Annotated in this window: 59 protein-coding genes (1 of these 59 only partly in view); 33 read left to right on the top strand and 26 right to left on the bottom strand. The window is 73.8% G+C overall.

The window, feature by feature from the left end; translation table 11 throughout:
* Window positions 1–687 carry the 5' portion of an acetyl-CoA C-acetyltransferase gene (locus tag ABZ493_RS02225; protein ID WP_430580550.1) on the bottom strand. The gene continues 540 nt to the left of window position 1, outside the view, so 687 of the gene's 1,227 nt are visible here — the first part of the coding sequence; its start codon is at window positions 685–687; the stop codon falls past the left edge of the window.
* Window positions 688–695: 8 nt separating this feature from the next.
* Window positions 696–1,856: an acyl-CoA dehydrogenase family protein gene (locus ABZ493_RS02220; protein WP_430580549.1), complete on the bottom strand. Its 1,161-nt coding sequence runs from the start codon at window positions 1,854–1,856 to the stop codon at window positions 696–698.
* A 152-nt stretch (window positions 1,857–2,008) separates the two neighbouring features.
* On the opposite strand from ABZ493_RS02220, the gene ABZ493_RS02215 reads away from it, so the two are divergent.
* From ABZ493_RS02215 to ABZ493_RS02165, 11 genes are all read left to right on the top strand, one after another.
* Window positions 2,009–2,791, top strand: a complete 783-nt coding sequence (locus tag ABZ493_RS02215) for an SDR family oxidoreductase (RefSeq protein WP_430580548.1) — start codon at window positions 2,009–2,011, stop codon at window positions 2,789–2,791.
* The gene (locus ABZ493_RS02210; RefSeq protein ID WP_430580547.1) at window positions 2,788–4,032 is read left to right on the top strand and encodes an acyl-CoA dehydrogenase family protein; all 1,245 of its coding nucleotides are present in this window, start codon (window positions 2,788–2,790) and stop codon (window positions 4,030–4,032) included. The genes ABZ493_RS02215 and ABZ493_RS02210 overlap by 4 nt, the downstream gene beginning before the upstream one ends.
* Window positions 4,029–5,147, top strand: coding sequence for a phosphotransferase family protein (locus ABZ493_RS02205; protein WP_430580546.1), 1,119 nt, complete (start codon window positions 4,029–4,031; stop codon window positions 5,145–5,147). The genes ABZ493_RS02210 and ABZ493_RS02205 overlap by 4 nt, the downstream gene beginning before the upstream one ends.
* Window positions 5,144–5,920: an electron transfer flavoprotein subunit beta gene (locus ABZ493_RS02200; protein ID WP_430580545.1), complete on the top strand. Its 777-nt coding sequence runs from the start codon at window positions 5,144–5,146 to the stop codon at window positions 5,918–5,920. The genes ABZ493_RS02205 and ABZ493_RS02200 overlap by 4 nt, the downstream gene beginning before the upstream one ends.
* A gap of 14 nt (window positions 5,921–5,934) precedes the next feature.
* A complete protein-coding gene (locus tag ABZ493_RS02195) occupies window positions 5,935–6,915 on the top strand; it encodes an electron transfer flavoprotein subunit alpha/FixB family protein (RefSeq protein ID WP_430580544.1) in 981 nt (326 codons plus the stop codon).
* Window positions 6,912–8,240 (top strand): cytochrome b/b6 domain-containing protein, encoded by a 1,329-nt coding sequence (locus ABZ493_RS02190; RefSeq protein ID WP_430580543.1) that lies wholly within the window; start codon window positions 6,912–6,914, stop codon window positions 8,238–8,240. The genes ABZ493_RS02195 and ABZ493_RS02190 overlap by 4 nt, the downstream gene beginning before the upstream one ends.
* A gap of 28 nt (window positions 8,241–8,268) precedes the next feature.
* A complete protein-coding gene (locus ABZ493_RS02185; RefSeq protein ID WP_430580542.1) occupies window positions 8,269–9,444 on the top strand; it encodes a bifunctional 2-methylcitrate synthase/citrate synthase in 1,176 nt (391 codons plus the stop codon).
* A 50-nt stretch (window positions 9,445–9,494) separates the two neighbouring features.
* A complete protein-coding gene (locus tag ABZ493_RS02180) occupies window positions 9,495–9,788 on the top strand; it encodes a hypothetical protein (RefSeq protein WP_430580541.1) in 294 nt (97 codons plus the stop codon).
* Between the two features lie 28 nt (window positions 9,789–9,816).
* The gene (locus ABZ493_RS02175; protein WP_430580540.1) at window positions 9,817–10,344 is read left to right on the top strand and encodes a YcxB family protein; all 528 of its coding nucleotides are present in this window, start codon (window positions 9,817–9,819) and stop codon (window positions 10,342–10,344) included.
* A gap of 148 nt (window positions 10,345–10,492) precedes the next feature.
* A complete protein-coding gene (locus tag ABZ493_RS02170) occupies window positions 10,493–10,633 on the top strand; it encodes a hypothetical protein (RefSeq protein ID WP_430580539.1) in 141 nt (46 codons plus the stop codon).
* Between the two features lie 401 nt (window positions 10,634–11,034).
* Window positions 11,035–11,499, top strand: coding sequence for a hypothetical protein (locus tag ABZ493_RS02165; RefSeq protein WP_430580538.1), 465 nt, complete (start codon window positions 11,035–11,037; stop codon window positions 11,497–11,499).
* A 49-nt stretch (window positions 11,500–11,548) separates the two neighbouring features.
* Here ABZ493_RS02165 and ABZ493_RS02160 read toward each other — a convergent pair whose 3' ends face one another.
* Entirely contained in the window at window positions 11,549–12,142 is a 594-nt protein-coding gene (locus ABZ493_RS02160; protein ID WP_430580537.1) for a pYEATS domain-containing protein, read from the bottom strand.
* A gap of 363 nt (window positions 12,143–12,505) precedes the next feature.
* Between ABZ493_RS02160 and ABZ493_RS02155 the strand changes: the two genes are divergently transcribed.
* Window positions 12,506–12,679, top strand: a complete 174-nt coding sequence (locus ABZ493_RS02155) for a hypothetical protein (protein ID WP_430580536.1) — start codon at window positions 12,506–12,508, stop codon at window positions 12,677–12,679.
* Between the two features lie 194 nt (window positions 12,680–12,873).
* Here ABZ493_RS02155 and ABZ493_RS02150 read toward each other — a convergent pair whose 3' ends face one another.
* The 6 genes from ABZ493_RS02150 to ABZ493_RS02125 all read right to left on the bottom strand — a co-directional run bounded on the left by ABZ493_RS02150 (window position 12,874) and on the right by ABZ493_RS02125 (window position 17,979).
* The gene (locus tag ABZ493_RS02150; protein WP_430580535.1) at window positions 12,874–13,734 is read right to left on the bottom strand and encodes a hypothetical protein; all 861 of its coding nucleotides are present in this window, start codon (window positions 13,732–13,734) and stop codon (window positions 12,874–12,876) included.
* Complete coding sequence (locus ABZ493_RS02145; protein ID WP_430580534.1) at window positions 13,731–14,168, bottom strand: hypothetical protein; 438 nt, start codon at window positions 14,166–14,168, stop codon at window positions 13,731–13,733. Before ABZ493_RS02145 ends, ABZ493_RS02150 begins: the two co-directional genes overlap by 4 nt.
* Window positions 14,165–14,578 (bottom strand): hypothetical protein, encoded by a 414-nt coding sequence (locus ABZ493_RS02140; protein ID WP_430580533.1) that lies wholly within the window; start codon window positions 14,576–14,578, stop codon window positions 14,165–14,167. The genes ABZ493_RS02145 and ABZ493_RS02140 overlap by 4 nt, the downstream gene beginning before the upstream one ends.
* Window positions 14,579–14,775: 197 nt before the next feature.
* Window positions 14,776–17,193, bottom strand: coding sequence for a bifunctional DNA primase/polymerase (locus tag ABZ493_RS02135; RefSeq protein WP_430580532.1), 2,418 nt, complete (start codon window positions 17,191–17,193; stop codon window positions 14,776–14,778).
* Window positions 17,190–17,459 carry a hypothetical protein gene (locus ABZ493_RS02130; RefSeq protein ID WP_430580531.1) on the bottom strand — a complete coding sequence of 90 codons (270 nt, stop codon included), beginning with the start codon at window positions 17,457–17,459 and terminating at the stop codon, window positions 17,190–17,192. The genes ABZ493_RS02135 and ABZ493_RS02130 overlap by 4 nt, the downstream gene beginning before the upstream one ends.
* Window positions 17,460–17,793: 334 nt before the next feature.
* A complete protein-coding gene (locus ABZ493_RS02125) occupies window positions 17,794–17,979 on the bottom strand; it encodes a helix-turn-helix domain-containing protein (RefSeq protein ID WP_430580530.1) in 186 nt (61 codons plus the stop codon).
* Between the two features lie 125 nt (window positions 17,980–18,104).
* On the opposite strand from ABZ493_RS02125, the gene ABZ493_RS02120 reads away from it, so the two are divergent.
* Both ABZ493_RS02120 and ABZ493_RS02115 read left to right on the top strand, forming a co-directional pair.
* Entirely contained in the window at window positions 18,105–18,614 is a 510-nt protein-coding gene (locus ABZ493_RS02120) for a helix-turn-helix transcriptional regulator (RefSeq protein WP_430580529.1), read from the top strand.
* Window positions 18,611–19,813, top strand: coding sequence for a tyrosine-type recombinase/integrase (locus ABZ493_RS02115; protein ID WP_430580528.1), 1,203 nt, complete (start codon window positions 18,611–18,613; stop codon window positions 19,811–19,813). The genes ABZ493_RS02120 and ABZ493_RS02115 overlap by 4 nt, the downstream gene beginning before the upstream one ends.
* A 76-nt stretch (window positions 19,814–19,889) precedes the next feature.
* On the opposite strand, the gene glnA is transcribed toward ABZ493_RS02115, so the two are convergent.
* Entirely contained in the window at window positions 19,890–21,314 is a 1,425-nt protein-coding gene (gene glnA, locus ABZ493_RS02110; protein ID WP_430580527.1) for a type I glutamate--ammonia ligase, read from the bottom strand.
* 189 nt (window positions 21,315–21,503) lie between these two features.
* On the opposite strand from glnA, the gene ABZ493_RS02105 reads away from it, so the two are divergent.
* Window positions 21,504–21,959, top strand: a complete 456-nt coding sequence (locus tag ABZ493_RS02105; RefSeq protein WP_430580526.1) for an RDD family protein — start codon at window positions 21,504–21,506, stop codon at window positions 21,957–21,959.
* A 63-nt stretch (window positions 21,960–22,022) separates the two neighbouring features.
* On the opposite strand, the gene ABZ493_RS02100 is transcribed toward ABZ493_RS02105, so the two are convergent.
* The 4 genes from ABZ493_RS02100 to ABZ493_RS02085 form a co-directional block, all read right to left on the bottom strand.
* The gene (locus ABZ493_RS02100; RefSeq protein WP_430580525.1) at window positions 22,023–22,772 is read right to left on the bottom strand and encodes a DUF4191 domain-containing protein; all 750 of its coding nucleotides are present in this window, start codon (window positions 22,770–22,772) and stop codon (window positions 22,023–22,025) included.
* Window positions 22,773–22,783: 11 nt separating this feature from the next.
* The gene (gene lipA, locus ABZ493_RS02095) at window positions 22,784–23,794 is read right to left on the bottom strand and encodes a lipoyl synthase (protein WP_430580524.1); all 1,011 of its coding nucleotides are present in this window, start codon (window positions 23,792–23,794) and stop codon (window positions 22,784–22,786) included.
* Window positions 23,795–23,911: 117 nt separating this feature from the next.
* A complete protein-coding gene (gene lipB, locus ABZ493_RS02090) occupies window positions 23,912–24,625 on the bottom strand; it encodes a lipoyl(octanoyl) transferase LipB (protein ID WP_430580523.1) in 714 nt (237 codons plus the stop codon).
* Window positions 24,626–24,627: 2 nt separating this feature from the next.
* On the bottom strand, window positions 24,628–25,122 hold the full coding sequence (locus ABZ493_RS02085) for a helix-turn-helix domain-containing protein (RefSeq protein ID WP_430580522.1): 495 nt from the start codon (window positions 25,120–25,122) through the stop codon (window positions 24,628–24,630).
* A 36-nt stretch (window positions 25,123–25,158) separates the two neighbouring features.
* Between ABZ493_RS02085 and ABZ493_RS02080 the strand changes: the two genes are divergently transcribed.
* Entirely contained in the window at window positions 25,159–27,510 is a 2,352-nt protein-coding gene (locus tag ABZ493_RS02080; protein ID WP_430580521.1) for an MMPL family transporter, read from the top strand.
* Here ABZ493_RS02080 and ABZ493_RS02075 read toward each other — a convergent pair.
* Entirely contained in the window at window positions 27,491–27,841 is a 351-nt protein-coding gene (locus ABZ493_RS02075; protein WP_430580520.1) for a hypothetical protein, read from the bottom strand. The genes ABZ493_RS02080 and ABZ493_RS02075 overlap by 20 nt on opposite strands.
* 239 nt (window positions 27,842–28,080) lie before the next feature.
* Here ABZ493_RS02075 and ABZ493_RS02070 point away from each other — a divergent pair, with 239 nt between their 5' ends.
* Window positions 28,081–29,172 carry a Gfo/Idh/MocA family oxidoreductase gene (locus ABZ493_RS02070; RefSeq protein WP_430580519.1) on the top strand — a complete coding sequence of 364 codons (1,092 nt, stop codon included), beginning with the start codon at window positions 28,081–28,083 and terminating at the stop codon, window positions 29,170–29,172.
* Between the two features lie 55 nt (window positions 29,173–29,227).
* Window positions 29,228–30,733, top strand: coding sequence for a hypothetical protein (locus tag ABZ493_RS02065; protein WP_430580518.1), 1,506 nt, complete (start codon window positions 29,228–29,230; stop codon window positions 30,731–30,733).
* Between the two features lie 72 nt (window positions 30,734–30,805).
* Here ABZ493_RS02065 and sucB read toward each other — a convergent pair whose 3' ends face one another.
* Window positions 30,806–32,611 (bottom strand): 2-oxoglutarate dehydrogenase, E2 component, dihydrolipoamide succinyltransferase, encoded by a 1,806-nt coding sequence (gene sucB, locus ABZ493_RS02060; protein WP_430580517.1) that lies wholly within the window; start codon window positions 32,609–32,611, stop codon window positions 30,806–30,808.
* 262 nt (window positions 32,612–32,873) lie between these two features.
* Here sucB and ABZ493_RS02055 point away from each other — a divergent pair, with 262 nt between their 5' ends.
* Both ABZ493_RS02055 and ABZ493_RS02050 read left to right on the top strand, forming a co-directional pair.
* Window positions 32,874–33,218 carry an oxidoreductase gene (locus ABZ493_RS02055; RefSeq protein WP_430580516.1) on the top strand — a complete coding sequence of 115 codons (345 nt, stop codon included), beginning with the start codon at window positions 32,874–32,876 and terminating at the stop codon, window positions 33,216–33,218.
* A 41-nt stretch (window positions 33,219–33,259) separates the two neighbouring features.
* Entirely contained in the window at window positions 33,260–34,012 is a 753-nt protein-coding gene (locus tag ABZ493_RS02050) for a class I SAM-dependent methyltransferase (protein WP_430580515.1), read from the top strand.
* Between the two features lie 82 nt (window positions 34,013–34,094).
* On the opposite strand, the gene ABZ493_RS02045 is transcribed toward ABZ493_RS02050, so the two are convergent.
* Window positions 34,095–35,585 carry a leucyl aminopeptidase gene (locus ABZ493_RS02045; RefSeq protein ID WP_430580514.1) on the bottom strand — a complete coding sequence of 497 codons (1,491 nt, stop codon included), beginning with the start codon at window positions 35,583–35,585 and terminating at the stop codon, window positions 34,095–34,097.
* Between the two features lie 63 nt (window positions 35,586–35,648).
* Here ABZ493_RS02045 and ABZ493_RS02040 point away from each other — a divergent pair, with 63 nt between their 5' ends.
* The 4 genes from ABZ493_RS02040 to ABZ493_RS02025 are packed head-to-tail and all read left to right on the top strand — an operon-like array spanning window position 35,649 to window position 37,820.
* Window positions 35,649–36,008 carry a hypothetical protein gene (locus ABZ493_RS02040; RefSeq protein ID WP_430580513.1) on the top strand — a complete coding sequence of 120 codons (360 nt, stop codon included), beginning with the start codon at window positions 35,649–35,651 and terminating at the stop codon, window positions 36,006–36,008.
* A complete protein-coding gene (locus ABZ493_RS02035; protein ID WP_430580512.1) occupies window positions 36,005–36,496 on the top strand; it encodes a hypothetical protein in 492 nt (163 codons plus the stop codon). Before ABZ493_RS02040 ends, ABZ493_RS02035 begins: the two co-directional genes overlap by 4 nt.
* Window positions 36,493–37,617: a quinone-dependent dihydroorotate dehydrogenase gene (locus ABZ493_RS02030; RefSeq protein WP_430580511.1), complete on the top strand. Its 1,125-nt coding sequence runs from the start codon at window positions 36,493–36,495 to the stop codon at window positions 37,615–37,617. The genes ABZ493_RS02035 and ABZ493_RS02030 overlap by 4 nt, the downstream gene beginning before the upstream one ends.
* Window positions 37,614–37,820, top strand: coding sequence for a hypothetical protein (locus ABZ493_RS02025; RefSeq protein ID WP_430580510.1), 207 nt, complete (start codon window positions 37,614–37,616; stop codon window positions 37,818–37,820). Before ABZ493_RS02030 ends, ABZ493_RS02025 begins: the two co-directional genes overlap by 4 nt.
* Window positions 37,821–37,849: 29 nt before the next feature.
* Here ABZ493_RS02025 and ABZ493_RS02020 read toward each other — a convergent pair whose 3' ends face one another.
* The gene (locus ABZ493_RS02020; protein WP_430580509.1) at window positions 37,850–39,313 is read right to left on the bottom strand and encodes a PLP-dependent aminotransferase family protein; all 1,464 of its coding nucleotides are present in this window, start codon (window positions 39,311–39,313) and stop codon (window positions 37,850–37,852) included.
* Window positions 39,314–39,589: 276 nt separating this feature from the next.
* Between ABZ493_RS02020 and ABZ493_RS02015 the strand changes: the two genes are divergently transcribed.
* Window positions 39,590–40,324, top strand: coding sequence for a hypothetical protein (locus ABZ493_RS02015; RefSeq protein WP_430580508.1), 735 nt, complete (start codon window positions 39,590–39,592; stop codon window positions 40,322–40,324).
* A gap of 42 nt (window positions 40,325–40,366) precedes the next feature.
* Here the strand turns inward: ABZ493_RS02015 and ABZ493_RS02010 are convergent, their stop codons facing one another.
* The 3 genes from ABZ493_RS02010 to ABZ493_RS02000 are packed head-to-tail and all read right to left on the bottom strand — an operon-like array spanning window position 40,367 to window position 42,517.
* Window positions 40,367–40,822, bottom strand: a complete 456-nt coding sequence (locus ABZ493_RS02010; protein WP_430580507.1) for a GNAT family N-acetyltransferase — start codon at window positions 40,820–40,822, stop codon at window positions 40,367–40,369.
* A gap of 31 nt (window positions 40,823–40,853) precedes the next feature.
* Window positions 40,854–41,867, bottom strand: a complete 1,014-nt coding sequence (locus ABZ493_RS02005; RefSeq protein ID WP_430580506.1) for an aldo/keto reductase family protein — start codon at window positions 41,865–41,867, stop codon at window positions 40,854–40,856.
* Window positions 41,868–41,902: 35 nt separating this feature from the next.
* Window positions 41,903–42,517: a DUF3043 domain-containing protein gene (locus tag ABZ493_RS02000; RefSeq protein ID WP_430580505.1), complete on the bottom strand. Its 615-nt coding sequence runs from the start codon at window positions 42,515–42,517 to the stop codon at window positions 41,903–41,905.
* A 96-nt stretch (window positions 42,518–42,613) separates the two neighbouring features.
* On the opposite strand from ABZ493_RS02000, the gene ABZ493_RS01995 reads away from it, so the two are divergent.
* Both ABZ493_RS01995 and ABZ493_RS01990 read left to right on the top strand, forming a co-directional pair.
* On the top strand, window positions 42,614–43,981 hold the full coding sequence (locus tag ABZ493_RS01995; protein WP_430580721.1) for a dipeptidase: 1,368 nt from the start codon (window positions 42,614–42,616) through the stop codon (window positions 43,979–43,981).
* Between the two features lie 13 nt (window positions 43,982–43,994).
* A complete protein-coding gene (locus ABZ493_RS01990; RefSeq protein ID WP_430580504.1) occupies window positions 43,995–44,825 on the top strand; it encodes a hypothetical protein in 831 nt (276 codons plus the stop codon).
* Between the two features lie 34 nt (window positions 44,826–44,859).
* On the opposite strand, the gene ABZ493_RS01985 is transcribed toward ABZ493_RS01990, so the two are convergent.
* From ABZ493_RS01985 to nadA, 3 genes are all read right to left on the bottom strand, one after another.
* On the bottom strand, window positions 44,860–45,396 hold the full coding sequence (locus ABZ493_RS01985; RefSeq protein WP_430580720.1) for an acyl-CoA thioesterase: 537 nt from the start codon (window positions 45,394–45,396) through the stop codon (window positions 44,860–44,862).
* Window positions 45,397–45,463: 67 nt separating this feature from the next.
* Complete coding sequence (locus ABZ493_RS01980; RefSeq protein ID WP_430580503.1) at window positions 45,464–46,063, bottom strand: DJ-1/PfpI family protein; 600 nt, start codon at window positions 46,061–46,063, stop codon at window positions 45,464–45,466.
* A gap of 65 nt (window positions 46,064–46,128) precedes the next feature.
* Window positions 46,129–47,337 carry a quinolinate synthase NadA gene (gene nadA / locus ABZ493_RS01975; protein ID WP_430580719.1) on the bottom strand — a complete coding sequence of 403 codons (1,209 nt, stop codon included), beginning with the start codon at window positions 47,335–47,337 and terminating at the stop codon, window positions 46,129–46,131.
* Between the two features lie 135 nt (window positions 47,338–47,472).
* Between nadA and ABZ493_RS01970 the strand changes: the two genes are divergently transcribed.
* Together ABZ493_RS01970 and erpA are read left to right on the top strand one after the other, a co-directional pair.
* Window positions 47,473–47,940: a hypothetical protein gene (locus ABZ493_RS01970; protein ID WP_430580502.1), complete on the top strand. Its 468-nt coding sequence runs from the start codon at window positions 47,473–47,475 to the stop codon at window positions 47,938–47,940.
* Between the two features lie 115 nt (window positions 47,941–48,055).
* Entirely contained in the window at window positions 48,056–48,406 is a 351-nt protein-coding gene (erpA, locus tag ABZ493_RS01965; RefSeq protein ID WP_429764277.1) for an iron-sulfur cluster insertion protein ErpA, read from the top strand.
* Window positions 48,407–48,506: 100 nt separating this feature from the next.
* Here erpA and ABZ493_RS01960 read toward each other — a convergent pair whose 3' ends face one another.
* Complete coding sequence (locus ABZ493_RS01960; protein ID WP_430580501.1) at window positions 48,507–48,779, bottom strand: sulfurtransferase TusA family protein; 273 nt, start codon at window positions 48,777–48,779, stop codon at window positions 48,507–48,509.
* Window positions 48,776–49,987 carry an aminotransferase class V-fold PLP-dependent enzyme gene (locus ABZ493_RS01955; RefSeq protein ID WP_430580500.1) on the bottom strand — a complete coding sequence of 404 codons (1,212 nt, stop codon included), beginning with the start codon at window positions 49,985–49,987 and terminating at the stop codon, window positions 48,776–48,778. The genes ABZ493_RS01960 and ABZ493_RS01955 overlap by 4 nt, the downstream gene beginning before the upstream one ends.
* A gap of 369 nt (window positions 49,988–50,356) precedes the next feature.
* Between ABZ493_RS01955 and coxB the strand changes: the two genes are divergently transcribed.
* The 4 genes from coxB to ABZ493_RS01935 all read left to right on the top strand — a co-directional run bounded on the left by coxB (window position 50,357) and on the right by ABZ493_RS01935 (window position 54,521).
* Window positions 50,357–51,280, top strand: coding sequence for a cytochrome c oxidase subunit II (coxB, locus tag ABZ493_RS01950; protein ID WP_430580499.1), 924 nt, complete (start codon window positions 50,357–50,359; stop codon window positions 51,278–51,280).
* The gene (gene ctaD / locus ABZ493_RS01945; protein ID WP_430580498.1) at window positions 51,280–53,100 is read left to right on the top strand and encodes a cytochrome c oxidase subunit I; all 1,821 of its coding nucleotides are present in this window, start codon (window positions 51,280–51,282) and stop codon (window positions 53,098–53,100) included. The genes coxB and ctaD overlap by 1 nt, the downstream gene beginning before the upstream one ends.
* A complete protein-coding gene (locus tag ABZ493_RS01940; RefSeq protein ID WP_430580497.1) occupies window positions 53,097–53,498 on the top strand; it encodes a cytochrome c oxidase subunit 4 in 402 nt (133 codons plus the stop codon). Before ctaD ends, ABZ493_RS01940 begins: the two co-directional genes overlap by 4 nt.
* 189 nt (window positions 53,499–53,687) lie before the next feature.
* Window positions 53,688–54,521, top strand: coding sequence for an LppX_LprAFG lipoprotein (locus ABZ493_RS01935; RefSeq protein WP_430580496.1), 834 nt, complete (start codon window positions 53,688–53,690; stop codon window positions 54,519–54,521).
* The last annotated feature ends 187 nt before the right edge of the window (window positions 54,522–54,708 follow it).

Raw genomic sequence — 54,708 nt, 5'->3', positions numbered from 1 at the left:
CGCGCCGGGGATCTCGAACGCCGGCTTGAGGTGGCCCAGGCTCTCGACCGTGGAGCCGGGCCGCCGGTGCTCGTCGTGGTCGAGCAGCGTGACGCCGTTGAGGTCGCGCACGGGCACGACCGACCGGGCGAACCGCCCCTCGCTCCACGCCTCGTCGGCCCGGCGCTGGGACTCGACCGCGTACGCGTCGACGTCCTCGCGCGTGAAGCCGTCGAGGGTGGCGATGAGGTCGGCGCCGATGCCCTGGGGCACGAAGTAGAGGTCGTAGTTCGTGGTCGGGTCCTGCACGTAGGCGCCGCCGTCGGAGCCGATCGGCACGCGCGACATCGACTCGACCCCGCCCGCGAGGACGAGGTCCTCGAAGCCGCTGGCGACCTTCTGCGCGGCGACGTTCACGGCCTCGAGGCCCGAGGCGCAGAACCGGTTGAGCTGGACGCCCGCCACGGTCTCCGGCAGGCCGGCGACCAGCGCCGCCGTGCGCGCGATGTCGCCGCCCTGCTCGCCGACGGGCGAGACGACGCCGAGGACGACGTCGTCGACCGCCGCCGGGTCCATCGTCGGGTGGCGCTCCTCGAGCGCGTGGATCAGCCCGACCACGAGGTCGACGGGCTTGACGCCGTGGAGCGCCCCGCCGCGGTTCTTGCCGCGCGGCGTGCGGACGGCGTCGTAGATGTATGCCTCTGTCACGGATGTCCTCACAGCCCGAGGCCCCGACCGACGATCTCCTTCATGATCTCGGTCGTGCCTCCGTAGATGGTGGTGATGCGGGCGTCCTCGTAGTCGCGCGCGATGCGGTACTCGCGCATGTAGCCGTAGCCGCCGTGGAGCTGCAGGCAGCGGCCCACGACGTCGACGTACTGCTCGGTGGTCCAGAACTTGGCCGCGGCGGCGTCCTCGGGGTCCAGGGCGCCCGCGGTGTGCCGCCTCAGGCAGTCGTCGATCAGCGCGCGGCCGGCGCGCACGGCCGTGACCATCTCGGCGAGCTCGAACCGGGTGTTCTGGAACGACCCGATCGGCTGCCCGAAGGCCTGTCGCTGCTTCACGTACTCCAGCGTGCGCTCCAGCACGCCCTCGCTCGAGGCGACGGCGGCCGCGGCGATGGAGATGCGCTCCTGCGGGAGGTTGCGCATGAGGCCCGCGAACCCGGTGCCCTCCTCGCCGAGCAGGTTCGCGGCGGGGACGCGCACGCCCTGGAACGAGAGCTCGCTGGTGTCCTGCGCGTGCAGGCCGATCTTGTCGAGCCGGCGTCCCCGTGAGAACCCGGGGGAGTCGGCCGGGATCACGAGCAGGCTGAGCCCGCGGTGGGGGTGCTCCCCGGTGCGCACGGCCGTGACCACGAGGTCGGCGTTCTGCCCGTTGGAGATGAAGATCTTGGACCCGTCGACGACGTAGTCGTCGCCGTCGCGGACCGCCGACGTGCGGATGCCGGCGAGGTCGCTGCCCGTGCCGGGCTCGGACATCGCCACGGCCACGACGGACTCGCCGGCCGCGATGCCGGGGAGCCAGCGCTCCTTCTGCTCCTCGGTCGTCAGGTCGGTGAAGTACGGGATGACGATGTCGTTCGACAGCGCGATGCCCGCCATCCCCGACGACACGGGGTGGCGCGCGAGCTCCTCGCCCATCACCGCGTTGAAGCGGAAGTCGTCGGAGCCCCCGCCGCCGAACCGCTCGGGGATGCCGAACCCCAGGATCCCCGCCTCGGCCGCCTGGACGAAGAGCTTGCGGTCGACCCGCCCCTCGGCGTCCCAGCGGTCGGCGTGGGGGCGTGCGTACTGCTCGACGAAGGCGCGCACCATGTCGCGGAACTGCTCGTGCTCGTCCTCGTACAGGTCACGCGGCCCGATGATGCCGGTCATGCTGCCTCCGATCGTCCTTGATCTCGACCTCGGTACTTTTTATATCATGTTAGAAAGTGTGGGCGACAGGGCTTGAACTCAGGCTTGTCCCGTGGTGCGATGGCCGCGAGTCTTTGAATCTTCGTTAAGCGAATCGCGCGAGGGAGCGTGACATGGGAGACCACCCGTCGACGACGCCGGACGGCCGCCTGCGCGGCCGGGTGGCGGTCGTGACCGGCGCCAGCCGCGGCATCGGGCACGCGATCGCCAGGCGGCTCGCCGCCGAGGGCGCGTCCCTCGTGCTGACGGCACGGAAGCCGGACGCCCTCCAGGAGGCGGCGCAGGCGCTCGGGAACGTGCCGGTGCGCGTCGTCGCCGGCCGCGCCCAGGACCCGGACCACCGGCGCGAGGCGATCCGCACGGCCGTGGACGAGTTCGGCGGCCTGGACGTGCTGGTGAACAACGCCGGCATCAACCCCGTGTACGGTCCCCTCGTCGACCTGGACCACGAGGCGGCGCGCAAGATCCTCGACGTCAACGTGCTGGGCACGCTCGGCTGGGTGCAGGAGGCGTGCGCCGCGGGCCTCGGCACGCGCGAGGGGGCGGCCGTGCTCAACCTGTCCTCGGTGGCAGGGTCCGTCCCGTCGCCGGGGATCGGCTGGTACGGCGTGAGCAAGGCCGCCGTCTCCCACCTCACCGTGACGCTCGCCGCGGAGCTCGGCCCCCGGGTGCGGGTCAACGCGCTCGCCCCGGCCGTCGTGCGCACGCAGTTCGCCCGCGCGTTGTACGAGGGGCGCGAGGAGGCGGTCGCCGCGACCTACCCGATGCGGCGGCTGGGCACGCCCGACGACGTGGCCGCCGCGGCGGCCTACCTCTGCTCCGACGAGGCGGGCTGGGTCACCGGCCAGGTGCTCACGCTCGACGGCGGCCTCCTCGCCGCCGGGGGGACCGCGTGAGCGCCCGGGCCGGGGGCTGCCCGGCGGACGGGGCGGCCGAGGGCGTCGCGGACGTCGTCGCGCGCACCCGCCGCTTCGTCCGGGACGTCGTGCTCCCCGCGGAGCCGCCCGCCGGCACCGCGCTCGACGCGGCCGAGCGGCGCGCGCTCCAGCAGCGGGCGCGCGACGCGGGCGTCTTCGCTCCGCACGTGCCGGTCCGGCTCGGCGGGCTCGGGCTGCCGCTGGGCGCGTGGTCCGCCGTCTTCCAGGAGGCGGGGTACTCGCCGGTCGGTCCGGCCGCGCTCAACTGCATGGCCCCGGACGAGGGGAACATGCTGCTGCTCGAGCAGATCGCCACCGCCGGGCAGCAGGAGCGGTTCCTCGCCCCCCTCGCGGCGGGCGAGGCGCGGTCGTGCTTCGCGATGACCGAGCCGCACCCCGGCGCGGGGTCCGACCCGGCCGCGCTGGCGACGACGGCCCGCCGCGTGGACGGGGGCTGGGTGATCGACGGCGAGAAGCGGTTCATCTCGGGGGCCGAGGAGGCGGACTTCGCCATCGTCATGGCGCGGACCCCCGAGCTCGGGGACGACGCCGCGACGCTGTTCCTCGTGCCCACGGACGCCCCCGGCGTCCAGGTCGGGCACCGGATCCGCACGCTGGAGCGCGCGATCACGGGCGGGCACCCGCACGTCTCGTACGCGGGGTGCTTCGTGGGCGACGACGACGTGCTGGGCACGCCGGGCGACGGGTTCCGGCACGCGCAGGTGCGGCTCGGCCCGGCGCGGCTGACGCACTGCATGCGGTGGCTCGGGCTCGCCCGCCGCGCCCACGACACGGCGCTGGACCGGGTGCGGCACCGCGAGCTGTTCGGGTCCTCCCTGGCCGACCTCGGGATCGCCCAGGGGCTGCTCGCCGACTCGGAGATCGACCTCGCCAGCAGCGCCGCCGTCGTCGACCGGGCGGCCGCGGCGCTGGAGAGCGGGGACGTCCGGGCGGGCACCCAGGCGTCGTCGATCGCCAAGGTGCACTGCTCCGAGGCCGTGGGCCGCGTGGTCGACCGGGCCGTGCAGCTGTGCGGGGGAGACGGCGTCACCCTCGAGCTGCCGCTGGCCGCCTTCCTCGACGAGGTGCGCCCGTTCCGCGTCTACGACGGGTCGAGCGAGACGCACCGCTGGGCGATCGCCCGCCGCGCCGTCGCGCGCCGCCGCCGCGAGGTCGAGGCCGGCGAACGGGTCCTGGACCGGGCGGAGGGGCGACGATGACGGCGCTCGCCACCACGCCCGACGGAGCCGACGTCGTGCGGAGCCTGCGCGCCGACGACGGCGCCGCGGGCCCCGCGCGGCCGCCGCTGCTGGTCCTCGACCTGCTGGAGCGCTACCTCGACCACGTCGGGGTCCCCGCCGGGGAGCTGGCCTGGCGGCGGATCGGGGACGGCCAGGCGAACGTCACCTACGAGCTGCGGCGCGGCGGTGAGCGCGTGGTGCTCCGGCGTGGCCCTCGGCCCCCGTTCCCGCCGTCGGCCCACGACATGGTGCGGGAGGCGCGCGTCGTCACGGCGGTGGGGGCGGCGGGGGTGCCGGTGCCGGCGGTGCGCGCGGTCTGCGACGACCCCGCCGTCGTGGGGACGCCGTTCTACCTCATGGAGCTCGTCGAGGGGGAGGTGGTGACCGATCGCCTCCCCGCCGGCTTCGACGGGCCCGGCGACCGCGCCGCCCTGGTGCACGCGGCGGTCGACGCGCTCGCGGACCTGCACGCCGTCCCGCTGGCGGGCGACGTCGGCGCGCTCGGCCGGCCCGCCGGGTACCTGGACCGCCAGGTGCGCCGGTTCGCGCAGCTGTGGCCCCTGAACACGCGCCGCGCGGTGCCCCGGATCGAGGACCTCGGCCACCGGCTGGCCGCCACCGTGCCCACCTCGGAGCGGGCCGCCGTCGTGCACGGGGACTACCGCCTGGGGAACCTCATGTTCGCCGCCCCCGGGCAGCTGGCGGCGATCCTGGACTGGGAGATGGCGACGCTGGGCGACCCGCTCGCCGACCTCGGCTACCTCGTGGCGACCTACTCCGCCCCGGGCGGCGCGCCCACGCCGATGGACCTCACCCCGGTCACCGCGGCACCGGGCTTCCCGTCGCGCGGCGACCTCGTCGAGCGCTACGCCGCGCGCACCGGCGCGGACGTCACAGCGCTCGGCTGGTACGAGGCGCTCGCCCTGTGGAAGTCCGCGATCTTCTGCGAGGCGATGTACACCCGATGGCTGGACGGCCAGCGCCCCGACGACACCTTCGCCCCGGCGCTCGCCGACGGCGTCCCCGTGCTCGCCGACGCGGCCGCGGAGGCGCTGGCCCGGCACGAGCAGGGGCACGAGAGAGGAGACCGATGAAGATCGCCGTCCTGATGAAGGTGGTGCCGGACACGTACGGCGACCGCACGCTGCACCTCGAGACCGGCCTCGCCGAGCGCACCGCCGACGACGCCGTCCTCGACGAGATCGACGAGCGGGCCCTGGAGGCGGCGCTGGCCCACGCGGACGACCACCCCGACACCGAGGTGGTCGTGGTCGCGATGGCGCCCGAGCTCGCGCAGACCAGCCTGCGCAAGGCGCTCGCGATGGGCGCGGCGTCGGCGCTCCAGGTGGTCGACGAGCGCCTCGTCGGGGCGGACGTCGTGCTGACCGCCGAGGTGCTCGCGGCGGCCGTGCGCCACGTGGGCGCCGACCTCGTGCTGGCCGGGGACGCGTCCACCGACGGGGCCGGGGGAGCGGTGCCGGCCGCCGTGGCGGAGGCGCTCGGCGTGCCGTGCGCGACAGTGCTGCGCGAGGTGTCGATCACGGACACCGAGGTCACGGGCGTGCGGGTGTCCGACGAGGCCACGCTGCGGGTCTCGGCGCCCTTGCCCGCGGTCGTCTCCGTGACCGAGGCCGCGCCGGGCCCCCGGCTCACCGGCTTCAAGGGGATCATGGCGGCCAAGAAGAAGGTCGTCGAGACCGTCACGGTTACCGACCTGGGTGTGGACCCCGAGCCGGCCGACGCCGCGCGCTCGATCATGACCGCGATCACCCGGCGGCCGCCGCGCACCGCCGGCACCCGGATCGTCGACACCGGCGACGGCGGCGAGCAGCTCGCGCGCTTCCTCGTCGACCAGCGGCTGGCCTGAGGGAGGAGGACGACATGACCGACGTCCGGGAGGAACCCGTCCTGGTGCTGCTCGACCGCGACCCGCAGGGCGGGCTCGCACGCTCGTCCGCCGGCCTGCTGGCCGCCGCCGCGTCGATCGGCAGCCCCGTGGCCCTCGTGGTCGGGGCCGGTGCCGAGGACCAGGTGGTCGCCGCCGGAGCGCTCGGCGCCCGGCGCGTGCTGCACGCGCCCGGCGACGCGGAACGGCTCGGCGTGCCGGTCGTGGACGCGCTCGCGGCCGCCGCGGAGCTCGTCCGCCCCGCCGCGGTGCTGGTGTCGCACTCGGTGGAGGGGCGGGAGGCGGCCGTGCGGTACGCCGTCCGGTCGCGCTCGGCGCTCGCCCTCGACGCCGTGGGCGTGTCGCGGGACGACGAGGGCGTCGTCGCGCACCACGCGGCCTACGGCGGCACGTACCTCGTCGACTCCGCCGCGACCTACGGCGCCCCGGTCGTCACGCTGCGCGTGGGCGCGGTCGACGATCGTGCCCCGGCCGTCGACGACCCGCTCGTGGAGGAGCTCGCCGTGCCCGGTTCCGGGCTGCCCGCGGCCACGGTGCTCGCGGTCGAGCCCGTCGAGTCGGGCTCCGCGCGGCCGGAGCTGCGCGGGGCGGCGACCGTCGTCTCCGGCGGCCGCGGGCTGGGCTCGGCCGAGGGTTTCGCGCTCGTCGAGCAGCTGGCCGACGCCCTCGGCGGCGCCGTGGGCGCGTCCCGCGCGGCCGTCGACGCGGGCTACGTGCCGGCGTCGTGCCAGGTCGGGCAGACCGGGGTGACGGTGTCGCCGCGCCTGTACGTGGCGCTCGGCATCTCGGGCGCGATCCAGCACCTCGCGGGGATGCAGACCGCGCAGACGATCGTCGTCGTCAACTCCGACGAGCACGCGCCGCTGTTCGAGATCGCGGACTTCGGCGTGGTGGGCGACGTCTTCGAGGTGGTGCCCCAGCTCGTCGCCGCGCTCGAGGCGAGGCGGGACGCATGACCCGGCAGGGCCTGCCCCGCCGCCCGGGCGGACCGCTCTGGCCGCCCGTGGCCGACGTGCGCGACGGTGCGGCGCCCGCGGCGCCTGTCGCGGCCGGGGCGGACGGGACGACGGGCGCCGCGGCCGCCGGAGCGGGCGCCGCGCGCGGTGGCACGGGCCGCGGCCTGCCCCGCGTCGTCGGGCAGGGCGGCGGTGCCTCGGCCGCGCTGGCGGCGGTCGGCCGGGGTGGTGCCGAGGAGGGCGCCGGCCAGGTGGCGGCCGCGCGGGACGCGGCGGCGCCGGCCCTGCGGCGTGGCCTGCCGAGGATCGCGGGCGGGGAGCCCTGGCCCCCGGCCGGCATCGCGCCCGCGGGTCGGGGGTCGGTCGGCCCGGTCGCCGTCGACCCGGACGGGGCGGCCGGGACGACGCCGCCCCGGGTCACCGCGGCCCCGCGCCGTCGTCGGCTCCCGGCGTGGGCGGGTCGGGCGGGCCTCGCCGCCGCGGTGGCGGTCGTCGTCCTGGGCGCGCTGGTGCTCGTCGCGCGCTGGTGGGTCGGCACGGACGCGGGGCAACGCTTCCTCGTGGCCTATCCCGGCACCGCCCCCATGCCCGACGGCGCCCCGGTGGGCATCCCGGCGTGGCTGGCGTGGCAGCACTTCTTCAACGTGTTCCTGCTGGTGCTGGCGGTGCGGACCGGGCTGCAGGTGCGGCTGCAGCGCCGCCCCGCGGCGTCGTGGGCGCCGCGCGCGGAGCCTGGGGCGCGGATCGGGCTGATGGCCTGGGCGCACCAGGCGCTCGACGTGCTCTGGGTGCTCAACGGCGTGCTCTACGTCGTGCTGCTGTTCGCGACCGGGCAGTGGATGCGGATCGTCCCGACCAGCTGGACCGTCGTCCCGGAGGCGGTGTCGGCCGGGATCCAGTACCTGTCGCTGCGGTGGCCTACCGAGGACGGCTGGGTGCACTACAACGGGCTGCAACAGCTCGCCTACTTCGTGACCGTCTTCGTCGCCGCGCCACTGGCGATCCTCAGCGGCGTGCGCATGAGCGTGTACTGGCGCTCCCGCCCCGCGGCGGACCGGCTCGTCCCGATCGGGCTCGCCCGGCGGGTCCACTTCCCGGTGATGCTCTACTTCGTCGCGTTCGTCGTCCTGCACGTGACGCTGGTGCTGGCGACCGGCGCACGACGCAACCTCGACCACATGTTCGCCGCGCGCGACGACGGGAGCTGGGTCGGCCTCGTGCTGTTCCTCGTCTCCGTCGTCGTCATCGCCGGCGCGGCCGCCGCGCTGCGTCCCGTCGTCGTCGCCCCCGTGGCGCGGCGCTTCGGGACGGTCAGCGGGCGCTGACCCCCATCCCCTACGCGAAGGAGCGACCATGAACGACGCCGTCGAGATCAAGAAGGGCCTCGCCGGGGTGACGGTCGACCGCACCGCGGTCTCGTCCGTCAACGCCGCGACCAACTCGCTGCTGTACCGCGGGTACCCGGTGCAGGAGCTCGCCGCCACCGCGTCCTTCGAGGAGGTGGTGCACCTGCTGTGGCACGGCGAGCTGCCCGACGCCGAGCAGCTGGCGCGCTTCACGGCGGCCGAGCGGCGCCACCGCGCGCTCGACCCCGACCTCGTGCGGGTGCTCGACGGGCTGTCGTCCGGGGCTCACCCGATGGACGTCGTGCGTACCGCCGTCAGCATCCTCGGCACGGACGACCCGGACGCGTGGGACCACGCGCCGGACGCCGTCCTCGACAAGGCTCTCGTCCTGTACGCGAAGCTGCCCACCGTCGTCGCCCACGTGCAGCGCCGTCGCCGCGGCCTGGAGCCCGTGCCGCCGCGCGAGGACCTGGGCTACGCCGCGAACTTCCTGTGGATGTCGTTCGGCGAGGAGCCGGACGAGGTCGCGTGCCGGGCGTTCGACGTCTCGATGACCCTGTACGCGGAGCACTCGTTCAACGCGTCGACGTTCGCCGCGCGCGTCGTCACCTCGACGCTGTCCGACTACTACAGCGCGATCGTCGCGGCTGTCGGCGCGCTCAAGGGCCCGTTGCACGGCGGGGCGAACGAGGCCGTGATGCACACCTTCGCGGAGATCGGGTCCGCCGGGCGCGCGTCCGTATGGCTCGACGACGCGCTCGCGCAGAAGCGGAAGGTCATGGGCTTCGGGCACCGTGTCTACAAGCGCGGCGACTCGCGCGTGCCGACGATGAAGGCCGCGCTCGACACCCTCGTCGAGCACTACGACCGCCCCGACCTGGCCGCGCTGTACGACGCCCTGGAGGCGGAGTTCGTGGGCCGCAAGGGGATCTACCCGAACCTCGACTACCCGTCCGGCCCCGCGTACCACCTCATCGGCTTCGACACCGAGCTGTTCACCCCGATCTTCGTCGCCTCCCGCATCGCGGGCTGGACGGCGCACGTCCAGGAGCAGCTCGCCGCCAACGCGCTCATCCGTCCGCTCAGCGCCTACGACGGCGTGCCCGAGCGGCACGTCGACGGCTACGTGCCCGACGACGCCGCGCTCGCCGCCGCCGTGCGGAAGGAGGAGCGGGCGGGCTGACGCCACGCTCGAGGTAGAACACCTGTTCGAACCCGGGCTATCCTGCTCGCGTGGGAAGCAGGAGACGGGACGATGTCGGCGGGTCGCCCGGAGCGGTCGACCGGGTGCCGCTGCGCGACGCCGCCGAGGGCGCGCCGGGACGATCGCGCGACGGGGCGCACATCACGCGCCCTGAGCGTGCGATCCCCGTGCGGGCCTGGATCACCTCGCGGCAGTCCGGCGAGCAGCTCGTCGACGGCGAGGCCACCGCCTGGACCGACGCGCAGGTGCACGTGCGCTACGTCGACTCCCACGGACGGGAGGGGTTCGTCTGGCTGTGGGCGGGCGCCGTCACGCGGCGCTGAGCGGATGCGCCTCTGCCACACTCTGACGGTGCAGCTCGAGTACCGGGTGGAGGCCGACGACTATCTCGCCTTCAACCTCCATGTGATGCGGACGTCCCCCGTCTTCCGCGCGCAGGCGATGCGCCAGCGTGTCGTGGCGGCGGTCACCTCGACGGTGATCGCCATGGCCGTCGTCGGCGTCGTGACCGGGGAGTGGGCCGGCGGTGCGATCACGGGGATCGTGGCCGGCGCGGGTGCGTGGTGGACGCTGCCACGGGTCCATCACCGCCACGTCGAACGGACGCTGCGTCGGCTCGCCGCCGGCGACGGGCTCGGGCCGTCGGGCGACGTCCGTCTGACGATCGACGACGTCGGCCTGCACGAGACGCTGGCCGGGACGTCGACCACGATCGGCTGGGCCGGGGTGACACGCGTCGACGAGACCGACCACCACGCCTTCGTCTTCTCCGGCCTGCACGCGGCGATCGTCGTGCCTCGGCGGGCGGGCCGCGTGCCCGAGCTGCTCGACTCGATCAGCTCGCACGTGCGGGACGAAGGCGCGCCGGCCGCGCACTGACGGCGAGGGATGTCACCCATCTGGCAACGGATGGGGTCGTCGTGCCGTCCCATCGCGTGCGGCTGTCGAGCGGGCAGCCCGCGACCTAGCCTGAGGCTGCGACCTGTGGCGGTCGTCGCCACGTCCGCGTCGTCGAGAGGAGCGCGTCATGAGAGACGTGCGCTGCATGCTCGGCATGCACAAGTGGCTCCGGCGCCAGAACGAAGGCTCCCAGTACCTGCTCTGCGCCCGGTGCGGACGGGACCGGCCGACCGACGGGCGGGTGCCGCCGATCGGGCGGTCGGTCTGACGGCACGACACCGACTGACACCAGCCGGCGCCGTACGGCGCCCGGCTGCATCGTGCTGTGCTGCCGGAAGACGCCGAACGGCGGCCCGCTCCGAAGAGCGGGCCGCCGTTGCGGCGACGTCAGCGGGCCCTGGCGGGCCGCCGATCAGATGTCGTAGTAGAGCTCGAACTGTCGGGGGTGGAGCCCTGACCTGCGGAGGTGCCTCTGACCTGGCCGTTTGACAGATGATGAGCGATTGTGCCTGATGGCTGGTCGCATCGGGATATGTCCACTCGTATGTCCACCTGGCGCCCGTCGCTAGCGGAAATCGGACACAGCTCGTAGCCGCGCATAGTGCAGGGAATCATCACGAATCTGGCCCACGGCTGGCGGTGCCCACGGCGTAGGGCTTGCATCGGGCCATGACGAACAACGACGCCCAGGGGGCGGCCATGGTCCACGTCGGCAACGATATGCGGGACGAGTTCGAGCGCGCCGTGGAGGCGCAGGACGGGGCTGCCCTGGCAGCGCTGAGAGGGCGCCTGGCGAACTGCTCGGACATCATGCCGGGGGTGCTGTGCGACCTGCTGGACCTGCCGCCGGGGGCGACCTACGCGCAGGGCATCGAGTCGCTGGCCGTGCGGCGCGAGTCGTTCGTCGCGCTGGCCGACCAGTACGTGGATGCGCCGCTCGACGCCCAAGGCGACCTGGCCGCCCAGGTCGTCGCCCTCAGGCTCGGGGGCGACCCCATGCCGATGCCTCAGGGACTGTCGGACCGGCTGGCCGCGTCCGGCGCTCGGGGGCTGGCGTTCTGTGGGTATCAGGGCGGCACGGGCATCTTCACCTACGCCCAGGTGGCCCGGATCATAGGGCGCGCGCATTCCTGAGCCGCGCCGCTCGGGCGTCTGACAGGTGGGGCAGACGGCCGGGCGGCGCTCACTGCTCGGGCAGGTCTATGTACCGCTCCACGATCAACGGGCGCTTGAGTCGGTTCGTGAACACCACCCGGCCCAACACCAACAGCGGGCCGTAGAGGGCCGTCTCATACCGGAAGTCATCCTGGGGGTTCTGGCGGGTCACCCGGCCTTCCTCGAACCTGGGGCCGAACGAGTACTCCACCTCCTTGACCGTGCCGCCGCTGAGGGGGCCGTCGCCGTGCTGGACCAACTGGACGCTGACAGTCCACCACTTCCGGCCGTCGTCGGTGGGGCTAGTGGTGGCCGTGGCGGTGTGGGTGAGGAAGACCCCTTGCCGCTGCCGGTATTCGTTCTCGCGCAGCAGGTTCCACCGGTCGGTGGTCCAGTCCCGGTCGTCCAGCCGCCTGAGCCGCCGTTCGTCGCTGACGATGAGGCCCACCCCGACGAGAGTGACGCCGCCTGCCAGCACCCAGGCGACGGGCTTGACCCCGCCCGCCGCGAGGGCGACGGCGAGGGCTAGCAGGCTGCTGACACCGGCTGCGGCGAACCACTCTGCGACCCGGCGCGCTACGGAATCGCGGGTCGGGTCGAACGGGCGGGGATAGCGGTCCATCGTCGGATGCTAGGAGGGCGGCGCGGACCTGGCCGGTGTGTGCCCGGCATTTCACCCGGCCCCGATCTGTGGCCATCGGCCCGCCCCTGGAAGGCCCGGCTGGACTCGGCCCGAACGCTTGACTCTTCAACCTTTGCACACAGAAGTTTCGTGGCACGGGGCTGCCCGACCGGCCGCGCTCAAAAAACTTGGGGGGCCTGCGACGGCGACGGCGCGCGTCGTGACGAACCGCTGAGCGTCGGACGTTGATGCTCAGCGTGTCGCTGTGATGCATCTGCATCGGCTCCACATGCTCAGCACGACCACGCTCATGGTCGTGACCACCTCGTGCTCGGCCTCGTGCTCGGCGCTGCGGCTGAGCCCGTGACCCTCGGTCTCGTCGGGCCTGGTGGCGTGGCCCTCGCCCGGCTGCTGGTCGTGCTGCTGCTCAGCCCTGACCACGACGTGCACGCGGCGCGTCTGTGCGGGCCTGGAGCCCTGGCCCCGCCACCCCTGGGCATGGTGGGGCTGCGGGGCGCCGCAGGGGCCGGGGCGTAGCGCAGGCGGGGGGCCTGTAGGCCGGGGGTCCCTTTGCTCAGGGGTGGGGGGGTTTCTGCTGTCAGGCAGGGGGGTGCCCTCGTGGCTGAGGTGGGGGTGGTGCTCCACGACGAGGGGGTGGGGCACGGTGACCCTGGCCGACTCGCCGCCGCCAGGTGGGATTGACCCAGCCGGGGCCACCGTGGTCTAAGGGCCTACCGGACGGTAATCCGTGCGGACGGGTAGACCCTCGTCTGCACCCGGCTGGCCGCCCCACCCTGTGCGCGCACCCCAGCCTCCAGGGCGCGCACCTCGTGCTCGTCGCGGCGCTCGCGGCGCAAGGCCTCGGAGGCGAACCGGGGCACCTCCGCGACGCGCTTGACGCCGGTCTCGTCCAGTCCGAACGCCGGGGTCTCGGTCAGGCTCACCTCGCCCAGCCGCATGCCCTGGGCGCGTCGCTGGCCGACGATGGCGCCGACGCGCGGCGTGGTCATCATGGCGGTGAATCCGGCGCTGAGCCCGACCCGGCCGAGGTCCACCAGGGCCAGGGCACGGTCCTCCAGCTCGCCCTCGCTCAGCGCCAGCCAGACTTTGAGCCCCTCGTCGCGGCGTTCGATGCCGACGAGGGCGCCGCAGCGCACCCCGACCTCGTGTGCCCAGTGCACCGGGACGTCGGCCACGTCCAGGGACACCACGTCCATCTGGCCGGTGTGCGTGACGGTGTGGCCCCGGTGCTCGGACATAGCGAACGAGGGCATGGCGATGCCTGTCACGATCCTGGAACGCGGGCTGTAGGCCTCAAACACCCCGCGCGTTTCGTCTCGCCGGGCGCGGGCGGCCACCACGGCGTCGAAGCCTGCCCGGCTGGTGGTCCAGGGCACGTCAGCGATGGTGTCCGGCGCCGTCCAGCGCAGCAGTGCGGCGGCCGTCTCGTCGGCCGTGAACTGGTCGGGCAGCCCTTCCGCGAGGCGTTCCAGGTCGTCCTGGCGGACCTGCACGCGCCGATCCTCGGGCAGGTGGTCGTGCACGCCGCGCGCGAGCGCGGCCCGCTCGTCGGGGGTGGTGTGGTCGTTCATCGTCCGGTCTCCTTGCCTGCCGTCAGCTCGTCCCACTGGCGCCCCCTGGCCAGCAGCTCGTCGGTCTCGGCCAGCAACGCGCGGCGGCGCTCGGCTTGGGCCTGCTTGTCCACCTCGTCGCGCTCGGTCAGGGCGTCGTCGTCGGCGACGTAGGCGACGGCGGGGGCGCCCAGCTCCATCGGGTCGTCGGCGAGGTCGTCGTCAGCGGCGGAGGCGCCGACGTGGGAGGGCTGGCCGGGATCGGCCGACAGGTTGGGAGCTTCGCCCTCTACGTCCTCGTCGCCGTCCAGCTCGTGCAGCTCCATCACGGTGGTGACCTCCAGGCCAGCCTCGGCCGCCAGCGCTCGCGCGGCGGCCTCAACGTCGTCGTCGTTGAGGTACGGCGCCAGCTTCACCAGCGCCCGCCGTCGTGCTCCCCATCGCGTAGCGCTCATCGCGCACCGCCCTTCCTGCTCCCCGAGGATTCTCCCAGCAGACCCTCAGAAATGGCAGGTGCCGCAGGGATCATGCAGCCGTCGGCGGGGTTGGAGCATGACGCACCGATGTTGAACACCACGGGCACCCAGCACGGCAGGGCATTCGAGTCGTCAATCCAGGTGAGCCCGAGGTTCATCCAGGCATGCCGGGGGCCGGCGAAGACCGTGCCTGCGTCCAGGCCGGTCGCTTGGAGGTGGGCGTGGGCGAGGCCGTCGCCGATGAGGGTGTTCAGCACGCCGGGGAGGTCTGCGGGGTCGTAGCCCGCGATGCGGGCTGCGTCCTCCAGGTCCCACAGCGGCCAGTCGGTTGCCTCGGTGAGCCAGGCCTGCACGTATTCGGTCAGGTTGGTCGGGGGTCCGATTTCCATTCGTGGAGCTCCATTCGAGTCGTGAGGTTGAGCGGGGCTGACGGCACCTGGTCTCTCTGTCGGTGCCGACGTTTGCGCAGGTCGCGCCGACACCGGGTCTGTCTGGTTGCGTAGGGGAGAAATAAGGGGCGCTCGCGCGCGAGCTGCGTAAGGGGTGTTCCCGACACCTCCGGTTTGGGGGCGCGGGGTGTGGCCGGTCATGGCGGGCCGCCAGAGTCGTGGGCGGGGGCGAGCACTGTTGGGTCGATGCTGGGCAGCAGCTCGTAGACCTTGGCCTCTTTCGGGGTGAAGCTCAGCGGGTCGTGCCGCACGTTGGGGTCGGCGACGAGGTAGACCAGTCGGAGCATCTGGGCTTTCTCGCACTCGCGGCGCACGGACGTCTGCGGCAAGTTGAGCTGCCTGCTCAGCTCTACCGTGGACATCGGCCCCCCGGTGCGGGCCATGGCCTCCAGGACGGCGAGGCGCTGCGGGGGCATGGAGTCCCGCGCCACCCGTAGGCCGAGGCGCAGCGCCTCGGTGCGCCCCATGCCGATGGCGATGGCGCCCCGCACGATCTGGGCCACCTGCTTGGCGAACCTCGTGGGCGACTCGGGCGCGCTCGCTGAGACGGGATCGCCGCGCCCATCGGTGCTGACATGTGTGCGGGCGCGGGTCACGAGGTCGGCTGCAGAGAGAATCTTGAGCTGCTCGTCGCGGGTGAGGGTGGGGGGCGTGCTGGTCGTCGCCCCCGCGATGGCGCCGCCGAACGCGGCGGCCAGCTCGGCGCGCATGGTCGTCTCGCCCCCGAGCCCGTCGAGCGCGGACATCCCGGCGTCGATCCTCTGGGTTGCCTCGCTGGAGTCCACGCGCACGATGGCGAACCTGTCGCCCATCTGGGCGATGACGGAATAGTGCTCGTCCCACGCCGAGGTCACCGCGCCGATGACGGCGATGCGGCCCTCCCACCCCAGTTCCTCGCCGCCGCTGGCCCCCACGGGGCGCACCCATCGGCCGTCGGCTATCTCGCGCATCGCGGCGAGCACCTCGCCGCGCTTCTCCCGGTGCATCGACAAGATCGACGTCATGTCCTTGAGTGCCAGGACGCCGCGCGCCCCCATCGCGCGGAGCAGCCCGCCGGTGGCGTCCTTGGACCTGTCGCGCTTCTGAGTGCCGGACAACAGGGCCGCCTCGCCGGACAGCGTGGACACGACGTGCGCGCCCGCCCCCGTGGTGGATGAGACAACCTCGGTCTTGGCGTTGCCCGAGCCGGACAGCACCAGCAGCCAGACGGGATCGCCGTCCATCCGTTCGACGGCCACGACGGCCAGCGCCGCCCGCAGGGCGTCCAGGTCGAACGTCGATCCGAGCCAGCGCCGGAACACAGCCTCCGCGTCGGCGAGCGCCAGCGGCGCGGGGGCGTCGTCTACGTGCTCGCGCTCCCGGTCGGTGTCGAGCTTGGCGGCCGGGGCGTCGTCGGTCACGCTGAGGTTGGCCAGCAGCTCGTCGTCCGAGCTGCCGTAGCCCGCCGCCCGCAGCGCCGACGCGGCGGCCCCAAAGTCGCCGCCGTGCTCGTAGTGCGCATAGACCGCGAACCGGTCCAGGGTGCCGTCGGTGGGCAGCTCGGCCACCGAGGTGGAGAACACCTTCAGCCGGTCCGTCGCGCCGTTCACGATGGCGCTGTGCCCCTCGGCAGGCTGCTTGCCCGGCCGCGTCCACAGCGCCCCGCCCGGCGTCTGCCCGCACGCCTGCCACCCGTAGGGCTCGAGAACGTCCGGCCAGGACGTCCGGGCGTTGAAGTCGTCGCCGGGCCGCGTCGAGAGCGTCGCGCCCGAGGCGGTCGGCGGCGGGCCGCCGCGCGGCGGTCCAGGCTCACGGGGAACCGTCTCGTCCAGGACGTCGTGCACGACCCGGTGCAGGCCTGCCCGCTCGGCGGCCGTGATGGTGGCGATGGTGTCGGGGCCTCCGGCCATCCGGTCCCACGACCCCCCGGACGGGTGGCACGTCCCGTTCGATGGCCAGGCGACCGCGTATCCGCCCTCCCCGCGCGTCTCGGCGAGCACCTTGGGTACGTCGTGGACGGTCAGCGTCTCCAGGTGCCCGAGCGCCCGGCGGGTCTTGTCCTGGTCCCAGCCCGCCCGGCCGATCCGGTCACGTTCCTGGGCGACGTGCTCGGCCAGCTCGGCAGGCGTCGCTGGGCGCTGAGCGATGCGGTAGTTGGGCGCCACCTCGCCGTCGGCCAGGCGGTAGCGCAGATGCATGCCGCCCGAGGGCGACAGCTCCGACCAGCCGACCACGATCCGCTCCCACACCTCGGCCAGCTCGGCGTCGTGCATGGCGGCGACGACGTGGGCCAGCCGGTCCATGACGCGGCCCTCGAACTCCAGCAGCTCGCAGTACCCAGACACCGCCCCGCTGACGATGCCTAGCCCGCGCGCCGGGTCCGCGTGGTCGGCGCGCACCTCGGCCTCAGTCGGCAGGTGGTCTTGGCGCTCGGTCCACTTCACGGCCGGGGCTTTTGACCCGTCCGCACGGATGGGCACGGTGGAGAATCCGGCCGCGTTGAGCTCCAGGGCGACGTCCAGGACGGGGGGCCGGGGACCCGTGGCCGTCGCCGATGTGGCCTCGCTCGCGGTCATCCTGACGCACCTCCGAGAATCTGGGTCAGACGCTCGGCGGGCGCGAACACGAACGTCGTGGAGTAGGCCACGCGCACGGCGTGGCGCGTGGACCGGGCGTGGCTCGCGGCGCCCCCGGTGTTGTCGGTGACGAGGCCGCAGCCGAGGCACACCGCGCGCACGGAACGCTCCAGGGTGATGCGCTGCATGCCACCCGCGCGCGGCCCGTCGATGCCGTCGGGGTCGTAGTGCTCGGGCTCGTCTCGCTTGATGCGGGGAAGGTTCACGACGCACCCCCAGCCCGGCGCGGCCCGGTCGGCGGCCCGTAGGCGTCAGGGCCGCTGTGCGCCGCCGTGCAGCCCCGTGCGTGCCTGTAGACGCCCGCCGCGCTGGCGATGCCCTGGCGGGCGGCCAGTCGGCGGTCGGCGCGGTTCATGGCCTCGGGCCGCGCCCCGCAGTAGGGGCACGCCCGCGCGCCGCCAGGGCGCAGGATCGCTTCCTCCAGGGCTGTGCGCGGCCGGGTCGCCTCGGTAGCCTGGACACGACTAGTCCGGCTGCCTCGGCGGGTGACGTTCTGGTCTTCGGCCCCCGGCGTTCGCGCGCCGGGGGCTTCCTCATGCCTCATCGACGGCCACCGTCGCGCTGTGCCCTGATCCAGCGCGTGACGTCGGAACGGTCGTAGGCCACGCGGCGGCCGATCAGGAACGACTTGGGACCGCCCTCGCCCAGGCGTCGCCAGTGGCGCAACGTCGCCAGGGGGATGCCCAGCTCGTCGGCAAGCTCTTCGATCCAGTAGTAGGTGCGCACTGGGGTTGTGGTGCTCAAAACGCCTCCAGGTTGTGTGCATGATGGCCATGTGTTGTTACCTGCGGCCATCGTTGACACGTGACGGATGTTGCGTCAACGCCTGGGGAGGATCAATACTCTGACACGTGACTACTAGAGACGATGAAGAACGACCGACGACGAAACGCATCCCGCCTGAGGTCGTGGCCATGGGGCGGCGCGTACGGCTGGCGCGCGAGAGTAAGGAGCTCAGCCAGCGGTTCGTTGCGCGGCGCCTGGCTGACCGGCTGGGGCAGACGTTCGCTCAACAGCAGATGCACCGGGTCGAGACGGGAGCTCGTGAGCTCACGGCACGAGAACTCGTCCACCTGGCCGACGTGCTCCAGGTTGACGTGGACGTACTACTGGCACCTGGGGGTGAAGCTGGTCTGCTCTTCGATGTCCAGGCCGCCGACCGGGAGGTGCTGGCATGCCGAGGGAGTCTCATCGATGACGCCGAGCGATTGGGCAAGGCCGAGGGGCGCCTGTCCGAGGCGCTGGACCGCTACGCCGAGGCCGACCCGGAAATGGATCTGTCGGCACAACGAGAGAGGGCGCGCGAGGCGCGAGCGGTCGCCGCCGAGCTGGCCGCCGTCCTGAGGAAGGAACTGGCATGAGCGCGGGCAGTCTGCCTCCGGGCGTCTCCGACGAGGGCAACGGGCGCTACCGGGTCCGGGTCTACAACCCCTCCACGCGCGCCTACATCCAGCGCCGCGTCGTCGGGCTGCGGGAGGCACGCCGCGTCCAGGCCGAGCTGCGGGCCGACGTCGCCAAGGCCGACAACGGCCGTCGGCGGGGGCGTGCGCCGACGGTTGAGGCGTTCGGGGAATCCTGGCGCACAGAGCTGCGGCACGGCCCGCTCACGGCGGCCGACGTCGCCGCGACACTACGGCTTCACGTCTACCCAGGGCTAGGCCATCTACGGGTGGACGAGGTGACGCACCGCGACGCTATGGGCTTCATGCGCCGCCTGGAGCAGACGGACCTGGCCCCCAGCACCCAGGGGAAGGTTGATTCCCAGGTGCGTGCCCTCTTCAGCGCCGTCGTGGCCGATGGCTGGCGAGACCTGAGCCCGTTCGCCCGCGTGAGCCGGGTCCGACTGAGCCGCGCGCAGACGCGCCGCCAGGATGAGCACGTGCCGAGCGCGACCGAGGCGCTGCATCTTGCCGACCTCGCGCGCGACGAGGGGCGCCTGGACGTCTGGGCGTTCATCCGGCTGGCCGTCGGCACGGGGCTGCGGGGCGGCGAGCTCGTCGGCCTCTCGGTCGATGAGCTCGATTACCCGCAGCCGACCCGCCTAGAGGTGACGCACCAGCTCCAGCGGCGTGCCGGGGGAGGCTTCTATCTGTGTCCGCCCAAGACCGAGGCCGGGCTACGGACGGTGCCCCTCGCGCCTGCCGTGGCGGAAACGCTTGCAATCCTCACCGCGCAGCGCTCGCCCCACGAGGTGACCCTGCCCTGGGTGGAGCGGGGGACCGAGCGCGGCGAGCGGACGGTAGGGCTGCTGCTCTCCGGGCGGTACGGCCCCGCGCCTGTGCACGAGTCGGTCATGGCGCGAGCTGTACGTGCGCTCGCTGAGCGCGCGGGGCTGCCGGGGAGGGTCACGGCGCACAGCCTGCGGAAGACCTACACCACGATCCTGGGCGACGCCGGGGTGCCGTTGAAGGTCATCGACACCGTGACCGGTCACGAGTCGTCGGGTCTGACGCTGGGGGTCTACACCACGGCGACGGCCGAGGGCGTAGAGCGGGCTCGGCAGGCAGTGCAGAACGCCCTCACGACGGCCGATTCCGAGAATTCGGTTCGGGCGTCGTGAGGGCGTTCGCTGAGGCGGATATGTCCACCCGTATGTCCACCTGGGCCAGGAAAACGCTCTGACCTGGGGCTACGACTCAGATGTCGTAGTAGAGCTCGAACTCGTGGGGGTGCGGGCGCAGGCGGATCGGGTCGATCTCGTTGCTGCGCTTGTAGTCGATCCAGGTGGCGATGAGGTCCTCGGAGAAGACGTCGCCCTGCGTGAGGAACTCGTGGTCGCGCTCGAGGTTGTCGAGGGCCTCCTCGAGGGACGCGGGCACCTGGGCGATCTGCGCGTGCTCCTCGGGGGGCAGCTCGTACAGGTCCTTGTCGATCGGCGCCGGCGGCTCGATGCGGTTCTTGATGCCGTCGATGCCCGCGAGGAGCTGCGCGGCGAACGCGAGGTACGGGTTGGCCGTCGGGTCCGGCACGCGGAACTCGACGCGCTTGGCCTTCGGCGAGGAGCCGGTCACCGGGATGCGGATGCACGCGGAGCGGTTGCGGGCCGAGTAGACCAGGTTGACCGGGGCCTCGTAGCCGGGCACCAGGCGGCGGTAGGAGTTCACCGACGGGTTGGTGAAGGCCAGCAGCGACGGCGCGTGCTTGAGGAGGCCGCCGATGTACCAGCGGGCCGTGTCGGACAGGCCGCCGTAGCCCTTCTCGTCGTAGAACAGCGGCTCGCCGTTCAGCCACAGCGACTGGTGCGAGTGCATGCCCGAGCCGTTGTCGCCGAAGATCGGCTTCGGCATGAAGGTGACCGACTTGCCGTGCTGCCACGCGACGTTCTTGACGACGTACTTGAACTTCATCAGGTCGTCGGCCGAGTGCATCAGCGTGTTGAACTTGTAGTTGATCTCCTGCTGGCCGGCGGTGCCCACCTCGTGGTGCGCGCGCTCGACGTCCAGCCCGACCTCGGCGAGCACGGCGCAGATCTCGTCGCGCAGGTCGGCGAACTGGTCGTTGGGGGAGACGGGGAAGTAGCCGCCCTTGTAGCGGGTCTTGTACCCGAGGTTGCCGCCCTCCTCCTCGCGCCCCGTGTTCCAGGCGGCCTCGACGGAGTCCAGGCTGTAGAAGCTCTCGTGCTGGTTCGTCGAGAAGCGGACGTCGTCGAAGACGTAGAACTCGGCCTCGGGGGCGAAGAACGCCGTGTCCGCGATGCCGGTCGACTTCAGGTACGCCTCGGCCTTGGCGGCGATCGTGCGCGGGTCGCGGGCGTACGGCTCGTCCGTGAACGGGTCCACGATGGAGAAGTTGACGATGAGCGTCTTGCGCTTGCGGAACGGGTCCAGGTAGGCCGTGGTGACGTCCGGCACGAGCTTCATGTCGGACTCGTGGATCGCCTGGAAGCCGCGGATCGACGAGCCGTCGAACATGAGGCCCTCGGTGAAGGAGGACTCGTCGAACTGTCCGACGGGGATGTTGAAGTGCTGCATCACGCCCGGCAGGTCGATGAAGCGGACGTCGATGAACTCCACCCCCTCGCGACGGGTGAAGGCGATGGCCTCCTCGGCGTTCGTGAACATGCATGCACTCCTTGCCTGGATGGTGCCGTTCGGTCGTGGCCGCCGGACGGTTCCGAAGGACGGGTGCGGCGGGCTCGTGCTCACCGCTCGACGACCACGACCGTAGGGCGGCGGCGTTTCTCCGGCATGGCGCCATTGTTTCGAACACGTTACGGCGGTCGCGCCCGGAGCGCCGCGTAGCCTTGACGCATGGCATCGCGGGAGGACATGGGTTCGTGGCTCGAGGGCGGACGCCGGGAGGACGCCGGACCCGCCGGAGGGCTCGGCCTCCCCGAGACCGGACCCGGCTCGCTCGCCCGGCTCGGGCGCCGGGCCGTGGCCCTCGTCGTCGACTGGGCGGTGGCGACGCTGATCGCCTACCTGGTGACGAGCCCGGCGTCCTTCGCGGAGCTCAACTCCTGGGTGACGCTCAGCGTCTTCGCCCTCGAGAACCTGCTGCTGGTGAGCACCGTCGGCTTCACGATCGGCCACCGGCTGCTGGGCATGCAGGTGCGCACCCTCGGCGCCCCCGACGTCGCCCCCGGGTTCGCCCGCGGCGCGGTCCGCACGCTGCTGCTGTGCCTCGTGATCCCCGCCGTCGTGTGGGACCGCGACGGCCGAGGCCTGCACGACCGCGCCGCCGGCACGGGCCTCGTACGGCGCTGACGACGACGGCGAAGGGGCCGGGTCGCGCGCGGCGACCCGGCCCCTGCCGGTGTTCGGGCTGGCTCAGCGGCCCCGCAGACCCTTACGGTCCGGGCGCGCCTTCATCGGGTCGACGCCCTTGGGGATCGGCAGACGGGCACCGCCGAGCGCCTTGAGCCGCTTCTTGACCTGGTCGGCCTCGGGCTTGGTGAGGGTGCGCTTGAGCTTCTGCACCTTCTTGGCGACCTTGGGGAGCGGGACCTGCCCCTCCTCGTTGCCGACCTGGATGAGGGTGATCGGCACGTTCGGCAGCACGCGCGCCGTCTTGCGACGCTCGTCCTCGAGGAGGCGCTGCACCCGGTGCGACGGGCCCTCGGAGACGAGGACGACGCCCGGGCGGCCGACGCCGCGGAACACGAAGTCCTGGGTGCGCGGGTTGATCGCGACCGGCTCGTCCGCGAACTCCCACCCGCCGCGGACGGTGCCGAGGGCGGCGCGGGCGGCCCCGGGCTGGCCCTCGATCTGCGTGTACGCGGCCTTCTCGGCCTTGCGTGTCAGGACGAACATCGCGCCGAGCGCCGCGAACGGGACGCCGAGGACGACGATGTACAGGATCTGGAAGCCGGTGGGCAGGTCGAGCAGCAGCACGATCGCGGCGATCACCGCGAGGATCCCGACGAACACGCCGAGGATCAGCCACGTCACCGTGGGGTCCTGCTTGCGCGTCATCTGGTACGCGGCCCACACCTGGTGGTACCAGCGCTGCTTCTTGGGCTTCTTCTGCTTGCCGGTGGCGTCAGCGGGCGCGCCGGCGTCGGACTTGGTGCGGGCCATGGTCGTCAAGTCTAGTGGGCTCGCGGCGCAAGCAGGCTCGCGGCCTCCTGGCGCGAGGTCGTCGGCTCCGCGAGGTGCGACAGCGACGCCGGGATGGGCAGGCCGCGGCGCGTCATCGCCTGGCCCCACAGGCGGCCCGCGCGGTACGACGAACGCACCAGCGGCCCGGCCATGACGCCCAGGAAGCCCATCTCCTCGGCCGCCTCGGAGAGCTCGACGAACTCCTCCGGGCGCACCCAGCGGTCCACCGGGTGGTGACGCAGCGACGGGCGCAGGTACTGCGTGATCGTCACGAGGTCGCAGCCGGCGTCGTGCAGGTCCTGCAGCGCGTCGCGGGCCTCGTCGATCGTCTCGCCCATGCCGAGGATGAGGTTCGACTTGGTGACCAGGCCGGCCTCGCGCGCCCGGGTGAGCACGGACAGCGAGCGCTCGTAGCGGAACGCGGGGCGGATCTGCTTGAAGATGCGCGGCACCGTCTCGACGTTGTGCGCCATGACCTCGGGCCGCGACTCGTTGACGACGTCGAGCAGCTCGGGGATGGCGTTGAAGTCGGGGATGAGCAGCTCGACGCCCGTGCCGGGGTTGAGCGCGTGGATCTGGCGCACGGTCTCCGCGTACAGCCAGGCGCCGCCGTCGGCCAGGTCGTCGCGCGCGACACCGGTGATCGTCGAGTACTTCAGGCCCATGGTCCGCACGGACTCGGCGACGCGGCGAGGCTCGTCGGCGTCGAAGTCGGCCGGCTTGCCCGTGTCGATCTGGCAGAAGTCGCAGCGGCGGGTGCACTGGTCACCGCCGATGAGGAACGTGGCCTCGCGGTCCTCCCAGCACTCGAAGATGTTGGGACAGCCCGCCTCCTCGCACACCGTGTGCAGGCCCTCGCCCTTGACCAGGCCCTTGAGCTCCCGGTACTCGGGGCCCATCGTGGCCTTCGTCTTGATCCACTCGGGCTTCTTCTCGATGGGGGTGGCGGCGTTCCGGGCCTCGATGCGCAGCATGCGGCGGCCCTCGGGTGCGATCGTCACGGGTGTCTCCCGGTCGTCGTCGAGCAGGTGGACGTCGGGCGGGCGGAGCCTGTGCGGACCCTGACCGCCGGACCTGGTCAGACTACGGGAGCGCCGCGTCGTGGCGCCGCGACCTGCTCACCGTGTGGACGTGACCTCAGCAACACCCGCTGCGGTGACCGTCGGCGTGGGCGCCGCCCGCAGGGGGCCGAGATGGCGGGCCAGGGCGTCGAGGAGCGGGGCGCGGACGTCGTCGAGGGTGACGCGGCGACCGGCCTCGATCGACAGCGAGGTGACGTCGGCGTCCGTGATGCCGCACGGCACGATGCTGTCGAACCGGCTCAGGTCGGCGTCGCAGTTGAGGGCGATGCCGTGCATCGTCACGCCCTTGGCGGTGCGCACCCCGATGGCGCAGACCTTGCGCTCGAGCCTGTCGCCGTCCGCGGCGAACCAGACCCCGGTGCGGTCCTCGACCCGGATCGTCGCGAGGCCGAAGCCGGCGCAGACCTCCATGACGGCCTCCTCGAGCGCGCGCACGTAGGCGACGACGTCGATGGGCTCGGCGAGGCGCAGGATCGGGTAGACCACCTGCTGGCCGGGGCCGTGCCACGTGATCTTGCCGCCCCGGTCGACGTCGACGACGGGGGTGCCGTCGGTGGGTCGCTCGTCGCGGTGCGTGCGCCGCCCGGCCGTGTAGACGTCGGGGTGCTCCACGACGATCAGCGTGTCGGGGCGGTCGCCGGCGACGACGTCGGCGTGCACGCGGCGCTGGAGCTCCCACGCCTCGTGGTAGTCGGTCAGTCCGGGCAGCGTCATCACGTCCACCCGGCCGAGGCTAGCCCTCCTACGCACGGTCAGTCGTCGGCGTCGCGCTGCGCGCGGACGAGGGTGACGAGGATCTCACGCAGGCGCGCGACGTCGTCGTCGCCGAGGCCTCGCGCGGTGAGGTCCTCCGCGGGCTGGAGCCGGCCGGCCTGGGCGGCCGCGCGGCGCCCGGCGTCGGTGACCGTGACGACGCGACGGCGCCGGTCGCGGGGGTCGTCGCCGCGGGTGACGTACCCGGCGCGCTCGAGCCGCGCGACGACGCGGCTCATCGTCTGCTCGGTGACGCCGTTGAGCGAGGCGAGCTCGCGCTGCGTCCGCGGCCCGGCGAACAGGTGCAGCAGCACGGGGAAGCCCGCGTGGTTGAGGTCCCAGCCCGCGAGGTGCGCATTCCAGTCGTGCTCGATGCGGCGAACGACGGTGAAGAGCAGGCGTCCGGTCGGCCAGTCGCCCGGGTCGTCGCTGGTGGGGTCGACGGCGTCGGGCCAGGCGTGGGGATCGGTGCCGTGCGCGTCGGCGTGCTGCACTTGCGTCCTCCCAGGGTCGCACCCAGAATACTCAGCATGCTGAGCAATAGCCCGCGGGGCAATCGGGGTCGAGGTCTGCTGCGGGGCCTCGTCATTCTGGCAGCGATCGGTGTGTGGCTCGCGATCGGCGCGCTCGGCGGCCAGGCACAGGGCAGCCTGAGCAGCGTCCAGACCAACGACGACGCGGCGTTCCTGCCCGCGAGCGCCGAGTCCACGCAGGCCGCGGAGCTCGCCGAGGAGTTCACCGACTCCGAGACGCTTCCCGCCCTGGTCGTCGCCGAGACCTCGGACGGGTCCGAGCTGACGCGCGAGCAGCTCGCCGACGTCCAGGCCTTCGCCGACTCGATCGCCGACGCCCCGCTCGAGGGGACCTCCGGCGACGAGCCGCGCACCGTGGGCGACCTGAGCGTCGCCGACCCGGTCGTGGTGCCGTCCGAGGACGGGCAGGCCGCGCTCGTCGTCGTCTCGCTCGACGCCGCCCAGGCCTCCGAGGACCTCGGTACCGACGAGACGAGCGGTTCCGAGCTCGCGGTGTCGGCCCTCCGGGCGCTGGTCGCCGCGGACGCCTCCGACGGCGGCCTCGCCGGGACCGGCCTCGACGCCTGGGTCACGGGTCCCGCGGGCTTCGTCGCGGACCTGGTGAGCGCGTTCGGCGCGATCGACACCGTGCTGCTGCTCGTGGCGCTCGGCGCGGTCCTGGTGATCCTCGCGCTCGTCTACCGCTCGCCCGTCCTACCGTTCGTCGTGATCTTCACGGCGGTGCTGGCCCTGTGCCTCGCGGGGCTGGTCGTCTACCACCTCGCCGCGAACGACGTCCTGACGCTGAACGGCCAGTCGCAGGGGATCCTGTCGATCCTCGTCGTGGGTGCCTCCGTGGACTACGCCCTGCTCCTGGTGGCGCGGTACCGCGAGGAGCTGCGGGCCACCGCCTCCCCGTACACCGCGATGCGCCGCGCGGTCCGGGCCTCGATCGAGCCGATCGCGGCCAGCGCGGGCACGGTGATCGTCGGGCTGCTGTGCCTCCTGCTGTCCGACCTGTCCTCGAACCGCAGCCTGGGGCCGGTCGCCGCGATCGGCATCGTCGCCGCGTTCCTGTCGGCGATGACGCTCCTGCCCGCCATGCTGCTCGTCGGCGGGCGCCGGGCGCGGTGGGTCTTCTGGCCCCGTGTGCCGCACGCGCTCGGCCGGCACTCCGACGCGCCCGACGCCCCGGAGCCCGTCGACCCGACCTCGGACGCCCCGGCCGCCGCGAGCACCGCGAGCGCTGCGGACGCCGACGACACGCACGTGGACGTCGCCGGGCACGGCGTCTGGTCGCGCGTCGCCGGCTTCGTCGGGCGGCACGACCGCGTGGTGTGGGCCGTGACCGCCGTCGTCCTCGCGGCCGGCGCCGCGTTCGTGCCCACGCTGGACGCCAACGGCACGGGCGACTCGGAGGTGTTCCTCACGCAGGTCGACTCGGTCGACGGCGAGGAAGCCCTCACCCGTCACTTCGAGGGGGTGTCCGCGCAGCCGGCGATCGTCATCGCGCCCGAGGCCGACGCCGACGCCGTCGTGGAGGCGGCCGAGGGTTCCGACGGGATCACGGCGGCGACCGTCGTCACCGACCAGCCGGCCACCGCACCGGGGATGCCGGCCGAGGGCGACCCGCTCGTCGTCGACGGGCAGGTGCGCGTCGACGTCACCACGGAGGCGCCGTCCGACAGCCAGGCGGCGGTCGAGGCGGTGGCCGACCTGCGCACCGCGGTGCACGACGTCAGCCCGGACGCGCTGGTGGGCGGCGCGGCCGCCGAGCGGCTCGACACGCAGCTCGCGGGCCAGCACGACCTGCGCGTGATCGTGCCGGTGGTGCTCGGCGTGATCCTCCTGATCCTCGTGCTCCTGCTCCGGTCGGTGCTGGCCGCCGTGCTGCTCATGGCCGCGAACGTGCTGTCGTTCGGGTTCGCGCTCGGCGTCTCGGCCGTCGTGTTCAACCACGTGCTCGACTTCCCGGGCGCCGACCCGGCCGTGCCGCTGTACGCCTTCTGCTTCCTCGTGGCGCTCGGGGTGGACTACTCGATCTTCCTCATGACGCGCGTGCGCGAGGAGAGCCTCCAGGTGGGAACACGCCGCGGGGTGCTGCGCGGGCTGGCGGTCACAGGCTCGGTCATCACCTCGGCGGGCGTGGTGCTCGCCGCGACGTTCGCGGCCCTGGGCGTCATCCCGCTGCTGTTCCTCGCCCAGCTCGCCGTCATCGTCGCGTTCGGCGTGCTCGTCGACACGCTGGTGGTGCGCAGCCTGCTCGTGCCGGCGCTCGTGCACGACGTCGGGGACCGCGTCTGGTGGCCGTCGCGGCTGGGCCGCGGGCAGCGCGCCCCCGAGCGCGCCGTCACCCCGTCGAGTCGATGAGCTCCAGGAGGGCGCGGGCCGCGTCGCGGATGTCGTCGTGGTCGTACTGGCCGGCCCGGCTCTCCAGCGACACCACCGCGCACCGGTGGACCTTCGCCAGGTCGCCGTAGGGGAACGACACCGCCTGCTTCGTCTCGGGGTTCTCGTCGTCGTCCACGCCGAGGTGCCAGTGCCGGAACTCGGTCCAGCCCTCGCGGTCGAGGAAGCGGTTCTCCGCGTCGGTGCCCGGGGCGTGCTCGCTCCAGTCGTCGCGCTCGTCGCGCACCACCTTGCCCTCGCGTACCAGGGCGCGGGCCTGCTCCAGGCCTGGCTGGTTCAGTCGCGTCGCCATGTCGTGGCTCCCTCCGCTCGACTCCGGTCTCGACTCCGGTCTCGACACCGGTCTCGACACCGGTCTCGACACCGGTGCCCCCCGCCCGCGCGGGTCCTTCTCCCGGTGTAGGCGAGGTGCCCGATGCCCACAACCGGCCGGCGACCGACAGATCGTCGTGCCCGCCGTCGTGCCCGCGCGTGGTGGCGCGCCGGTGCGGTGCGCGGGCGTCCCGGACGGCGTCGGGCACGATGGGTGACATGGTCACGGACGAGGCACCAGCGACGGGCGCGACCGACGAGCGAACGGCGGCCCCGCCGCTGCGCCTGGCGATCGTCGGGTACGGCGGGGCGGGCCGGGAGATCCACGCCCGGCTCGCGGCGGAGGCGGGGCTGCGGGTGACGGCGGTCGTGACGCGCGACCCCGGCCGACGCAACCAGGCGGCGGGGGACTGGCCGGGCGCCCGCCTGCTGCCGGACCTCGACCAGGTGATCGCCGCGCGCCGCTCCTACGACCTCGTCGTGCTGGCGAGCCCCACCACCCTGCACGCCGAGCACGCCGCCGCCCTCGCCCGTGCCGAGATCCCGTTCGTGCTCGACAAGCCGATCGGCCTCGACGCGCACCAGGCCCGCGCGGTCGTGGAGGAGGCGGCCGCCACCGGCACACCCTTCACCGTGTTCCAGAACCGGCGCTGGGACCCGGAGCAGCTCACCCTCGCGCGCCTGCTGGACGACGGCGAGCTGGGTGACGTGCACACGTTCGAGCGGCGTTGGGAGCGCTGGCGCCCCGTCCCGCGGCAGCGCTGGAAGGAGAACGACCCGGTGGGCGGCGGCCTCCTGCTCGACCTGGGCCCGCACCTGGTCGACTCGGCGACGCAGCTGTTCGGCAAGGTGGAGTCCGTCTGGGCGCAGACCCGCAAGCTCACCACCCCCACCGAGGACGACGTCTTCCTGGTGCTCCAGCACGAGGCCGGCGGCGGTAGGGCGGCGAGCCCGCTCGGGGTCGTGTCGCGGCTCTGGGCGGGGTCCGTCGTCGGCGCCCCCGGGCCGCGCACCCGCGTGCTCGGGTCGGCCGGCGCCTACCTGGTGACCACCTTCGAGCAGGACGCCTCGCCCCTCGAGGTGCTGGACGACGACGCGCCCGACGGGTCGGTCGGCTGGATCACGCGAGGCCGCGACCGGCGGGCCGTCCCGGCGGCGCCGGGCGGGCACGCGGACTTCTACCGCGCGCTGGGGCCGTGGCTGCGCGGGGACGAGCCCGCACCCGTCGACCCGGCCGACGCCGTCCGCACCGCCGAGGTGCTCGACGCCGCCCGGGTGTCCGCGCGCGAGGGTCGTCGCGTCGCCCTCTGACGGCGCCTGTGGATGACGGCGACGCGGGGCCGCCGCGAGGGTGTTCGATGGCTCCGTGCCGACCCAGACGCTGACGATCCCGACCGACGCCGGCGCGCGAGACGCCCTCCTGGGGCGGGTGCGCACCCTCACGACGCTGCGCCACCCGTGCGTGGAGCCCGTGCTCGCGGGGGAGGTGCGCGACGACGGTGCGCTCCTGCTGCGGCGCGGTGGCGGGGCGACGGACCTGCCGACGGTGCTCGCCGTCCGCGGCCGCCTGACGTCGCGGGAGGCGGCGGGGGTGCTCGTCGCCGTCGCGCGCGGGCTCGCCGCGCTGCACAGCGCCGGGCTCCGGCAGGGGAGCGTCCGCGCGCAGGACGTCGTGCTCGACCCCGGCGGGAACGCGCTCCTGCGCCCGCGGGCTGACGCGGACCGGGACGATGCCGCGGGCGTCGGGGCCGGGCAGGTCGACGTCGACCCCGTGGACGCCGAGGCGGCGGACGTGCACGCGCTGGCGACCCTCGTCGCCGAGCTGCTCGGCGACCGCCGCGACGACGACGCGACGGCGCTGCGGGCCGTCCTGGCCCCGGCGTCGGCACCGGACCCGCACGTCCGGCCCGAGGCGGGCACCCTCGCGGCCCAGGCCGACGCCGCGGTGCCCGCCGAGCCCGTGCGCCTGCCCGAGCCCGCCGCGCTCGCGGCGGCCTCGCTCGGCCGGCGTCCGACCGCGCCCGGGACGGCACCGGAGGCCGGGCGCGGGGCGGTCTCTCCGGCGCGGCGCCGGGCGGTCCGGCGCGCCGACGGCCGGCGGGTCGGTCGGACGCCGAGCCGGTCGTCCCGCCGGACGTCGGCTCCCCGGGCCGGCGGCGTCCCCCGGCGGGTGCTCGGCGTCGTGGGAGCGGCCGCGGTCGTGGTGGTCCTGGCGGCGGTCGCGCTCCAGGTGCACGACGCCGGCGACATGCCGGGCCCCGGTGCGGCGCCGAGTGGCGCCGCCCGGGTGGGCGAGGTGGTCGAGAGCGCGGGGGAGAGCGCCGGAGGAGACGTGGGGCGACCGGAGACCGACCCGGGGAGGGACGCGTCGTCGCCGCCGGACAGGTCCCACGGCGCGACGCAGGACCCGACGCACGACCGCGCCGACCCCGGGGCTGCGGCCGCCGAGCTCACCCGGCGGAGGGTCGCGCTGCTCGCCGGCGAGATCACCGACCCCGCGGGGCTGGCGCTCGTGGACGTGCCCGGATCGCCGGCGCACGAGGCCGACGCCGCGCTGCTCGAGGACGCCGCGCAGGCCGGCACCCGCGTGCGCGGCGCGGAGGCGAGGGTCGAGGACGCGCGCCCGGCCGGGACGGGCGACGGGGGATCGGACGTGGAGCAGGACGACGGCGCTGCTGGCGGTGCGGCGGACGGTGCGGCAGAAGGTGCGACCGGCCGAGGGGCGGACGTCGAGGTCCGGTACGCCGTGACCGCGCACGAGCAGGTGGCTGCGGACGGCACCGTGACCGCCGTCCCCGCGACCGACGTGCGCACCGCGACGTTGCGGCTCGCCTGGACCGCCGACGGCTGGCGGGTCGCCGAGGTCTCCTGAGGGGACGCAGGACGACGAAGGGCGTCCCGGCCGCGGCCGGGACGCCCTTCGTCGGTCAGGGACGGGGCGAGGTCAGAGACCGACCTCGGCCTCGAACGCGCCCTCCTCGATGCGTGCCTTGATGGCGGTGAGGAAGCGCGCGGCGTCCGCACCGTCGACCAGGCGGTGGTCGTAGGAGAGGAACAGGTAGGCGAACTGGCGGATGGCGATGGTCTCCTCGCCGTCCGGGCCCGTCACGACGGCCGGCTTCTTGGTGATCGTGCCGGTGCCGAGGATCGCGACCTGACCGCCGGGAACGATCGGCGTGTCGATGAGCGCGCCGCCCGAGCCGGTGTTCGTGATCGTGAACGTGGCGCCGGACAGCTCGTCCGGGCCGACCTTGTTCGCCCGCGTGCGAGCGCCCAGGTCGCCGATCTGCCGGGCGACGCCCGCCAGGTTGAGGTCGCCGGCGTTCTTGATGACCGGGACCACCAGGCCGCGCTCGGTGTCGACGGCGATGCCGACGTTCTCCGCGGGGTGGTAGGTGATCTCGCCCTTGTCCTGGTCGATCGACGCGTTGATCTTCGGGTACGCCTTGAGCGCCTCGACCGCGGCCAGCGTGTAGAACGGCAGGAAGGTGAGGTTCGCACCCTCGCGGGCCTTGAACGACTCCTTGGCCTTCGCGCGCAGCTTGGCGACCTTGGTGACGTCCACCTCGACCACGGTCGTGAGCTGGGCCTGCGTGTGCAGGGCCTCGACCATGCGCTCGGCGACGATCTTGCGCAGGCGCGACATCTTCTCCGTGGTGCCGCGCAGCGGGGAGACGGGCAGCGCGGCCGGAGCCTTGGCGGCCGGGGCCGCGGCAGGCGCGGCCTGCGCGGCGGGAGCCGGTGCGGCGGCCTTCTCGGCCGCGGCGAGCACGTCCTCCTTGCGGATGCGACCGCCGACGCCCGTGCCCTGGAGGGTCGAGACGTCCACGCCCTTCTCCGCGGCCAGCTTGCGCACCAGCGGCGTGAGGTAGGAGCCCTTGCCCGCCGCGGGCGCAGCGGCCGGGGCTGCAGGAGCCGGGGCCGGTGCAGCGGGGGCCTGGGCCGGAGCAGGCTTCTCCTCGGCGGCCGGCTTCGTTTCGGCCGGCTGCTCGGGAGCGGGGGCGGGCTCCTCGGGCTTCGAGGGCGCACCGACCGGCTCGGGGGCCTTGGCCGGGGTGGGCTCGGCCGGCTTCTCGGCGGCCGGGGCGGCGCCGGAGCCGACGATCGCCAGGACGGCGCCGACCTCGACGGTCGCGTCCTCCTCGACGAGGAGCTGCTGCACGGTGCCGGCCACGGGGGACGGGATCTCGGTGTCGACCTTGTCGGTCGAGACCTCGAGCAGCGGCTCGTCGACCTCGACCGAGTCGCCGACGGCCTTGAGCCAGCGGGTCACGGTGCCCTCGGTGACGGACTCGCCCAGGGCGGGCAGCGTCACCTCGGTGCCCTCGCCGCCACCGGCGGCGGGCGCCTCGGCAGCAGGGGCCTCGGCGGCGGGAGCGGGGGCCTCGGCGGCCGGGGCGGGCTCGGCCGGCTGCTCGGGCTCGGCGGGTGCCTCGGGCTCGGCGGCGGGGGCCTCGGGCTCGGCGGCGGGGGCCTCGGCGGCCGGGGCGGCGTCGCCACCACCGGCACCGGAGCCGTCGCCGACGACGGCGAGGGTGGCGCCGACCTCGACGGTCTCGTCCTCCTCGACGAGGATCTGCTCGAGCACGCCGGCGACCGGCGAGGGGATCTCCGTGTCGACCTTGTCGGTCGAGACCTCCAGCAGGGGCTCGTCGACGGCGACGGTGTCGCCGACGGCCTTGAGCCATCGGGTGACGGTGCCCTCGGTGACGGACTCGCCGAGTGCAGGGAGCTGCACGTTCTCAGACATGACCTGTGGAGTCTCCTTCGATCAGTGGGTCAGGCGACGTGCCGTGGCGAGCCGGTTTGCCGGCTCGCGACATCTGGGGTTGCCGCGTTCTGGTCACTGCCTGCCATCTTGTCACCTCCACGGGGGTCGCCCCAATCGTTCGGGGGTCCGGGTTGGTGTGACGCTGGGTACACCTGACCGCCGCATGACCTCCAGGACACCTCCGGCCGGCCTCCCGACGCTCTCCTGACCATGAGGCCGACGTCGGCGGTAGTCTCGCGCCATGTCGCTCAAGACCTCGCTGGGACGCCTGCTGGGCAGGTCGTCGTCGCCGGCCCCGGGTGCACCGACGTCGTCGGCGTCGAGGGACGCGACGCTCGCGCACCTGCAGGAGTTCGTGCGCACCCGGGTGGGCGTGGAGGCCTACGTGGAGCCGCCGAACGCGCAGACCCCGACGACGGTCCTGCTGGTGGCGACGACGGGGGAGTGGACGCGTCGCCGCGTCCCGGACGAGCGCACGGGCTTCGAGGTGGCGCGGTCGCTCGGGGTCCCCGTCTACAACGTGCGGTTCACCGGCTACCCGCAGCGCATGCGCGACTGGACGTCGGCGCAGCGCCGCAAGCGCTGAGCCGCCGCGGGGACGCGGCGGGGACGCGGCGGAGGAGCGACATGGACGGCGGCGGCGGAGAGCGCTGGTCGGCGGTCGCCGACGCGTGGGCCGAGCTGTGGGGCTCGCTCGCGTCACCCGTGTGGCCGCCGCTGCTGGCGGCCGCGCAGGTGACGACGGGCACGCGCGTCCTCGACGTCGGGTGCGGCACCGGCGAGCTGGTCGGGCACCTGGTGCGGGCGGGAGCGGTGGCCTCGGGCGTCGACCCCGCCCCGGCGATGACGCGGCGGGCGCGCGAGCAGCACCCCGGGGCGACCGTCCGGGGCGGGGACGTCGAGCACCTGCCGTTCGACGACGACGCGTTCGACGCGGTCCTCGCGGTCAACTCGCTGCAGTTCGCCGACCACGTCGACGACGCGCTGGCCGAGGTCGCCCGGGTGCTCGCTCCCGGCGGCCGGGTCGGCCTCGCCTGCTGGGCCGAGGGCGCGCGCAACGACCTCGACGTCGTCGAGCGCGCCGTCGCGGAGGCCTACGAGGAGGACGTGCCGCCCGACGGCCCGCTGCGGGCACCGGGCGGGCTCGAGTCCGCGCTCGCCGGCGGCGGCCTCGAGGTCGTGGCGGCGGGGGTCGTCGACGTCCCCTGGACCGTGCCCGACGACGACGGCCTGGTCCGCGGCGTCCTGCTCGGGGAGGACGAGCGCACGATGGCCGAGCTCGCGCCGACCGTCCTCGCCGCCGCGGCGCCGTTCCGCGCCTCGGGCGGGGGCTACCGCCTGGCGAACGCGTTCCGCTGGGCCGTGGGCCGCGCACCCTGACCGGCGCGACGCCGCCCGGCCACCCCGAGGGGCGGCCGGGCGCCGTCGTCGTGCGGTCTGGTCGTGGAACGGGTGGGGCGCGTCAGGCGCCCGCGCGCCCCTCGAGGAACGCGAGCAGGGTGCGGACGCCGACGCCGGTGCCGCCGGCGGGCGTGTACCCGAACGACGAGCCCTCGTTGTACGACGGGCCCGCGATGTCGAGGTGGGCCCAGGGCGTGTCACCCACGAACTCGGCGAGGAAGTGCGCGGCGAAGAGCATGCCGCCCCAGCGGCTGGGGGCGGAGTTGACCATGTCCGCGACGGTCGACTTCAGCCCCGCCTTGAGCTCTGCGGGCATCGGCATCGGCCAGAACGCCTCGCCGGCGACGTCGGCGGCGGCCTTGACCTCGTCGCGCACGGCGTCGGTGCCCATGACGCCGGACGTGCGGTTGCCGAGCGCCACCATCTGCGCGCCGGTGAGGGTCGCGATGTCGAGGACGACGTCGTGCCCGTCCTCGACGGCGGCGACGAGGCCGTCCGCCATGACGAGCCTGCCCTCGGCGTCGGTGTTGGTGACCTCGACGGTCTTGCCGCCGCGGATCGTGATGACGTCGGCGGGGCGCTGGGCGTTGCCGCCCGGCATGTTCTCCGCGAGGCAGAGGTACCCGGTGACGGCGACCGGCAGGCCGAGGCGCGCGGCCGCGAGGACGGTGTGCAGCACGGCGGCGGCGCCCGCCATGTCCGACTTCATGGTCGGCATGCTGGCCGGCGGCTTGAGCGAGATGCCGCCGGTGTCGAACGTGATGCCCTTGCCGACGATGGCGACCTTCTCGGTGGCCTTGGCCGGCGTGTACGAGAGCTTGACGAGGCGCGGGCCGCGCGACGAGCCCTGGCCGACGCCCACGAGGCCGCCGTACCCGCCCGCGGCGAGCTGCTTGTCGTCGAGCACCGTGAGCTTGAGGCCCTTGACGCCCTTGGCCGCGGCCTTCGCGGCGTCGGCGAACGCGGCCGGGAACAGCTCGTTCGGGGCGTCGTTGACCAGGTCGCGGGTGCCGTGCACCGCCGCCGCGAGCACCTCGGCGCGCGCGACCGCGGCCTTGGCACGGCCCGAGCGCGCGAAGGTCGTCACGACCTGGATGCTGCCGACGGCGCCCTTGGTGTCCTTGCCGGTGCGGTACCGGGTGTACGAGTAGGCGCCGAGCAGCGCCCCCTCGACCACCGCGCCGAGCTCGTCCTCGTCCACCGCGGGCAGCGCGAGGGCGACCGTGCCGGTGCCGGCGAGCTCACGCGTCGCGGCGCCGGCGGCGGAGCGCAGCACCTCGTGCGGGAACGTGCCGTCGGCCGCGCGCTCCCCGAGCCCGGCGAGGACGACGACGTCGGCCGAGACGCCGTCGCCGGCGGGCACACGCCGCACCTCGTCGCGGGCGCCGGTGACGCCGAGGCGGGGGGCGAGGGTCTCGATCTGCCGCACGAACGCTTCGGGCAGCTGGTCCGCGACGACGGCGACGCCGTCCGAGGTGGAGCACGTCCCGACGACGAGCGCGTCGACCTTGAGGGAGCTGGGATTCTTGCCGGTGAGGGTGAGGTCTGCCACGCGCCGATGCTAACCCCGTCCCGCGGCCGCCGTCGGGCGCCCGGCGGCCGGTAGTCTGCGGGCGTGGTCCTTCCCCTGCTCATCGTCGTCCTGCTGGCGTGCGCCGCACTCGCCGCGTGGGCGCTGTGGTTCGTCGTCCGCGACCGCGCCGTCATCCTCAAGCAGCTGATCGGCGCCGCCGTCGTCGAGGCGCTCGTCGTCGTGCAGGCGGTGGTGGCCGGCATCCTCATGGTCGCCCGCGACCACCCCGTCGACGGGCCGCTGTTCTGGGGCTACGTCGCCACCGCGCTGGTGGTGCTGCCCGTCGCGGCGATCTGGGCGTTCGCGGAGCGCACCAAGTGGTCGTCCGTGGTCCTGGCGGTGGCCGCTCTCACGGTGGCCTTCCTCGACTGGCGGCTCTGGCAGATCTGGGGGGCGGCATGAGCGCCACCACGCCCCCGACGGCCCCGGCCGGACGGCGGACGGGCACGGGCTTCGGCCGCCTGCTCGTCACGGTCTACGGCATCCTCGCCTTCGCCGCGATCGGGCGCTCGTCGTACGAGCTGGCCACCAAGTTCTCCGAGGCGCCGGTCGCCTACTCCCTGTCCACGCTGTCCGCGGTCGTGTACGTGCTGGCCACCGTCGCGCTCGCCAAGGGCGGCCCGCGCTGGCGCGTCGTCGCCTGGGTGACCGTCGGCTTCGAGGCCGTGGGCGTGCTCGCGGTGGGCGCCGCCTCGGTCGCGTCGCCCGACGTCTTCGGCGAGACGACCGTGTGGTCCGGCTTCGGCCAGGGCTACGGTTACGTGCCCCTGGTGCTGCCGTTCGTCGGGCTGTGGTGGCTGTGGCGCACGCGGCCCCGCCCCGAGGACGCACCGACCGCTCCGCCCCCGACCGCACCCGAGCCGAACCCCGCCGACCCGGAGGTCCGATGAGCCCCTACACCCTGCTCTTCAACGGCGTCTTCCGCCGGATGGACCCCGAGCGCGCGCACGAGCTCGCGTTCGGCGCCATCTCGCTGGCCGGTCGCGTGCCGGTCCTGCGCGACGTCGTCCAGGGGGCCATCGCGCCGTACCTGGGCCGGGGCAGCGGCGGGCCGGGCAGCATCGAGGTGCTCGGGCGCACCGTGCCCGCGCCGTTCGGCCTGGCGGGCGGGTTCGACAAGAACGCCCGCGCGATCCGCGGCCTGACGATGCTCGGCTTCGGCTTCGTCGAGATCGGCACGGTCACGCCGCGCCCGCAGCCCGGCAACGAGGCGCCGCGCATGTGGCGCGAGCTCGACGTGCGGGGCATCCGCAACCGCATGGGCTTCAACAACGACGGCGCCCCCGCCGCGGCCGCGCGGCTCCGGGAGCTGCGGGCCACGCCCGCGGGCCGGGCCGTCGTCGTCGGCGCCAACATCGGCAAGAACAAGACGACGCCCGCCGAGGCCGCCGCCGACGACTACGCCGCCTGCGCCCGCGAGCTCGCCCCCTGGGCCGACTACCTCGTGGTCAACGTGTCGTCACCGAACACCCCCGGGCTGCGCGACCTGCAGACCACGGCCGAGCTGCGCCCCATCCTCACCGTCGCGCGCGCCGCGGCCGACGAGGCCACCGTCGCCGCGGGCGTCCGGCGGGTCCCGCTCCTGGTGAAGATCGCCCCGGACCTCGCGGACGCCGACGTCGACGCCGTGGCAGAGCTCGTCACCGAGCTCGGCCTGGACGGCGTCGTCGCCGTGAACACGACCATCGGGCACGACCGCGGGCCGGGCGGGCTGTCCGGCCCGCCGCTCCTCGAGCGCGGGCTCCAGGTCGTGGCCCGGCTGCGCGAACGTCTCGGGCCCGACCCGGCGATCATCGGCGTCGGTGGCATCTCGGGCGCCGACGACGTGCGCGCCTACCTGCGGGCCGGCGCCGACCTCACGCAGGGGTACACGTCGTTCATCTATGCCGGCCCGTTCTGGCCGTCGCGGGTCAACCGCGCCCTGACCCGCACGCGCGGGTCGGTGGCGGCCGGCAGCCTCGGCCACGGCGACGACGGCACCGGCGACGACGCCACCGGGAGCGCCGCGTGATCCGGGCGCACTGGGAGTGGGCGCTGGACGACGGCGAGGGCCGCCCGCTCGTCGTGCCGAGCCCGGTCTTCACCACGCAGTACGACGCGGAGCAGTGGCTCGGGGAGCACTGGCGCGAGTTGGCCGGCGGGGGCGCGACCCTGGCCCGCCTGCTGCACGACGGCGCGCAGGCGACGCCGGGCGTGGTGCTGCCCTCGGTCTGACGGGTCTCACCGCCGGCGCCGCGGCGCGCTCAGGCGCCCACCTGGCCCCAGGCGCGGGCGAGCCGCGGCACCGCGGCGGCGAGCTGGTCGGGATCGCGCGTGAACGTCAGGCGCACGCGGTCGCGCGACGACCGGTCCGGCGTGAACGCCGGGCCGGGCGTGACCAGGACGCCGTGGCGCACCGCGGCCGCCGCAAGCGCCTGCGCGAGGGGTCGGCCCAGGTCGGCCCAGAGGCACAGCCCGCCGGCCGGCACGGGGACCCGCCAGTCCGGCAGGGCGTCGCGGACCAGGTCGACGAGCAGGTCGCGCCGCGACCGCAGCTCGGCGACGCGGCCGGGCAGGATCGCGTCGGCGCGGCGCAGCAGCTCGACGACGGCGAGCTGCTCGAGCACGGGCGTGGCGATGTCCGCCGACTCCCGCACGCGCGCCAGGCGGCGCACCACCTGGGGGTCGGCGCGCACCCAGCCGACGCGCACCCCGCCCCAGAACGACTTCGACGCCGACCCGATCGTCACGACGTGGGGGGACGTGCCGTCGCCCGCGAACGGCACCGGCACCCGCGACCCCGGCTCGAGGGCCAGGTCGGTGAGGGTCTCGTCGCCCACCACGGTCGTGCCCGTGCGGTCCGCGAGCTCGCGCACGGCGGCACGCGCCTCGGCCGACATCGTGGTGCCGGTCGGGTTGTGGAAGTCCGGCACCAGGTAGACGAGCCGGGGCCGGGTGCGGCGCACGGCGGACGCGAGCGTCTCGACGTCGCCGACGGGGACGCCGACCACCCGGGCGCCGAGGCGGCGGGCCGGCTCGGGCGCGTGGAAGTACGTGGGCGACTCGACGACGGCGGTCTCGCCGCGCCCGACGAACGCCGCGGTGAGCACGGAGATCGCCTGCTGCGCTCCCGTGGTGACGAGGATCTGCTCCGGCGTCGTCGGCACACCGCGCGCGGTGTAGCGGTCGGCGATGGCGGACCGCAGCACCTCGACCCCGAGGTGCGCGTAGCCGCCCGTGGCGAGGTAGCCGGGCAGCACCTCGAGCGCCGCGGTGTACGCGTCGTGCAGTGCGGAGGTGGCCGACGGCGTCGCCTGGGCGAGGTCGACGGGGGCCTCGGACGGCTCGTCGCCGGGCGGGTCGGTGGGCGCGTCGCCCGCCGCGGCGGGGACGCTCCCGCGGGTGGCGCCGGCACCGCGCGGGAGGGTGGTGACGGTGCCTGAGCCGACGCGGCTGGCGAGGAAGCCGAGCTCGCGCAGGCGGGCGTAGGCGCCGGACGTCGTGGTGCGCGAGACCCGCAGGGCCGCCGCGAGCTCGCGCTCGCTGGGCACCCGGGTGAGCGGCGGGAGGCTGCCGGAGAGCACCGCCGCGCGCAGGGCGTCCGCCAGCGCGAGGTAGGCCGGCCCGCCCGCGCGCCAGTCGCCGAGCAGGCGTGCCGTGGCCGCGGGGGAGAGCTGCCGGACGGCGGGCGGCGCGGACGGGGCGGAAGGTGGGGAGACGACGGTCACGGGGCCACTGTCGCCCTATTGGATATGGATTGCAAGGCCATTGGAGCGGAGGGTAGGAGCATGAGCACGACCGCCCGCCCTGTCCGCCGTCCCTCCCGCCGTCTCCGGCGCCCTCCGCTCCGCCGGCCGGCCGTGCGCGGCCCGCGATCGGGCGCGCCCCGGGCCTCGTCCGCCGTGGCGCCCACGCCCCCGCGGGCCGCCGCGCCCGACGCCGCGGTGTCGGACGCCGCCGTGTCGGCTGGCGTGTCCGCCGTCGCGCCCGGAAGTGCTCCGGCGATGACCTGGGGCCCCGTCCGCCGCGCGACGCAGCTCCTCCTCGGGCTGCTGGCCTTCACGTGGTCGATGGCGATGATGCTGCACGCCGGGCAGGGCGGCATGCCCTGGGACGTGCTGCACCAGGGACTGGTGCGCAGCACGGGCCTGGGGTTCGGCGCCGTCGTCGCGCTGACGTCCGTGCTCGTGCTGCTCGCCTGGGTGCCGCTGCGGCAGCGGCCGGGGATCGGCACCGTCGCGAACGTCGTCGTCATCAGCCTCGCGATCGGGCCGTGCCTCGCGGCGGTGGCCTGGCTCGTGCCCGACCCGGGCCCGGTCACCCGCGTGGCGCTCGCCCTCGGCGGCATCGTGCTCAACGGCGTGGCGACGGCCGCCTACATCGGGGTGCGGCTCGGCCCGGGCCCGCGCGACGGGCTCATGACCGGCCTCGTGCAGCGCACGGGCCGGTCCGTGCGGCTGGTGCGGACCGTCATCGAGGTCGTCGTCGTGCTGGCCGGGATCCTGCTCGGCGGGACGTTCGGCTGGGCGACCGTGGCCTTCGCGCTCGGCGTCGGGCCCGTGGTGCAGGCGACCGTGCGATGGCGCTGGCTCGTGCCCACGGGCCTCACCGGTGGCGCGCCCGCCGCCCCTGCCGCCGCTGCGGCGGAGCACCGACCCACGGACGCCGACGTCGCGCGGCGCGGCCGCGAGATCGCCCGCGCGCTCGACGTCGTCGCCCGGGAGCACGGCGACCGCTGACCGACCTGCCTCCCAGCAAACGATCCGTCGCGCCGCGACCCGTCATGGCGCGACGGATCGCTTGCTGGAAGGCAGGTCGCGGCGGTAGAAGGTGGCGGAGGCGTCGTAGCCGAGGGCCTCGTAGAAGACACCCGCGCGCCGGCTCGCCAGGGAGACGTAGGCCGCCCCGCGCGCCGTCGCCCACCGCTCGGCGTGGTCCATCAGCGCGGCGCCGAGCCCGCGACGGCGGTGCGCCGGGTCGACCATGACCTCCTCCACCCAGCAGACCGGGCCGTTCGCGAGGAACGTCAGGTGCGTGCCGGCGAGGAGATAGCCGAGCGGCACGTCGTCCGGCGGCTCCGTGACGACGACGAGCAGGGTGTCGTCCCGGGCGAGGAGCGCGACGAGCGTGTCGTCGAACGCGTCCCGACGGGGCCGGAAGCTGGTCGCGAAGTCGCGCGCGAGCGGCCACAGGGCCTCGGCGTCGGCGGCGCGGGCGGGCCGGGTCGGGGAGGTCATGTCGGCCGCTCAGGGTGACCGGCGAGGCCCGTCAGGCCACGCGGGTCTTCGGCGCGTTCTCGGCGGTCTTCGCCGGGTCGCGCTCGACGACGCCGCCGAGGACCTCGTCGATCCGGGCCATGAGCTCGGCCGGGATCGTCACGCCGGAGGCCTTGACGTTCTCCGCGACCTGCTCGGGCCGGGACGCGCCGACGAGGGCCGCCGCGACGTTGTCGTTCTGCAGCACCCACGCGACGGCGAGCTGCGCCATCGACAGGCCCAGCTCGTCGGCGACGGGCCGCAGGTTCTGCACGCGGGTGAGCACGTCGTCGTCGAGGAACCGCTGAATGCTCCGCGCCCCGCCCTTCTCGTCGGTCGCACGCGACCCGGCGGGCAGCGGCTGTCCGGGCACGTACTTCCCGGACAGCACCCCCTGCGCCATCGGCGACCACACGATCTGCGACAGGCCGCACTCCTGCGAGGCCGGCACGACCTCGTCCTCGATGACCCGCCACAGCATGGAGTACTGCGGCTGGGAGGAGATGAGCTGGAAGCCGAGATCCTTCGCCAGCGCCGCGCCGGCGCGGATCTGGTCCGCCGTCCACTCGGAGACGCCGACGTACAGCGCCTTGCCCTGGCGGACGATGTCGGCGAACGCCTGCATCGTCTCCTCGAGCGGCGTCTCGGTGTCGTAGCGATGCGCCTGGTACAGGTCGACGTAGTCCGTGCCGAGCCGCTTCAGGGAGCCGTTGATCGACTCCATGACGTGCTTGCGCGACAGGCCCGTGTCGTTGGGGCCGCCCGGGCCCGTCGGCCAGTACACCTTGGTGAAGATCTCGAGCGACTCGCGACGCTGCCCCGCGAGGGCGTCGCCGAGCACCTGCTCGGCCTTCGTGTTGGCGTAGACGTCCGCGGTGTCGAACGTCGTGATGCCCGCGTCGAGGGCCGCGTGGACGCACTGCGTCGCGACGTCGTTCTCCACCTGCGAGCCGTGGGTGAGCCAGTTGCCGTAGGTGATCTCGGAGATCTTCAGACCGCTGTTGCCGAGGTACCGGTAGTTGACCATGCGCCCAGCCTAGGCATGACCGCAGGTCGGGGAGGTCACTCCGGCCAGACGCCGTGCTTCTTCGACGACGGCTTGGGCAGGCGCGACCGGCGGATCTGGAACGCGCGCATGACGGCGTACATCATCGTGCCCTTGGGGACCTCGCCGAACTTGGCCCGCAGCCGCTTCCGGAGCCCGCGCCACAGCAGGAAGGCGTCCGCGATGGTGAACAGCACGACGGCGTACAGGAGCACCAGCACGAGCCCCGCCAGCGTCACGTTGCTCATGACGAAGAAGTTCAGGACGATGAACACGAACGCGACCGGCAGGAAGAACTCGCCGAGGTTCCAGCGCGCGTCCACGTAGTCGCGCACGTAGCGCTTGAGCGGCCCCTTGTCGCGCGGCGGCAGGTGGCGCTCGTCGCCGGTCTGCATCGCCTTGTACTCGAGGTTGCGCTGCTCGCGCGCCTTCTCCCGCGCCACCTTGGTCGCCGCCTTGCGGTCGTTCGGCACCAGGGGGCGCTTGTTCGCGGCCTCGGACACGCTGCGCTTGGGCGTCGGGCGGCCCTTGCCGGAGGGCGTGCCGGCCTGCTCGATCTCGGCGGCCGCGTCGACGGGGTCGGTGGAGTCGGGGGACGACGGCGTCGCGTCGGGCTTGTTGCGGGAGAACACGCTCCCAGGGTAGTCGAGCGCGCGGGTAGCGTGAGCCGCGTGACCGACACCCACGCCACCTCCTCGAACGCCCCTGCCTCCGACGACGCCACTACCCTGCGCGCGCACGTCGAGCGGCAGTTCCCCGCCCTGCAGGCCGACCTCGAGCGCCTCGTGCGCATCCCGAGCGTCTCCGCCGCGGCCTTCGACCAGGCGCACGTCGCGGCGAGCGCCGAGGCCGTGGCCGCTCTGCTGGGCGACGCCGGGCTGCCCGACGTGCGGATCCTGCGGTCGGACCGGCCCGACGGGACGCCCGGTGCGCCCGCCGTCGTCGCCCGCCGCCCCGCGCCTGCCGGCGCCCCGACCGTGCTGCTGTACGCGCACCACGACGTCCAGCCGCCCGGCGACGCCGCGGCGTGGGCGACCGACCCGTTCGAGCCGGTCCAGGTGGGCGAGCGCCTGTACGGGCGCGGCGCCGCGGACGACAAGGCCGGCCTGGTCGCGCACGTCGGCGCCCTGCGCGCCCTCGCCGCACTCGCGCAGGAGACGGGCGCCGACGTGCCCGTCGGGATCACGGTCTTCGTGGAGGGGGAGGAGGAGTCGGGCTCCCCGAGCTTCCGGCAGTTCCTCGCCGACCACCGCGAGCTGCTCGCCGCGGACGTCATCGTCGTCGCCGACTCGACCAACTGGAAGGTCGGCGTGCCGGCCCTCACCACGTCGCTGCGGGGCCTCGTCGACGGCGTCGTCGAGGTCGAGGTGCTGGGGCACGCGGTGCACTCGGGCATGTTCGGCGGTCCGGTGCTCGACGCGAACACCCTGCTGGCCCGGCTGATCGCCACGCTGCACGACGACGCGGGCAACGTCGCGGTGCCCGGCCTGGTGAGCGCGCCCGAGCCGGAGGTCGACTACGACCAGGCCGCGTTCCGCGCCGACTCGTCGGTGCTCGACGGCGTGACCCTGGCGGGCGAGGGCACCATCGCCGGCCGGCTGTGGACCAAGCCGGCCCTCTCGGTGATCGGCATCGACGCCACGAGCGTCGCCCACGCGTCCAACACGATCGCGCCCCGCGCTGCGGCGAAGCTGTCGCTGCGCATCCCGCCGGGGCAGGAGCCGCAGGCGGCGGAGGACGCGCTGCGCGCGCACCTCGAGGCGCACGCCCCGTTCGGGGCGCGGGTCACGTGGCGGCCGGGCGAGCAGGGGCGGGCGTTCCACGCGGCGGACGACACCGCGGCGATGCGGGCGGCGCGCTCCGCGTTCGCGGCGGCCTGGGGCACGGACCCGGTGGACGTGGGCGTCGGCGGCTCCATCCCGTTCATCGCCGACCTGCTCGAGTTCTTCCCCGATGCCGCCGTGCTCGTCACGGGCGTCGAGGACCCGGACTCCCGCGCGCACGGCGCCGACGAGTCGGTGCACCTGGGCGAGCTCCGCAAGGTGGTCCTCGCCGAGGCGCTCCTGCTGCGCCGGGTCGCGGACCTCGAGGGCTGAGGGGACCGACGGGATGGCCGGGGACGACGTGACGGGCGCGGGTTCCGAGGACGGCTTCGAGCGCGCGGTCGCCCGGGCGGTCATGGTGCCGCTGCTGCCCTGCGGGGGCGACGAGGCCGACCTCGACGAGCTGGTCGCCTTCTGGACGACGCTCGGGCTCGAGGTCACCTACCGGCAGCGCCGGCCCAACCCGATCGTGGCCTTCGGCCGCGGCGCGCTCCAGCTGCAGTACTACGGGATGCCCGGCTGGGACCCGGAGCAGAGCCACTCGACGTGCGTCGTGGCCGTCCCCGACACCGCGCCGGTCTACGAGGCGTTCGCCGTCGGTCTGCGCACGCTGTTCGGGCGGCTGCCCCTGGCGGGGGCGCCGCGGGTGACCCGGCCGCGGAAGCGGGCGAACAACGCGGGTCTCAGCGGGTTCAGCCTGGTCGACCCGGCGGGCAACTGGGTGCGGGTCACCCGGCTGCCCGACACGCCGGTCGTCGCGGGCGAGGGCGGCACGACCACCTGGACGGCAGGAGGCGGCGGACCGCTGGCGCGAGCGCTGGAGAACGCCGTCGTCGTGGGGGACTCGCACGGCGACGTCGCCCAGGCCCGCAAGGTCCTGGGAGGCGCCGTCCGCCGCGCCCGGACGGCCGACGCGGCCCCGCCCGCCGGCGAGCTCGCGCCCGCGCTCGCCTACCTCGCCGAGCTGGCCGTGCGGGCCGGGGACGACGCCGCGGCGCGCGAGCTCGTCGCCGAGCTCGAGGCACTCGCGGCGGCGGCCGGCGGCGGCGCCGAGGGGGACGCCGTCCGGAGCGCGCTGAGCGAGGCGCGGGCGCTCGGCGACGTCGACCCCGGCTGACGGACGGCCCGCTGCGACACCGTCACGGGACCGGTCAGGCCGCCGAGCGGTCCCGGTGCGCGACGTCGACCGCCGTCGCCCAGGCGGCGACGTCGTCGGGCAGCGCGGGGCTCTGCGACGGGGCCTCGGGCCCCATGAGCGCGACGACGTCCGGCGCGGAGATGCGGGAGCTCCCCGGGCCGAGGAAGCGGCCGGCCACGAGACCGCGGCCGTAGAGCTGCCCACGGCAGGTGAAGACCTGCTCGATGTAGATCACGCGCTCGTCCCAGCCCAGCACGCGCGTGGCGATCTCGAACCGGTCGCCCAGCTTCAGGGAGCGCTTGTACGTCATCGTCGACGCGGCGACCACCGGGTACCACTTGCGGTCGCCGATCTTGGCGAAGCCGTCGAGGTCGGCGATGAAGTTCGACCGCGCCACGTCCATCATCTGCAGGTACGAGCCGTTGTTCACGTGCAGGTACAGGTCGAGGTCGCCGGGGTGCACGCGCATGCGGGTCACGGACGGGTCGAGCAGGCTCTGACCGGGTACCGGCTTGCGGGGGCGCAGGGACGCCCAGGTGAGCTGGATCATTCGAGTCACCCGCGCAGGCTATATCGGCGACCGCCGGTATCAGGTACCGGTGACCGTCGTGCGTGCGTCAGACCGGGGGAGCCGGGTCGTACTGGATCCCGCGCCGCACGGCGCGGGCGGCCTCCGGCGACTCCAGCCGCGCCACCAGGTGCAGGGCCATGTCGATCCCTGCCGAGACCCCGGCCGCCGTCACGACGTCCCCGTCGTCGACGAACCGGGCCTCCGTGTCCACGACGACGCTCGGGTCGATCTCGGCGAGCTCGTCGTAGTGGTCACGGTGCGTGGTCGCCGGCCGTCCGGCCAGCAGCCCCGCGGCCGCGAGCACCAGCGCGCCGGTGCACACGCTCGCGAGGACCGGGGTCTGCAGGCGTACCTGCCGCAGCCACTCGAGGTGGGCGGGGTCGGCGACCATCGCGCGCGTGCCCCAGCCGCCCGGGTACACCAGCACGTGCAGCGGGCCCACGTCGTCGGCGGAGTGCGCGGGCACGAGCCGCAGCCCCTTCGCCAGGCGCACCCCGTCACCGTCGCGCGAGAAGGTGCTCACGTGCGGCTTGAGGGCGGAGTGCTCCGCCCAGGCGGACAGCACCTCGAACGGCCCGACGACGTCGAGCTCCTCCGCGTCGTCGAACACGAAGATCCCGATGTGAAGACCGCCGTCGGTGCTCATGCCTACTCCCGCGTCGTCGGGGCCGCCGTGGCCCGCTGTGGCCCGCTGTGGCCCCGGTCGGCCCGTCAGATCCCGGGCAGCGCCAGCATCTGGTCGAGCGCCACGCGCGCCCAGTGCGCGTCGTCGGCGTCGACCACGATCCGGTTGACCATGCGTCCCTCGACCAGCGACTCCATCGCCCACACGAGGTGCGGCAGGTCGATGCGGTTCATGGTCGAGCAGAAGCACACGGTCGAGTCCAGGTAGTGCACCTGCTTGTCCGGGTGCGCCTTGGCGAGGCGGCGCACCAGGTTGAGCTCGGTGCCGATCGCCCAGGCGCTGCCGGGCTCGGCGGCGTCCAGGGCCTTGATGATGAACTCGGTGGAACCCACCTGGTCCGCCGCGGTGATCACCTCGTGCTTGCACTCGGGGTGGGCCATCACCGTCACCCCGGGCACCTTCGCGCGGACGTCCTCGACGTTGCGCGCGGAGAACCGCCCGTGCACCGAGCAGTGCCCGCGCCACAGGATCATGCGCGCGTCGCGCAGCTGCTGCTCGGTGAGGCCGCCCAGCGGCTTGCGCGGGTCGTAGACGACGCAGTCGTCCAGGCTCAGGCCGAGCTGCAGGACGGCGGTGTTGCGGCCCAGGTGCTGGTCCGGCAGGAACAGCACCTTGCCGGTGCCCTCCACGCCGCCGACGCGGTCGAACGCCCAGCGCAGCGCGACCTGCGCGTTCGACGACGTGCACACGGTGCCGCCGTGGCGGCCCGTGAAGGCCTTGATCGCCGCGGAGGAGTTCATGTAGGTCACGGGCACGGTGTCGTCGGCGATCCCGACGTCCTGCAGCACCGCCCACGCCTCCTCGACCTGGCCGATCTCGGCCATGTCCGCCATGGAGCAGCCCGCGGCCAGGTCGGGCAGCACCACCTGCTGCGCGTCCGACGTGAGGATGTCCGCGCTCTCGGCCATGAAGTGCACGCCGCAGAACAGGACGAACTCCGCCTCGGGGCGGGCGGCGGCCTCCCGCGCCAGCTTGAACGAGTCGCCGGTGACGTCGGCGAAGTCGATGACCTCGTCGCGCTGGTAGTGGTGGCCGAGGACGAACGCACGCTCGCCGAGCGCGGCGCGCGCGGCGCGGGCCCGCTCCACCAGGTCCGGGTCCGACGGCGACGGCAGCGCCCCCGTGCACTCGACGCCTCGCTCGGAGGCGAGGTCGCGGCCCTGGCCGAGGAGCAGCAGCGCGGAGGGTGCGGGCTCGGCGAAGCCGGTCGTGCTGCCGGCCGAGGTGCCCGCGATGTCGTTCAGCAGGGTGGTCACCGGCCCATGTTTTCACAGCGGCGGCGCGCGGCGCGCCGTGCGTCCGCACCCACGGCTCGCGCGCGCGACGGCGGGCGTTCGCCGCCCGCCGCCGGGCTGTGCCACGATCACGGGATGCAGGTGCTGCTCTGCGTCGGCGAGGACGCCGCCCCACTGGCCCGCGCGCTCGCGACGGCGTGGCGGGAGGCCGCGCCGTCGTGCGACGTGACCACCGTCGTCCTGCCCGAACCGGCGCCGCCCGGCGAGGCGCCCGCGGGCGTGTTCGTGCCGCTCGCGGCGCTCGGGCTGGCGACCGTCGCGGGACCGGAGGAGGGTCCGCTGGCGGCACCGGTCGCGGCGTCCGACCTCGTGGTCGTGCACGTGCCCGCGCTGGACGGCACGACCCTGCGCGAGGGGCACGTCCCCGCCGCCGTGGCGGCCGCCGCCCCGCACGCCGTGCCGGTCGTGGTGCTGGCCGGGCGCAGCGAGGTCTCGCGTCGTGAGTGGTCGGGCGCCGGCGTGAGCGGCGTGCACGAGACCGGGGCCGACGTCCTCGCCGCGACCGGGCGGGTGGCGCGGACCTGGGCGCCGTCCTGGGCGTGAGCCTCGCGACCCGCACGACGTCCGTCGCGCCGCACCTGTGAGCCGCGTCATCGCGCTCCCGGAATTCGCGCGTAGGATCGGGAACAGCCGTACCGGTCCGCCTGTTGGAGGAAGCATGACCGACACCACCGAGATCGCCACGCACGCCGTGGACCTGTCCGACGTCGCCGCCGACAAGGTTCGCAGCCTGCTCGAGCAGGAGGGCCGCGACGACCTCCGTCTGCGGGTGGCCGTCCAGCCCGGCGGCTGTTCCGGCCTGATCTACCAGCTGTACTTCGACGAGCGTCTCCTCGACGGCGACGCGCTGCGCGACTTCGACGGCGTCGAGGTCGTCGTCGACCGCATGAGCGTGCCCTACCTCGAGGGCGCGAAGATCGACTTCGCGGACACCATCGAGAAGCAGGGCTTCACGATCGACAACCCGAACGCCGGCAGCTCCTGCGCCTGCGGCGGTTCCTTCAGCTGAACCGCTGAGCGACTTCGACGGCCCGGCCGCCCCACCACGGGGCGGCCGGGCCGTCGTCGTTCCGGGCGGTCGCGGTCGGTGCCGGTCGGGGCAGGAACCGTCAGGTCGTGGCCCCGAGCCGCACGGTGATCGACCACGTGGTCGCGCCGTCGTCGTCCCTCGTCGTCCCGGCCTCGCCGACGGTCGCGTGCCCGCGCATCCGCGCCCACGCGGGCACGTCGTGGCGGGCGGCCGGGTCGGTCGACAGGACGGTCACGACGGTCCCGGCGGGCAGGCCGCGGGCGGCCGCGGCCAGCCGGATCACCGGCAGCGGGCAGCGCAGGCCGCGGGCGTCGACCACCACGGCGTCGGCGCCGGCGTCGTGCGCGCTCACAGCCCTGCCACCCCGAGCACGTCCCGCACGCGCCGCACGGCGCCCGGCAGCACCGCGAGGAAGCGGTCGACGTCCGCCTCGGTGGTCGAGCGGTCGAGGGCGACCCGCACGTTGCCGTGCGTGAGCACCCCCATCGCCGCGAGCACGTGCGACGGCTCCAGGGTGCTCGCGGTGCAGGCCGAGCCGGAGCCGACGGCGAAGCCGGCCCGGTCCAGCTCCGTCACCAGGGCCTCGCCGTCCACGTACAGGCAGGAGAAGGTCACGACGTGGGGGAGGCGGTCGTCCGGGGCGCCCACCACCTCGACGTCGGGGATCGCGGCGGCCGCGGCCCGCACGCGGTCGGCCAGGCGGCGCCGACGGACGTCCTCGGCGGCGCGGTCGGACGTCGTCGCCTGCAGGGCCACGGCGGCGGCGAAGGCGGCGGGCACGCTGACCCCGCCGGGCGCCCACGGGTCCGCGTCCTCCGGCTCCGGCGGGACGGCCCGGACGCGCTGGCGCACGGCGAGCACCCCCACCCCGGCGGGCCCGCCCCAGTCGGCGGGGTGCGCGGCGAGGAGGTCCCAGGCGGCGGGGACGACGTCGTGACCCAGCGACGCGCCCGCGTCCACGAGGAGCGGCACCCCCGCGGCCCGGGCGGCGTCGTGCGCGGCCTCGAGCGGCTGCCGCGTGCCCACCTCGCCGTTGGCGTGCTGCAGCGCGGCCAGCGCGACGCCGGGGCGCGCGACGCGGTCCGCGAAGGTGTCCGCGTCGACGCGGCCGCGGCGGTCGACGTCGACCACGACGCGCTCGCCGCCCTGAGCCCGTGCGGCGGCCGTCGCCGCGTGCAGCACCGCCGCGCGCTCGGTGCCGCCCACGACGACGTCGCCGCCGGCGCGGCGCCGGGCCTGTGCCGTGCCCCGCAGGCCGTCGCGGAGCGCGCCGGCGTGGCTGGGGGTGAACCGCACCTCCTCGGTGCGCGCGCCCAGGACGGCGGCGACCGCCTCCCGTGCGCCGTCGAGGAGCCGGGCCGCCCGGCGTCCCTCCGTGTGCAGCCGGTGCGGGTCGGCCCAGCCGTCGTCGAGCGCCTGCAGGAGGGCCTGCCTGGCCAGCGGGTGCAGCGGGGCGCCGCCACCGTTGTCCAGGTGCACCCGCGAGCCGGACGCCGAGGGCGGTGCCGGGGGTGGCGCGGCGGGGGAGTGGTTCCCGGTCGGGTCGGTGGTGTCGGTCACAGGCGTGCTCCGTGGGGCTGACGTGCGTCCCGGCACCGCGTCGGGGTGCGCCGGGCGGGCGCGGGAGGGGCGTCCGGGGCACGATCGTGCCATCTTCGGGGCGTCGAGGTCCGGTCGGCCGGGGTCCGGGACGGCCCGGAGGATCTGACACTCCGGAGGATCGATCTGACACTCTCCTGGGGTCTGTGTGCAAGAAGGAGTTGTGGACGTCCCGTGCGGAAAGAGTCACGCCCCGAGGGGGCTTTTGCGGCGTCGAACCTGCTCCGGGCGCGCTAGGCTGCACTTCATCGAGGACGAAGGTCCTGTCCGCGTGCCTGTTGCCCAGAGGGGCCGTGGCGGTCGGGCAGGACGTGACGTGAAAGGCCTCCCTTGCACTCGAAGAGCCCCACCCGCACCCGGCGGGTCATCCTGCGCGCGACGGCGATCGCCGGCGCCGTCGCCGTGTTGGCCTCCGGTTGTGCCAGCGACTCCGTCAAGCGCGGATACCTGCCCGGCTACGCCGACGGGGAGGTGACCAACCAGACCGAGCGAATCACCAACCTCTGGGTCGGCTCCTGGATCGCGGCGCTGATCGTCGGTGTGATCACGTGGGGCCTCATGCTGTGGTGCGTCGCGGCCTACCGCAAGCGCCGGGACGACCACCAGCTCCCGATCCAGACGCGCTACCACATGCCGCTCGAGATCATGTACACGGCCGTGCCGACGATCATGATCCTCGTCCTGTTCTTCTACACGGACCGCGACATGTCGGCCGTGCAGGACACCACCGCTCAGCCGGACGTGGAGATCCAGGTCATCGGCAAGCAGTGGAGCTGGGACTTCAACTACCTGACGGACGACGTGTACGACTCCGGGCAGCACCTGCTCGACGTCGGTGGCCAGACGGTCGACGACGAGGTGGACGGCGCCCCCGGCACGTCCAAGGACGTCCCGACGCTCTACCTGCCGGTCGACAAGACGGTCGAGTTCACGCTGGACTCCCGCGACGTCATCCACTCGTTCTGGATCCCGGCCTTCCTGTACAAGCAGGACATGATCCCGGGCCGCACCAACACCTTCCAGGTCACACCGACCCGTGAGGGCACGTACGCCGGCAAGTGCGCCGAGCTCTGCGGTGAGTTCCACTCCGGGATGCTCTTCAACGTCAAGGTCGTGCCGGAGGCGGAGTACGAGGCCCACATGGCCGAGCTCGAGGCCGCGGGCCAGACGGGCGAGCTCGGGCTCGACCTGAACCGCCAGCAGCACGACGCGAACTTCCCGCAGGAAGACACCCTCCCGGAGGTCGAGAACTGATGGCGGCCACGACTGCCCCCGCGCACGACGTCGAGGTCATCCCCGGTCTCGCGCCGAAGCGCCAGAACCTCGGTCGCACCGTGGTCAAGTGGATCACCTCCACCGACCACAAGACGATCGGCTACCTGTACCTCATCACGTCGTTCATCTGGTTCGCCGTGGGAGGCATCCTCGCCCTGCTGATCCGCGCCGAGCTGTTCATGCCCGGCCTGCAGGTGGTGCAGAGCAAGGAGCAGTACAACCAGCTCTTCACGATGCACGGCACGATCATGCTGCTGCTGTTCGCGACACCGCTCTTCGCGGGCTTCGCGAACGTGATCATGCCGCTGCAGATCGGTGCGCCCGACGTCGCGTTCCCGCGGCTCAACATGTTCGCGTACTGGCTGTTCCTCTTCGGCGGCCTCATCGCGGCGGCGGGCTTCTTCACCCCGCAGGGTGCGGCGTCGTTCGGCTGGTTCGCGTACGCACCGTTGTCGAACACGACGTTCAGTCCAGGGCTAGGCGGAGACCTCTGGGTGTTCGGCCTCGCGCTGGCGGGCTTCGGCACCATCCTCGGTGCCGTCAACTTCATCACCACGATCATCACGATGCGCGCGCCGGGCATGACCATGTTCCGGATGCCGATCTTCACGTGGAACACGCTCGTCACGAGCCTGCTCGTGCTGATGGCCTTCCCGCCGCTGGCCTCCGCGCTCTTCGCGCTGGGCGCCGACCGTCGCCTCGGGGCTCAGGTCTTCAACCCCGAGAACGGCGGGGCGATCCTCTGGCAGCACCTCTTCTGGTTCTTCGGCCACCCCGAGGTGTACATCATCGCGCTGCCGTTCTTCGGCATCGTGTCGGAGATCTTCCCGGTCTTCAGCCGCAAGCCGATCTTCGGCTACAAGGGCCTGATCTACGCGACGATCGCGATCGCGGCGCTGTCCGTGACGGTGTGGGCCCACCACATGTACGTCACCGGCGCGGTGCTCCTGCCGTTCTTCGCCTTCATGACGATGCTGATCGCCATCCCGACCGGCGTGAAGTTCTTCAACTGGATCGGCACGATGTGGCGCGGGAAGCTCACGTTCGAGACACCGATGCTGTGGTCGATCGGCTTCCTCGTGACCTTCCTCTTCGGCGGCCTGACCGGCATCATCCTGTCGAGCCCCGCGCTGGACTTCCACCTGTCCGACTCGTACTTCGTGGTGGCGCACTTCCACTACGTGGTCTTCGGCACCGTCGTGTTCGCGATGTTCGCCGGCTTCTACTTCTGGTGGCCGAAGTTCACGGGGCGGATGCTCAACGAGCGCCTCGGCAAGGTCCACTTCTGGCTGCTGTTCATCGGCTTCCACATGACCTTCCTCATCCAGCACTGGCTGGGTGTCGAAGGCATGGCGCGCCGCTACGCGGACTACATGCCGGAGGAGGGCTTCACCTGGGAGAACCAGGTGTCGACCATCGGCGCGTTCATCCTGGCGGCGTCGACCCTGCCGTTCCTGTGGAACGTCTACACGACCTGGCGCAACGCGCCGAAGGTCACCGTCGACGACCCGTGGGGCTACGGCCGCTCGCTCGAGTGGGCCACCAGCTGCCCGCCGCCGCGACACAACTTCACGTCGCTGCCGCGCATCCGCTCGGAGTCGCCGGCGTTCGACCTGCACCACCCGGAGGTCGCGGCGATGGAGCAGGCGCCGGGCCACGGGCCTCTGGTCCAGGTCTACGGTGACCCCGACCGTCGCGGGCACCAGCAGCTCGTCGAGGAGCGGCGCGACAGCGCGCAGTCCGACGCGGCACAGTCGAGCACGACGGTCATCGAGGACGAGGGGGAGAACCGCAAGTGAAGATCGAGATCAAGCTCTTCCTGTTTCTCGCACCGTTCTTCGTCGTGGTCGGCGTGATCTACGGCCTCGTCACGCAGTTCCAGGAGCCGGTCGGCTACCTCGGCATCCCGCTGGTGGGTGCGCTGATGGCCATGGTGGGTGCCTACCTCGCGCTCACCGCGCGCCGCATCGACCTCCGCCCGGAGGACGACGAGGAAGGCGAGATCGAGCAGGGCGCCGGTGACCAGGGCGTGTACTCGCCGTGGAGCTGGTGGCCGCTGGTCATCGCCGGCGCGGCGGCGGTCGCGTTCCTCGGGCTGGCCGTGGGCTGGTGGGTGCTCTACATCGGCTTCATCCTCGGCGTCATCGGCCTGGTCGGCTGGGTGTTCGAGTTCAGCCGCGGGCAGCACGCCCACTGAGGCTTCTGCTCCTGGGAAGGGCCCCGCACGCGAGTCGCGTGCGGGGCCCTTCGCCGTTCCCCGGGAGCCCCGGGGCGGACGACGCGGGACACGGATCGACAACGATCCGCGAAGGCGCGGTCCGACCCGTTCACCGTGCGACGGTCCCGTGATGCAATGAAACTTCACGATTCCCTGAGAAGGAGCACCATGCGCGTCCCCCAGAAGACCGTGGCCCTGGCATCGGCGGGCCTGGTCGCCCTCTCCCTGGCCGCCTGCGGGAGCGAGGGGCCCGCGGCGCCCGCCGTCGGCGAGCAGGCCGCCGACGAGCCGGCGGCGAAGATCTCGACGGTCTCGACCATGACGGACCTGGCCGGGCAGATGCAGGCCGCGCAGGAAGAGGCGTCGAGCGCTCACATGGAGCTGACGTACTCGGGCGAGCTCGCCGAGTCGGCGGGGATGACCGAGAGCACCACGACGGCCGACGTGGCCTACGGCCCGACGTTCGACGAGACGACCATGCAGATGTCCATGGCGGTCATGGGCATGGACATGGACATCGTGCTGCTCGACGGCACGATCTACCTGTCCATGGGGGAGATGACCCAGGGCAAGTACCTGTCGATGACCGCCGACGACATGGCGGAGGACCCGGCCCTCGCAGGCACGATCGACTCGATGGAGTCCATGGACACCGCCTCGCAGGCAGAGGCGATGGCGGACGCCGTCACGTCGTTCGAGCACACCGGCACCGAGACCGTGGACGGCGTCGAGACCCAGGTCTACACGGCCACGATCGACCCGTCCAAGGTCAAGGACGGAACAGCAGGCATCGACGCGTCGACCGCTGACCAGCTCGGCGAGATCTCCACGGTCTACAAGGTGGACCCGCGGGGCCTGCCCCTGGAGGCCGACATCACGATGGAGGTCGAGGGCCAGGAGATGGTCGTCGAGTCCACGTTCAGCAAGTGGGGCGAGCCGGTCGACGTCACGGCGCCCTCCGCGGACGACGTGATCCCCTACTCGGAGTTTGGCCAGGGCTGACCTGCCACGCAGCCTGACAGAACACCGGGGCCCCGCACGCAGCGCGTGCGGGGCCCCGGTGCGTGCTGAGGGAGGCCCGGAGCGGGCCGCACCGGATGCTCCTATGGATCGTCAAGGGGCGGGGTAGGTGCTGCCGGTGGTTTGGGTCGGGGTTCTTAGGACGTGGTAGATCTCGCGGGCGATGAGT

It is taken from the genome of Isoptericola sp. NPDC019482, assembly GCF_040632295.1.
In the GTDB taxonomy this organism is placed as follows: Bacteria; Actinomycetota; Actinomycetes; order Actinomycetales; family Cellulomonadaceae; genus Isoptericola.
This window is presented reverse-complemented; position numbering and strand designations above follow the sequence as displayed.

Coding starts and splice junctions, on each gene's coding strand:
- ABZ493_RS02220 (WP_430580549.1), bottom strand. CDS start 1,856: ATGACCGGCATCATCGGGCCGCGTGACCTGTACGAGGACGAGCACGAG.
- ABZ493_RS02215 (WP_430580548.1), top strand. CDS start 2,009: ATGGGAGACCACCCGTCGACGACGCCGGACGGCCGCCTGCGCGGCCGG.
- ABZ493_RS02205 (WP_430580546.1), top strand. CDS start 4,029: ATGACGGCGCTCGCCACCACGCCCGACGGAGCCGACGTCGTGCGGAGC.
- ABZ493_RS02200 (WP_430580545.1), top strand. CDS start 5,144: ATGAAGATCGCCGTCCTGATGAAGGTGGTGCCGGACACGTACGGCGAC.
- ABZ493_RS02195 (WP_430580544.1), top strand. CDS start 5,935: ATGACCGACGTCCGGGAGGAACCCGTCCTGGTGCTGCTCGACCGCGAC.
- ABZ493_RS02190 (WP_430580543.1), top strand. CDS start 6,912: ATGACCCGGCAGGGCCTGCCCCGCCGCCCGGGCGGACCGCTCTGGCCG.
- ABZ493_RS02185 (WP_430580542.1), top strand. CDS start 8,269: ATGAACGACGCCGTCGAGATCAAGAAGGGCCTCGCCGGGGTGACGGTC.
- ABZ493_RS02170 (WP_430580539.1), top strand. CDS start 10,493: ATGAGAGACGTGCGCTGCATGCTCGGCATGCACAAGTGGCTCCGGCGC.
- ABZ493_RS02165 (WP_430580538.1), top strand. CDS start 11,035: ATGACGAACAACGACGCCCAGGGGGCGGCCATGGTCCACGTCGGCAAC.
- ABZ493_RS02160 (WP_430580537.1), bottom strand. CDS start 12,142: ATGGACCGCTATCCCCGCCCGTTCGACCCGACCCGCGATTCCGTAGCG.
- ABZ493_RS02150 (WP_430580535.1), bottom strand. CDS start 13,734: ATGAACGACCACACCACCCCCGACGAGCGGGCCGCGCTCGCGCGCGGC.
- ABZ493_RS02145 (WP_430580534.1), bottom strand. CDS start 14,168: ATGAGCGCTACGCGATGGGGAGCACGACGGCGGGCGCTGGTGAAGCTG.
- ABZ493_RS02140 (WP_430580533.1), bottom strand. CDS start 14,578: ATGGAAATCGGACCCCCGACCAACCTGACCGAATACGTGCAGGCCTGG.
- ABZ493_RS02135 (WP_430580532.1), bottom strand. CDS start 17,193: ATGACCGCGAGCGAGGCCACATCGGCGACGGCCACGGGTCCCCGGCCC.
- ABZ493_RS02115 (WP_430580528.1), top strand. CDS start 18,611: ATGAGCGCGGGCAGTCTGCCTCCGGGCGTCTCCGACGAGGGCAACGGG.
- glnA (WP_430580527.1), bottom strand. CDS start 21,314: ATGTTCACGAACGCCGAGGAGGCCATCGCCTTCACCCGTCGCGAGGGG.
- ABZ493_RS02105 (WP_430580526.1), top strand. CDS start 21,504: ATGGCATCGCGGGAGGACATGGGTTCGTGGCTCGAGGGCGGACGCCGG.
- ABZ493_RS02100 (WP_430580525.1), bottom strand. CDS start 22,772: ATGGCCCGCACCAAGTCCGACGCCGGCGCGCCCGCTGACGCCACCGGC.
- ABZ493_RS02080 (WP_430580521.1), top strand. CDS start 25,159: ATGCTGAGCAATAGCCCGCGGGGCAATCGGGGTCGAGGTCTGCTGCGG.
- ABZ493_RS02075 (WP_430580520.1), bottom strand. CDS start 27,841: ATGGCGACGCGACTGAACCAGCCAGGCCTGGAGCAGGCCCGCGCCCTG.
- ABZ493_RS02070 (WP_430580519.1), top strand. CDS start 28,081: ATGGTCACGGACGAGGCACCAGCGACGGGCGCGACCGACGAGCGAACG.
- sucB (WP_430580517.1), bottom strand. CDS start 32,611: ATGTCTGAGAACGTGCAGCTCCCTGCACTCGGCGAGTCCGTCACCGAG.
- ABZ493_RS02055 (WP_430580516.1), top strand. CDS start 32,874: ATGTCGCTCAAGACCTCGCTGGGACGCCTGCTGGGCAGGTCGTCGTCG.
- ABZ493_RS02050 (WP_430580515.1), top strand. CDS start 33,260: ATGGACGGCGGCGGCGGAGAGCGCTGGTCGGCGGTCGCCGACGCGTGG.
- ABZ493_RS02035 (WP_430580512.1), top strand. CDS start 36,005: ATGAGCGCCACCACGCCCCCGACGGCCCCGGCCGGACGGCGGACGGGC.
- ABZ493_RS02030 (WP_430580511.1), top strand. CDS start 36,493: ATGAGCCCCTACACCCTGCTCTTCAACGGCGTCTTCCGCCGGATGGAC.
- ABZ493_RS02015 (WP_430580508.1), top strand. CDS start 39,590: ATGACCTGGGGCCCCGTCCGCCGCGCGACGCAGCTCCTCCTCGGGCTG.
- ABZ493_RS02010 (WP_430580507.1), bottom strand. CDS start 40,822: ATGACCTCCCCGACCCGGCCCGCCCGCGCCGCCGACGCCGAGGCCCTG.
- ABZ493_RS02005 (WP_430580506.1), bottom strand. CDS start 41,867: ATGGTCAACTACCGGTACCTCGGCAACAGCGGTCTGAAGATCTCCGAG.
- ABZ493_RS01990 (WP_430580504.1), top strand. CDS start 43,995: ATGGCCGGGGACGACGTGACGGGCGCGGGTTCCGAGGACGGCTTCGAG.
- ABZ493_RS01985 (WP_430580720.1), bottom strand. CDS start 45,396: ATGATCCAGCTCACCTGGGCGTCCCTGCGCCCCCGCAAGCCGGTACCC.
- ABZ493_RS01980 (WP_430580503.1), bottom strand. CDS start 46,063: ATGAGCACCGACGGCGGTCTTCACATCGGGATCTTCGTGTTCGACGAC.
- ABZ493_RS01970 (WP_430580502.1), top strand. CDS start 47,473: ATGCAGGTGCTGCTCTGCGTCGGCGAGGACGCCGCCCCACTGGCCCGC.
- erpA (WP_429764277.1), top strand. CDS start 48,056: ATGACCGACACCACCGAGATCGCCACGCACGCCGTGGACCTGTCCGAC.
- ctaD (WP_430580498.1), top strand. CDS start 51,280: ATGGCGGCCACGACTGCCCCCGCGCACGACGTCGAGGTCATCCCCGGT.
- ABZ493_RS01935 (WP_430580496.1), top strand. CDS start 53,688: ATGCGCGTCCCCCAGAAGACCGTGGCCCTGGCATCGGCGGGCCTGGTC.